This is a genomic window from Pseudomonas sp. MF6747, assembly GCF_963890955.1.
Taxonomy (GTDB): Bacteria; Pseudomonadota; Gammaproteobacteria; order Pseudomonadales; family Pseudomonadaceae; genus Aquipseudomonas.
The window spans coordinates 57,672-114,394 of the sequence record NZ_CAWPSZ010000010.1; the positions used below are offsets into that span (position 1 = coordinate 57,672).

Consider the following 56,723-nt stretch of genomic DNA (forward strand, 5'->3'; position numbering starts at 1 on the left):
GCGGTTGATACTGATTGAGAATGTCGGCCATGCCGATCCAGAAAATCCCCATGCCCAGCACCAGGGTCAGCGGGAAACCAATCGAGAAAATGTTCAGTTGCGGCGCCGCGCGCGTCATTACGCCGAACGCGATGTTGACCACCAACAGCGCGGTGATTGCCGGCAACACCAGCAACAGCGACGCGCCCAACACCCAGCTCAGGCGCCCCACCAGTTCCCAGAAGTGACTGACCACCAACCCCGAGCCCACCGGCAAGGTGGTGAAGCTTTCGGTCATGACCTCAAACACCACCAGGTGGCCGTTCATCGCCAGGAACAGCAAGGTCACCAGCATGGTCAGGAATTGCCCGATTACCGCCACCGACACGCCGTTGGTAGGGTCGACCATGGACGCAAAGCCCATGCCCATCTGGATCGAGATAATTTGCCCGGCGATCACAAACGCCTGGAAGAACAATGTCAGCGAAAAGCCCAGCAGCGCGCCAATCAATATCTGCTCGGCGATCAGCAGCAAGGCACTCAGGTCCAGCGCATGCACCGGCGGCATCGGCGGCAGGCCGGGCACGATCACGACGGTAATGGCAAAGGCGAAATACAGGCGGATACGCCGCGGAACCAGGGTGGTGCCGAACACCGGCATGGTCATCAGCACCGCCGTGACGCGGAACATCGGCAAGATGAAAGACGCCACCCAGGTGCTGATCTGGGTGTCGGTCAGTGCCAGCACAGATTGCATGGGGTCAGCCGATCAACTGCGGAATACTGCCGTACAGCTGCAGGATGTATTCCATGAAGGTTTGCACCAGCCACGGGCCGGCGACGATCAAGGTGATCAGCATCACCAGCAACCGCGGGAGGAAGCTCAAGGTTTGTTCGTTGATCTGCGTGGCCGCCTGGAACATCGCCACCAGCAGGCCGACCAACAGGCTCGGCACCACCAGCACGGCGACCATCATGGTGGTCAGCCACAGCGCTTCACGGAACAGGTCGACCGCTACTTCTGGGGTCATGGCGCTATACTCCGCCGAAACTGCTGGCCAGCGTGCCGATAATCAGCGCCCAGCCGTCCACCAGCACAAACAGCATGATCTTGAATGGCAACGAAATAATCAGTGGCGAGAGCATCATCATGCCCATGGCCATCAGCACGCTCGCCACCACCAGGTCGATGATCAGGAACGGGATGAAGATCATGAAGCCAATCTGGAACGCGGTCTTGAGCTCGGAAGTGACAAACGCCGGCACCAGGATGGTCAGCGGCGCCTGGTCCGGCGTGGCGATGTCGGTGCGCTTGGACAAGCGCATGAACAGCTCAAGGTCGCTGGAGCGGGTTTGCGACAGCATGAAGTCCTTGATCGGGCCCTGGGCCTTGTCGATCGCATCCTGGGCGCTGAGTTTTTCCGCCAGGTAGGGTTGCAGGGCTTGCTGGTTCACCTTGTCGAACACCGGCGCCATGATGAACAGCGTCAAAAACAAGGCCATGCCGGTGAGGATCTGGTTCGACGGCGTCTGCTGCAGGCCCAGGGCCTGACGCAAAATCGAAAAGACGATGATGATCCGCGTAAAGCTGGTCATCAGCATGACAAACGCCGGGATAAAACTCAGCGCAGTCATGATCAGCAGGATCTGCAGGCTGACCGAGTATTCCTGAGCGCCGGCGGCGTTGGTGCCCAGCGTGATTGCCGGGATCGACAACGGGTCGGCCGCAAACGCCAGTGGCGCGGCCAGCAACAGCATGAGCGTCAATAAAACGCGCATTACTTCTTATCCTTCTGATCCTTGCCCAGCAACTCCATCAGGCGCTGGGCGAATTCTGGCGTGGCGGCCTCGGTCTTGGCCACTTCCACCGGCGACTTGAGCACATGCAACGGGGTGATACGGCCAGGCGTGATGCCGAGCAGAATCTGCTCTTCGCCGACTTGCACCAGCACCAGACGATCACGCGGGCCGAGGGCGCGCGAGCCGATCATCTCGATGACCTGGCCATTGCCCGGGCCGATACGCTGCACGCGGCGCATCAACCAGGCCAGCACGAAAATCAGACCGACCACCAGCAACAGGCCCAGCACCAACTGGGTCAATTGCCCGCCGATGCCGCTGCTGACCACGGGGGCCGCAGCCGCCGCTTGGGCAACCGGCTCAGCCGCCAGGGCGCTCAATGGCAGCGCCAGAAACAGTCCCGCCATCGAATACTTCATATCAGCGCAACTTCTTGATGCGTTCGCTTGGGCTGATCACGTCCGTCAGGCGGATGCCGAACTTCTCGTTGACCACCACCACCTCGCCGTGGGCGATCAGGGTGCCGTTGACCAGCACGTCCAGCGGCTCACCGGCCAGGCGGTCGAGTTCGATCACCGAACCCTGGTTGAGCTGCAACAGGTTGCGGATGTTGATTTCGGTGCTGCCCACTTCCATGGAAATCGACACCGGAATGTCGAGGATCACATCCAGGTTCGGGCCGTCGAGGGTCACCGGGTCGTTGTTCTTCGGCACGCTGCCGAATTCTTCCATCGGCAGTCGCTTGCCGGCCGGCGCGGTGGCGGCGTCGGCGGCCAGCAGCGCGTCGATGTCGTCCTGGCCGACATCGCCGGTTTCTTCCAGCGCTGCAGCCCACTCGTCAGCCAGGGCCTGGTCTTCGGCGGAAGTGTTTTCGTGTTCGGTAGCCATTACATGTCCTCGGCGAAGCAAAAATAATTGTTGATCAGCGGCGGTTGATCGGTTCGATCACTTGCAACGCCAGGTTGCCTTTGTGCGAACCCAGCTTGACCTTGAACGATGGCACGCCGTTGGCACGCATGATGAGTTCTTCCGGCAATTCCACGGGAATCACGTCCCCCGGCTGCATGTGCAAAATATCCCGCAGACGTAGCTGGCGACGGGCCACAGTGGCGCTCAGAGGTACGTCGACGTCGAGCAGGTCTTCGCGCAGGGCCTTGACCCAACGCTCGTCCTGGTCGTCCAGGTCGGACTGGAAACCGGCGTCGAGCATTTCGCGCACCGGCTCGATCATCGAGTACGGCATGGTCACGTGCAGGTCGCCGCCGCCGCCATCGAGTTCGATGTGGAAGGTGGAGACCACAATGGCTTCGCTGGGGCCGACGATGTTGGCCATGGCCGGGTTCACTTCCGAGTTGATGTACTCGAAGTTGACTTCCATGATCGCCTGCCAGGCTTCCTTCAAGTCGATGAAGGCTTGCTCGAGCACCATGCGCACTACGCGCAATTCGGTCGGGGTGAATTCACGGCCTTCGATCTTGGCGTGACGGCCGTCGCCGCCGAAGAAGTTGTCCACCAGCTTGAACACCAGCTTGGCGTCGAGGATGAACAGCGCGGTGCCGCGCAACGGCTTGATCTTGACCAGGTTGAGGCTGGTGGGCACGTACAGCGAGTGCACGTACTCGCCAAATTTCATCACTTGCACGCCGCCCACGGCCACGTCCGCCGAACGGCGCAGCATGTTGAACATGCTGATACGGGTGTAGCGGGCGAAACGTTCGTTGATCATTTCCAGCGTCGGCATGCGTCCACGGACGATGCGATCCTGGCTGGTGAGGTCATAACTTTTGACGCTGCCGGGTTCGGCAGCCATTTCGGTCTGTACCAGACCATCGTCAACGCCATGCAACAGCGCGTCGATTTCATCCTGGGACAGCAGGTCTTGCACGGCCATGTCGTGATCCTACTGCAATACGAAGTTAGTGAAGAGCGCCTGCTCGACCACGACTTTGCCGAGCTCTTTCTGGGCCACTTCCTGCACGCTGGCAGTGACCTTCTGGCGCAGCATTTCCTGGCCGACCGGGGTCGCCAGGCTGTCGAAGCTCTGCCCGGAGAACAGCATCACCAGGTTGTTGCGGATCACCGGCATGTGCACTTTGAGCGCATCCAGGTCCGCCTGGTTACGCGCCAGCAAGGTGATGCTCACCTGCAGGTAGCGTTGACGGCCGTTCTGATTGAAGTTGGCAACAAAGGCCGGCAGCATCGGTTCGAAGATTGCCGGTTGCTTGACGTTACTGGCGGTTTCGGCGGCGGGTGCCGGCTTGCTTGCACTGCTGTGCATGATGAACCAGGTGCCGCCAATCGAGGCGCCGATGGCCAGGAGCAGGCCCAGCACGATCAGCAGGATCAGCTTGAGCTTGCCTTTGCCTGCGGGGGGAGTTGCTGCGTCGTCGCTCTTCGCCATGCCAATAATCCGTCACTATTCTGGGATTCATAGATCTACGGAAAGGCAAGAGCAAGTGTTATGCCAGAGTTGTCTGGAAACCCGGTAAGCGCGAACACCCCATATCAAATGTGGGAGCTGGCTTGCCTGCGATGGCGGTGGCTCAGCTCACATCTGTGTGACTGATACACCACCATCGCAGGCAAGTCAGCTCCCACATCGATCGGGTTTCAACAGGGGTCAGGCGTAGTAATCAACGGCGCTGGAGCCGATCACTGTCTGGGTCACTGGCGCGACCGCTGCCGCCACCTCAGCGTGATCACCGGCATCCCCGCCATCACCCCGCCCACCGCCGCCACTCACACCGCGCGCCTGGTTCTGCTGCTGTTGATCCTGGCCCTGACCCTGCCACCCACGCGACTGATCCGAGACGTTGACGTCGACCTGCCCCATGCCTTGCTGGGCAAACATCTCGCGCAGACGGCCGGACTGGCTTTCCAGTGCTTCACGCACCACGGCGTGACCGCTCATGAACGTGACTTGGGCCTGCTGGTCCGCGGTCATGTTGACCTTGATGTCCAGGCGCCCCAACTCTGCCGGCTGCAATTGAATTTCTGCCGATTTGAGGTTGGCACTGGACAGGTACATCACGCGGTTGACCACCTCCTCGGTCCAGCCGCTCTGGTGCATGGCCAGCGGCGCATTCGCAACCGGTGGCAAGGCATTCGCGGTTTTCGGCGTGGCGGCCTGGGTCAGTGCAGCGAGGCGGTTGGCGAAATCATCCACGCGGGTGTCGCTGCTGGCGTCTTTCAAATCCTTGAGGCCACCTTCGATCAGCCCGCTGAAGGCTTTGTCGCCGCCCTGGTCAGTGCTGTCCTTGGTGGCTTGCTGATCGACCATAGTCGCCAGGCCCGCAGCAAAGCTCTGCGCAGCGGTCGGCTGATCCTGCGTGGTGGTCGGTGCGGTTTTCTGCGGCGTCTGGCTACTGGCCGAGACGTGACCGCCCTGCTCCATCGCCAGGCGCACGGCAGGCATCGCGTCCAGCGGATCCGCCTCCGGGTCGAAAGCCGGCTGTTTGGCGTCATCGGTGGCTGCCACAGCGGGCGCGACGACTGGCTGGGCCTTGTCGTCCTTGGCGGCTACAGGTGCCGGCGTTTCCACCGGCACCGGCACGGGGACCGGTGTGACCGCGGCAACCACTGCCGGGTCAACCACGGGATCAACCGGAGGCTGCTGCGCCACCGCCGGGTCGGCGGTTTTGTCGTCGTCATTGCTGGCGCTGTGGTCGGATTTGGCCGGCGGCTTGGCAGGCAAGGGATTGCCGCTATCGGCAACGGCCGGCTTGCTGGCGGCAGGCTTATCGTTGCCTGCAGCCGGCCTGGATGGGGTGTCCGAGGGCTTGTCACGCGTGACTTTGGCCGGTGCATCGTCGCTCTTGAGCGTCGGTTTCGGGCTTTGGTTTGCAAACACTTGCGCGAAGCCAGGGCCCTTGCCTCGTGGGTCCGCAGCCGCTACCGAAGGGGTGGCGGCCGGCGCTTGAGGCTTGGCCGCAGCGGCAGCCTGAAGAAGCGAATTGGGGGCGACTGGCATAGGTAAGGGTCTCCACTGCACTGGGATCGGGGATGCAGTAACCAGAGGTAGAGCAAGAGTTGGGCCAGGTTTACCTCGAACCCTCAATCACAGCTGAAAACGCTGACGCTCGTGTTCGTACAAAGGCCGAACCAGCGCGAATTCCTGGTCGATTTCGTCTACCAGTTCATCCAGGTCCACGCGTGTCAGTTGCGCAGAGCCGTCTTCGAGCCGGCGGCAAAGTTCTGCCAACCGCACCGCCCCCAGGTTACCGCTGCTGCCCTTGAAGCTATGCGCGATCCGTCCAAGCGCCTTGGCATCGTCGCGAGCCTTGCGCAACGCTTCGACACGCTTCTGCGAATCGTCAAGGAAGGTATCCAGCAGTTTCGGGTACTCGCCTTCCATCACTTCCTGCAAACCCGACAACACATCGGGGTCCAGATGAATCTCAGCCACTTGTTCGCTCCTTGATCAAGAATCGGCGGATTATGCCAGAGCCCCCCAGCAAAACTCCACGCACACACTGCGCCCGCCATCGGACCAGCGTACATCGCTGCTCAACTGGCGCACCAGGCTCAAGCCGCGGCCAGACAGACGGTCGACATCCATCGGCCGCGCCAGCACCTGTTCCACGTCAAACCCCGGACCGCTGTCCTCAATGCGCAGCGTCATTTTGCCGCCCGTGGCGGTCGGCACCACCTGCACATGCACCCGCACGTAACCGCTGTTCAACTGCCCCAGCCGCTCATTGCGCTGGCGGTAATAGTCGGCGAAACCCTGGGCATCCCGCTTGAGGCGCGAATCCAACTCCAGCACACCATGCTCCAGCGCGTTGGAATACAACTCGGCCATCACACTGTAAAGCGCCCCGCTCTGCCCGCGCAGACCATGAATCTCCAGCAGCAACTGCAGCAGATACGGCAACGGGTTGTAGCTTTTGAGGGTCTGCGCACGGAATTCGAAACTCACCGACCAATCCAGTGGGCACGACTGCCCGCTGTCGGCGTAGACGGGCTCGGCCGCGCGCAACGGCTGGCCGGCCTGCAAGGTGATTTCCACCATGCTGACGTCATCGCGCGCCTGGCCGCGAAACGCCGCCAGCGCCCGCTCGATGTCTTCGAATAACCGGTCGGGCTCGCGGTTGGCCGCGAACACCTGCTGCAAGCGCTCGGCGCCGAACAGCTGGTCATTGGCGTCAGCCGTGTCGAGCACGCCGTCGGAGAGCAAAAACACCCGATCGCCCAGCGCCATGGGCCAGACCTCGGTGCCGTCATCGAACGCCTGAGCCGACAACACACCCAGTGGCAGGTGCCGCGACACCAGCGGCGTGCGCTTGCCCGTGGCGACTTCATGCACATAGCCCTCGGGCATCCCGCCGTTCCACACCTCCACCACGCGCCGCTGGGCGCTCAGGCACAGCAGCGTGGCGCAGCAGAACATGTCCACCGGCAGGATGCGTTTGAGCTTGGCGTTCATCTCGCGCAGGGTCTGCGCCAGGCCGTAGCCCTTGGCGGTCATGCCGTAGAACACTTCCGCCAGGGGCATGGCCCCCACGGCCGCAGGCAGGCCATGGCCGGTGAAGTCGCCGAGCAAAACATGCATGTCGCCGGAGGGCGTGTACGCCGCCAGCAGCAGGTCGCCATTGAACAGGGCGTAGGGCGATTGCAGGTAACGAATGTTCGGCGCCGCATTGATGCAGCCCGAATGCGCCACCTTATCGAACACCGCCTTGGCCGCGCGCTGCTCGTGCAGCAGGTAGTCGTGGTGCCTGGCGATCTGGTCACGTTGCTGCAAGACCGTGGCCTGCAGCCGGCGCAGGCGGTCCATGGCGTTGATTTTCGCCGCCAGGATCAACTGGTTGTAGGGCTTGGGCAGGAAGTCATCGCCGCCCGCGTCCAGGCACTGGGCCAGCGCCTCGCTTTCGCGCAGCGAGGTCAGGAAGATGATCGGAACCAGCGCCTCACCGGCAAGCTGCTTGATGCGCCGCGCGGCTTCAAAGCCGTCCATCACCGGCATCAACGCGTCCATCAACACCAGTTGCGGGCGCTCGCGGGTAAACAGCTCGACCGCTTGCGCGCCGTTGGTGGCGGTAAGTACTTGATGCCCCTGACGCCGAATGATGGTCGACAGCAACAGCAAGTCGGCAGCGCTGTCTTCGGCGATCAGGATGGTCAGCGGTTCCAGGACCGGGGCCAGGCTGCTCAACTGAGATCGAACAGTTTGTCAAAGTTGGAAATGGCGAGGATCTTGCGCACATCGGAGTTGCTGTTGATCACCTGAACTTCGGCATTGTCGCCACCGGCATGGTCACGCAACAGCAGCAACATGCCCAGGGCCGAGCTGTCCATGTAGGTGGTGTCTTTGAGGTCCACCACGTAGACCTCGGGCACCTTGTAGAACCGCTCGTAGGCATCACGAAAGGCCTGGTGGCTACCGAAATCGAATCGCCCTTTGACGGTAATCGTCAATTTTTTCCCATCCAGGGACACTTCTGACACGACTGACATGCGACTGCTTCCTTGTCATTGGCAATGTGCAACAAGGTTTAGCAGGTGAACGGGGTATGGGCAACACAGCAAATCAAATGTGGGAGGCTGGCTTGCCTGCGAGAGCATCACTGCGGGGTGCCTGATTCACCTGGGTGCCTGCATCGCGGGCAAGCCCGGCGCCCACAACAGGCCGGTGGTGGCCGTTAGTACTGTGATTGGCGGGGTAGTCGCTGTGACAGCTCGTCGAGCAGCTTCTGCTCGCGCTTGTCTTCAATCGCCCGTGCTTCATCGATGTAGCGCTGCACCAGTTTGCGCAAACCTTCGACCCGGGCAAACGCCGCCTGCCACGCCTCGCGGGCTTTATCGAGGTTGTTCTGGTGCCAGGCCAGGCTCTGGCGCTGTTGGCCTACGGCGGTTTCCAGCTGGTTGAGAAAGCCCTGGTAACCCATCAGCCATTGGCCGGAAACGCCCTTGCTGCCGCGCTCGATCCATTGCTGCTGGTATTCGCTGCGAAAGCGCTCCAGGTCGCCGAGTTTGCTTTCCGCCAGGCGCACCTGCCCCTGAAAGTAGCCCAGGCGTTGCGCGGCGGTTTTTTCGGCCTTCTCCGCCATGTCCACCACTGGGGCCAGGCGCGAGGAACGGGTGCTGGCCATGGCTTAACCGCCTGGCGCCGGGGCAAAGATGGAGCCCAGATGCGCTTCGCTTTCGCCCATGCTGATCTTGTCGTTGAGGCCCTGGCGCAGGTAGGTCACCAGCTGCGGTTGCAGGGCAATCGCCAGGTCGGTTTCGCGATCACCGCCGGCCACGTAGGCGCCAACGCTGATCAAGTCGCGGCTTTGCTGATAGCGCGACCACAGTTGCTTGAAGTGCTGCGCGCGGGCCATGTGCTCCGGCGTGACCACCGCCGGCATCACCCGGCTGATCGACGCTTCGATATCGATGGCCGGGTAGTGCCCTTCTTCGGCCAAACGCCGCGACAGCACGATGTGGCCGTCGAGCACGCCGCGCGCCGAGTCGGCAATCGGGTCTTGCTGGTCATCGCCTTCGGACAACACGGTGTAGAACGCCGTGATCGAACCGCCGCCGGCCTCGGCATTACCGGCGCGTTCAACCAGCTTGGGCAGCTTGGCGAACACTGACGGCGGGTAGCCTTTGGTGGCCGGCGGTTCGCCGATGGCCAGGGCGATTTCCCGCTGGGCCTGGGCGAAGCGCGTGAGCGAGTCCATCAGCAACAGGACATTCTTGCCCTTGTCGCGAAAATATTCGGCAATGCGTGTGCAGTACATGGCCGCGCGCAAACGCATCAGCGGCGCATCGTCCGCAGGCGAGGCGACGACGACGGAGCGCTTGAGGCCTTCTTCACCGAGGCTGTGCTCGATGAATTCCTTGACTTCACGGCCCCGCTCGCCGATCAGCCCGACCACGATAATGTCGGCCTCGGTAAAGCGCGTCATCATGCCGAGCAACACCGACTTACCCACGCCGGTACCGGCAAACAGGCCCAGACGCTGGCCGCGGCCGACCGTCAATAAACCGTTGATGCTGCGAATGCCCACGTCCAGCGGCACGCTGATCGGGTTGCGGTTGAGCGGGTTGATGGTCGGGCCATCCATCGGCACCCAGTCTTCGGCCTTCATGCCGCCTTTGCCGTCCAACGCGCGACCGGCGCCGTCCAGCACGCGGCCGAGCATGCTCATGCCCATCGGCAGGCGGCCGGTATCGGCCAGTGGCACCACGCGGGCGCCGGGGGCGATGCCCGCCAGGCTGCCGACCGGCATCAGGAAAATCTTGCTGCCGGAAAAGCCCATCACTTCGGCTTCGACCTGCACCGGGTGGTAGCTGTCGTCGTTGATCACCAGGCAGCGGCTGCCCATGGCGGCACGCAGGCCTTCGGCTTCAAGGGTCAGGCCGACCATGCGCAGCAGGCGCCCTTCGAGGATCGGCTGGCCGGGCAGTTCGGTGGCTTCGGTGTAGCCGCTCAGGCGCTTGGCGAAGCTGGTGCGTTCAAGGCGCATCGGCGGCGTCCAGGTCCACACTCATATCAGGCTCGGCCGGGTGCAGGGACTGTTCATGCAATTGATCGAACATTTTCGCCATGATCTGGCTGATGCGGGTTTCCACCGTGGCATCGATGCGGCTGTGCTCGGTTTCGACGCGGCAACCACCGGGCAGCAGCGCCGCGTCCTCGACAATGCGCCAGGTTTCTTCATGGCGCTCGCGCAGGGCTTTGACCTGTTCGAAATCCTGCGGGTTGATGTACAGCCGCACATTGCCGACGCCCAATGGCAGCAGCTTGAGGGCTTCGCGCATCACGCTTTCGATGTGGCTGGAATCAAGCACCAGTTCGCGCTGGATCACTTGGCGCGCGATGTGCTCGACCAGCCCGACCATGGATTTTTCCAGCTGCGAATCCTGTTCGGCGATCGGGTCGAACAGGTTGCCCATCAAGCGCTCCAGGCTGGCCAGTTTGACGCTCAGCGCCTCCTCGGCCTCTTGGCGAACCTTGAGGGTGGTGCTGCGAAAACCGTCTTTTTCACCCGCCGCGAAGCCCTCGTTGTAGGCCTCCTGGCGGATGGTTTCCAATTCTTCGAGGGTCAGTGGCTGGACTTCATCCAGCGGCACTTCTTCCATTTCGGCCGGTGTTTCAATCACCGGCTCTGGCTCAGGTTCCGGCACATGCGGATCGAAACTGGGCAACGACCAGATGTCGAACCCGCCGACATCCCGTGCGCGAATCAGATCGCTGGGCGTCTCATCTTTGTTCGACATGGGCAGCGCCTTAGATCATTTCTTCGCCGCCCTTCCCGCCGAGAACGATTTCTCCGGCTTCGGCCATACGGCGGGCAATGGTGAGGATTTCCTTCTGGGCGGTTTCCACGTCGCTGACACGCACCGGGCCCTTGGCTTCCAGGTCGTCACGCAACAGCTCGGAGGCGCGCTTGGACATGTTCTTGAAGATCTTCTCTTTGACGTTTTCGTCCGACCCCTTGAGGGCCAGCACCAGCACGTCGGAAGACACCTCGCGCAGCAACGCCTGGATGCCACGGTCGTCGACATCGGAGAGGTTGTTGAACACGAACATGAGGTCTTCGATCTGGCCGGACAGGGTGTCGTCGATCTCGCGGATCGAGTCCATCAACTGGCCTTCGACCGAGCTGTCGAGGAAGTTCATGATATCGGCCGCGCGCTTGATGCCACCCAAGGTGGTACGCGAGGCATTCGAGTTGCCCGAGAACTGCTTCTCGAGGATGGTGTTGAGTTCTTTCAATGCCGCCGGCTGCACCGTGTTCAGCGACGACACGCGCAGGATGATGTCCAAACGCACCTTATGGTCGAAGTGGCCGAGTACTTCACCGGCCTGATCCGGGTCCAGGTAGGCGACGACGATGGCCTGGATCTGTGGGTGCTCGTAGCGGATCACGTCGGCAACGGCGCGCGGCTCCATCCATTTGAGGCTGTCCAGGCCACTGGTGTTGCCGCCCAGCAGGATGCGGTCGATCAGGCCGTTGGCCTTGTCTTCGCCCAGGGCCGAGGTGAGCATCTTGCGAATGTAGCTGTCGGAGCCGACGCCCAGGCTGGTCTGGTCGCCGACGATCTCGACGAACTCGCTCATCACCTGCTCGACTTGCTCACGGTGCACATTGCGCATTTGCGCCATGGCCACGCCTACGCGCTGAACCTCTTTGGGGCCCATGTGGCGCAGCACTTGTGCGGCGTCGGTCTCACCCAAAGACAGCAGCAACACGGCGGCTTTGTCGACTTTGGTGAGCTTGGCAACAGCGGCTCGATCATTCATCTGCGTTAATCCACTCTTTCACGACCTGAGCCACACGGCCCGGGTCTTCTGCTACCAGACTCTTGATTGCGTTCAACTGAGCGTCATAGCCTTCGCTCGGGCTTGGCAACAGGATGCTTTGCGGGCCGCCAAGGCTGACGCGGTCGTTGGCCAGTTCGCCGTCCAGGCCGCCCATGCCACCCAGCTCGACGTCACTGCCAGCCAATGCCAGCTGCTTCTTGCCATGGCCGGTGATGTTGTTGAGCACCGGGCGCAGCACGCCGAACACCAGCACCAGGATGAACAACACACCCAGCACTTGCTTGACGATGTCCCAGAACCACGGCTGCGTGTAGAACGCCGGATCGGCGATCACTTCGCCGCGCTCGGCGGAGAACGGCATGTTGATCACGCTGACGCTGTCGCCACGGCTGGCGTCGAAACCGACAGCGTCCTGCACCAGGCGGGTGAAGCGCGCCAATTCGTCGGCGCTCCATGGCGCACGGGTGACGGCGCCGTCTGCGGCATTGACCTTGACCTGATCATCGACCACCACCGACACCGACAGGCGATTGATTTTGCCCTGCTGCTGCTTGGTGTGGCTGATGGAACGGTCGAGTTCGAAGTTCTTGGTGGACTGGTTACGCTTGTCCGCCGGGTACGGCGCGAGCATCGGCTGGCCGGTGGCCGGGTCCATGATCTGCTGGCCGTTGGCGTCCAACAGTGGCTGACCAGGCTGAATCGCAGCCGCCGTCGCGGCCGCGCCACCGGTGGTTTGCGGCGCCGTGGCCGGGGCCGGTGGCTGGTTGCTCAGGGCACCCGGCACACCTTGCGGGCCATTGCTGGCGGTGCGTTGTTCGCTGGTCGATTGCTCGCTGCGCAGCGCCGGCTGGTCCGGGTTGAACTGCTCGGAGGTCGACTCGACGGCGCTGAAGTCCACGTCGGCAGACACCTCAGCTTTATAGCGGTCGTTGCCCAGCACCGGCTGCAGAATGTTATGCACACGCTGAGTGAGCATGCTTTCCATGCGGCGGCTGTAGTCGAACTGCTTGCCGGCCTGGGTCAGCGCGGAGTTCTCGGCCTGGTCGGACAGCAGGTTGCCCTTCTGGTCTACCACGGTGATTTGCGACTTGCTCAACTCAGGAACGCTGGTGGCCACCAGGTTGATGATCGCCAGGACCTGGCCAGGCTCCAGGGAGCGGCCGGAAAACAGCTCGACCAATACCGAGGCGCTTGGCTTGCGCTCGTCGCGCACGAACACCGAGCTTTTCGGAATCGCCAGGTGCACGCGGGCGCCCTTGACGTTATTCAAGCTTGAGATGGTGCGTGCCAGTTCGCCTTCCAGGCCACGACGGTAGCGCGTGGCTTCCATGAACTGGCTGGTGCCCAGGCCCTGGTCCTTGTCGAGAATTTCAAAACCGATATTGCTGTCGGACGGCGTAACGCCGGCGGCCGCCAGCTTCATGCGCGCACGCGCCACGTCATCGGCCTTGACCAGCAAGGCCCCAGAATTGGGCTCCACGGTGTAGGCGATGTCGGCGGCGGCCAGGGTTTCCATGATCTGCTTGGAATCCATCCCGGCCAGGCTGCCGTACAACGGGCGGTAATCAGGTTGCTGCGACCACAGCACCACGGCAAAACCAATCGCCACGCTGGCAGCCAGGCCGACCATCAGGCCCACCTGACGCAACATGGTCATTTCGGAAAGGTTTTCCAGGAACGACAGGCCAAACAGCGGCGGCTTGCCGTCTGCCTTGGCGGGTACGTTGTCCACGACTGCTTCTGCCATGACTTAAATCTCGTCCTTAAACCGGCATCTGCATGATGTCTTGATAAGCCTGAACCAACTTGTTACGCACTTGGGTCAAGGCCTGAAAGGAAACGCTGGCCTTTTGCGAAGCGACCATTACATCGGTGAGGTCCACGCCGCTCTTGCCGATCTCGAAGGCGGTAGCCAACTGATTCGAGGCTTGCTGGGTATCACTGACTTTGTTGATTGCCTGACCGAGCATGTCGGCAAAACTGCTTTGGCCCAATTCCGGCGCTGGCGCGACGGATTTCGGTTGAGCCATGGCATCCATTTGCATGGAGCGCATATCCAACATCAACCGATTGAACTCAATACCCTGGCTCATGACCTTCTCTCTCCGACGACCCGCAATTTTTTGACACTACGCAGCGGTTACTAGGGGTGGTAGCAACAAGGGTGCCAGCTCCGTGGCTATTCGTAAGAAAAGGCGACAAACCCTGTCAGCCTGAGTATTTCTAAGACAGCGATTTGTCAGGTCGCGAACAGGTAGGCTTCGACATCCATCCCCGCGTCGCGCATCTGCGCCAGCTTGTAGCGCAAGGTGCGCGGGCTGATGCCCAGGCGCTCGGCGGCTTCCTTGCGGCGGCCGCGTTCGGCACGCAGGGTGTCGATGATCATCTGGAATTCGCGGCGACGCAGGTCGTCGCCCAGGGCGCCGCCAGACTCGGCTTCGGCCACGACCACCGGTGCCGGCGCCAGGCTCGGCAACGGCGCCGCGCCACTGCCCATGGCCAGGCAGAAGTCCTGCGGCTGAATCAACCCGCCCTGCTGCAAAATCAGCGCGCGCTGGATGGCATTGTCCAGCTCCCGCACATTGCCAGGCCATGGATAGCCGATCAGGCAGGCCTGGGCCTCGGCCGACAGCCGCGCCTGGGCATGCTTCATTTTTTTGACGTGGTTGTTCAGCAAGCGCTCGGCCAGCGGAATGATGTCCGCCGGGCGCTCACGCAACGGGCGCCAGGCCAGCGGGAACACCGAGAGCCGGTAGAACAAGTCTTCACGAAAGCGCCCTGCCGCCACTTCACCCGCGAGGTCGCGGTTGGTGGTGGCGACCACGCGGATGTCCAGCTGGATGGGCTTGCGTGCGCCGACGCGCTCGACTTCGCGCTCCTGCAGCACCCGCAGCAGCTTGGCTTGCAGGCCCAGGGGCATTTCCGAAATTTCGTCGAGCAGGATGGTGCCGCCGTCGGCCTGTTCGAACTTGCCGGCCTGCGCCGCGATAGCGCCGGTGAACGAGCCCTTTTCATGGCCGAACAGCGTGGCTTCGAGCATGTTGTCGGGAATCGCCGCGCAGTTGATCGCAATAAACGGTTGTTTGGCGCGGCCCGACTGCTGGTGAATGTAACGCGCCAGCACTTCCTTACCGGTGCCGGACTCGCCGGAAATCAACACGGTCGAATCGCTGCGCGCCACCCGGGCTGCCAGTTCCAGCAACTGCGCGCTGGCCGGCTCGAAGGCAATCGGGCCTTCACCCTCGGCATTCGACACCACGCCCAGCGCATGCCGGGCGACCAGCTCGATCAGCGCCTTGGGCTCGAAGGGTTTGACCAGGTAATCCGCCGCCCCTTGGCGCATGGCGTCCACCGCCCGCTCGACGGCGCCATGCGCCGTCATCAGCAGCACCGGCAGTTGCGGCTGGCGTGCGCGCAACAAACCAAGCAACTGGTGGCCGTCCATGCCGGGCATGTTCACGTCACTGACCACCAGACTGAAGGACTCTTGTTCAACGGCCTCCAAGGCATCCTCGGCAGAACCGACCGCGCGGTAGTCATGGCCCGCCAACAGCAGCGTGTCAGCCAATGCTTCACGCAGGGCGCGGTCGTCTTCGACCAATAAAACCTTGATAGCCATAGTCCTCTTACTCCGCGCTTGCCGCGCTGGAAAACAGCGGCAAGGTCATCAATGCACAGGTGCCACGCCCCAACCGGGAGTGCAGTTGCAATTCTCCCTGATGTGCACGCGCCACTGCCTTGACCACGGTCAGGCCCAGGCCCGTCCCGTTGGTCTTGGTGGTAAAAAAGGGTTCGCCCAGGCGTTGCAGCACGACCGGGTCGATGCCGCTGCCGCTGTCGCTGATGCACAGGCGCAGGGTTTGGTCGCGGGTGTAGAGGTGCACTTTGAGCCGCGCACCCGGGCCGCTGGCCTGGGTGGCGTTTTCGATCAGGTTGAGCAAGGCGCCGACCAGCGTGTCGCGATTGCACAGCAACTCGCCCAAGTGGCTGTCGCACTGCCAGCGCACATTGACGTCCTGGATATGCGTGGCGGCTGCCGCTTGCAGCGACTGCATCAGCGCCGATGGCGTGACGCGGTCGGTCAGCGGCAATTCGCCGCGGGCAAACACCAGCATGTCGCGCACCTGATGCTCCAATTCATGCAGGCGCTCCTTGAGGCGCCCGGCAAATCGCTGGTGGGTGGCGGCTGGCAGTTGCTCATCAGTCAAATGACTGGCGTAGATCAACGCTGCCGACAATGGCGTGCGGATCTGATGCGCCAAAGAAGCAACCATCCGCCCCAGCGACGACAAACGCTCATGGCGCGCCAACTGGTCTTGCAAGTGACGGGTTTCAGTCAGGTCGTTGAGCAGCACCAGTTGGCCGGGCTCGGCGTCCAGGGAACGGGTGGCGATGGACAGGCGCCGGCCATCCTTGAGGGAAATTTCATGGCCGTCGTCTTCGCGTGGCGCAAAGCAGCGTGTAATCACCTGGCGCCACAACTCGCCTTCCAGCGGCTCGCCCAGCAAGTCACGCGCGGCCGGGTTGGCTTCGCGGACACGGCCCATTTCATCGATGACGATTACGCCGCCGGGCAACAGGTCGAGGAGGTTTTGTAGACGGTTGGCCAGACGCTCTTTCTCGGCGAGCTCTTGCATGCGCTGGGCGCTGACCACTGCCAGTTCGCCTTTAAGCTCGGAAACCCGCGCCTCCAGCAGACTGTAGGAGTCGGTCAGCTGGCTCGACATCTGGTTGAATTGCGAGAACGCCTGTTCAAGACCCTGCCGGGTCAACGGCTCTGCGCACGGAACCAGCCCAGGAATAGCAGGGGCTGAAGAAAGTTTGGCGGCGTGGGGCATCATGCTCTCTCGCTGGCTGACCGTCAGTTAAACGGAACGTTGCGAGGGCTGTAGCAATACCCGTGCCGAAAAAAATAGACCTATATATCAGTCAGTTAAAAAACAGGCGTCAATCATCCGCCTGTTCATCACCTTCGCGACGGCTCATGCCGTACTTGCGCATCTTCTCCACCAGGGTGGTGCGACGGATGCGCAGGCGCTCGGCGGCGCGCGCGACAATGCCATTGGCATCGTCCAGCGCCTGCTGGATCAGGCCTTGTTCGAGGCTACCGAGGTAGTCTTTCAAGTCCAGGCCTTCGGGCGGCAGCATGGCGGTGGAACCGAAATCCGGCGTATGGCCGTTGATGGCCACGCGCTCTTCCAGGTCACTGCGCAGGCTGTCTACCAGTTGCTCGTCTTCATCGTCGACGTAGCGGAATTTCTTCGGCAGCTCGACCACGCCAATCACCCCGTACGGGTGCATGATGGCCATGCGCTCGACCAGGTTGGCCAGCTCGCGGACGTTGCCCGGCCAGCCGTGACGGCACAGGGACATGATCGCGGCGGAGTTGAAGCGAATCGAGCCGCGCTTTTCGTGCTCCATGCGCGAAATCAGTTCGTTCATCAGCAGCGGGATGTCTTCCACGCGCTCGCGCAGCGGGGCCATCTCGATAGGGAATACGTTGAGGCGGTAGTACAAGTCTTCGCGGAAGCTACCGACCTCGATCATGCTTTCGAGGTCTTTGTGCGTGGCCGCGATAATGCGCACGTCGACGCTCTGGGTCTTGTTGCTGCCCACGCGCTCGAAGGTGCGTTCCTGCAACACGCGCAACAGCTTGACCTGCATCGGCAGCGGCATGTCGCCGATTTCGTCAAGAAACAGGGTGCCGCCATTGGCCAGCTCGAAACGCCCGGCACGGCTGGTGATCGCCCCGGTAAAGGCGCCCTTCTCGTGGCCGAACAGTTCGCTTTCGAGCAATTCTGCCGGGATTGCCCCGCAGTTGACCGGCACGAAAGGCCCGTCGCGGCGTTTGGAGTGATAGTGCAGGTTGCGTGCGACCACTTCCTTGCCGGTACCGGACTCGCCGAGGATCAATACACTGGCGTCGGTATCGGCCACTTGCTGCATCATCTGGCGTACGTGCTGGATCGCACGGCTGGTGCCGACGAGGCTGCGAAACAGGTTGGGTTCGCGATGACGACCGCGCTCGCGAGCCTGGTCATACATCTCGCGGTAGACCTGGGCACGGTGCAGGGAATCGAGCAATTTGCTGTAGCTGGGCGGCATTTCCAGGGTGGAGAGCACGCGGCGGCGCTGGTCTTCCGGAAGGTCCACGGAAGAAATATCGCCCATCAGCAACACCGGAAGGAACTCATCCCAGGTTGACAGTGTCTTTAACAAGCCCAGAACTGCGCCAGGAGCGTTTACCGTCCCGATCAACACACAGATGACTTCACGGCTCGACGACAAAGAGCTGACCGCCTGCTGCCAGTCATGGCTACCGCAGGGCAAATTTTCTTCACCAAGAAAATTCAAAATTACCGCTAAATCGCGGCGGCGGACGCTATCGTCATCAATCAGCAGAATTTTGGTTTCACGCCACATGCAATAGCAACTTCCCTAGTAAAACGCTCTGCCCCAGAGTGAGGGCAATCTAGACGTTTGTAAGATTTCTTACCCTACTAGACGTCTGAAATCTGAAAACAGCACTAGTTAAGTCAAAAATGCTGGCACAGTCAAATATATGACGCGCCGTTCGGATTAACTGAGCCCATTCAGCCGAACAGATGGTAAACCTTTGACGCGCTTTCCGCTCGGTTGATCTGCGACATCTCTTCGAAAATCGCCTGGCGTTCGCCAGTCGTCACTTCAAGCAACTGCTGATACACCGCCAGCAAGCTTTCCAGCTTTTCCCGCAGGGCACCCTCGTCCACCGGCGCATTGTTAAGCGCCTCATCGATCACCGCACGACACCCCATGTCCAGTTCGCCGATAGCGTCCCAGTTACGGTGGGCCAATGCGTCAACCAGGGCTTCGCGGGTCTCGTCAATCCGTTGCAGGGCGTGGCTCATGACATCATCCTCAGGCCAAAGGCCTACAGTGTTGCAATACCGTCCCAGCCTTCCTTGAGCGTAATCATCAGGCCGGCTACTTCGTCGATCATGGCGACATCGCTTTTGCTGTTTGCTTCCAGCAAGCGCGTGGTCATGTAGGCATACAGGTTATCCAATTGCTGCAACGCGGCCGGATCATCGGTTTTTTCCGGGTTCAGGCCGTCACGCAAACCGATCAGAATGTCGATCGCCTTGCCCAGCAACAGTCCTTTTTGCGCGATATCACCACGAGCCATGGCGCCCTTGGCCTGAGCCATGCGATCCAACGCGCCTTCCATCAACATCTGGACCAGACGGTGTGGACTGGCCTCGGAGACCTGGGCATGGGAATTGACCTTCTGATATTGGCGAAGGGCTCTCATGGGATTCATGTTTCTACCTCGTGACAGGCAACACTAAAAGAATGGGTTCTGACTATTATGTCGACGGCGTCGCAAAAAACTTTAAGCCGGTGGTCTTGCGAAGGTCACGCCCGACAAAGTCAATCACCTCGCCGGGCGGCCTCATTGAGGATCAACTGGTCTTCGGATTATTCAGCGCGTTAAGCGTGGTCATGACGCTGGAACGTTGACTGGTGAGCTGGGCAACCAAGTTGTTCATCGTGGTGTATTTGGCGGTCAGGCTCGTCTTCAAGGCCGCCATGCGCGCGGTCAGGGTGTCCTGCTGGTTTTGCAGGTCCTTGATGTTTGCCGACAGCGTCGATGTACGCGTAGCGAGAACCCCGGTACCACTGAGCGCATAGCTGTCGGTCGCGGTTTTCATCCGTGCCAGCAGCCCCTTGTCACCGTTGAAAATGCCGCCAATGTCAGTGGGGTTGGTCGCGATCGCTGCACTGAACAACTTATCGTCGATGCTCAGCTTGCCGGTCTTCTGGTCAGTGTTCACACCAAACTGGGCCAGGGATTTCAACGAGCCCGTGCCACCCAATGCGTTCAGTTCGCTACGAACGGCCGAGGTCAGAGTACGCAGAGTGGCGTCGCCGGTCAGCGCAGCCGACGTGATGGAACCGTCGGCATTGGTGGTCACCGCGGTCTCAGTGTTGATCGCTGTCATCAGGGCGTTATAGGTGTCGACAAAGCCCTTGACCGAACTCTTGAGGGTGTCGGTGCTTCGCGCGATGGTAATGGTCGAACTCAGGCGCGTAACGATTGAGTCAGCGGGTAGCGGATCTGTAGAACCGGCAGGCAGAGGCGACACTGCCGTCAACTTGATGCTCACACCACTGATCGCGTCGCCCAGGGTATTGCTCTTGGATTCCTGAGCGGTACCGTCAATGGTGTACTTCGCGTTCTGCGGCACGGTCACGACCGAGGCTCCGGCTTCCAGGCCGGAGTTACCGCCGAGGGTAATGTCGGTGCCGACGCCGGTATTGGTCGACGTCATGACCAAACGGGAACCGGTGGCGTCAGTCAGGATGTTGGCACTCAAGCCAGCACTGCTGTATTGCGCGTTGATCGAGTCACGCACCTGCTGCAACGTCGCACCTGGCGGAACGCTCACACCATAGCTCTTGCCCGACTGGGAGATCTCCAAGGTGGTCGACGTAGTGCCGGTATTGACGACAGCCTTCGCCCCGGCTGCAAAAGTCTGGGTAGCGACCTTCGAGGCCGTCGCCAACTGATTGACCACCAACTGGTAGCTGCCCGCGGAGGCACCGGCGCCCAGCGTGATGGTCGATACGTTGTTATCCGAGGTCGTTGCCGACAAACCGCCGATACTGGCGTCTTTGGCCATGTTGTCCATAGCGCCGCGGAACGCATCCAATGCCGCTTGAATCTTGCCGATCGAGGACAGCTGGGCGGTCGACGTTTGCGTCTGCTTGTTGATCTGCGACTGCTTGGGTGCCTGTTCCGCGTTCACCAATGCCGTCACGATCGACTGGGTATCGATGTTCGTAACTGGACCGCTAACCGTAATATCACCCATGACTGTTCTCCTGATCCGGGGCTGGCGCTTTCTTGACGTACGACGCCTCAAGCAGCTACAGCAACAAAATTCATGCCAGCTCAGACTTTGGCGTCAAACAACACGCTGCTGGCGTCGTGAAGGCTTTGTGCGAGTTTCAACGCAGTTTCCGAAGGGATCTGCCGAATCACCTCGCCGCTGTCGGTCGCAATGACCTTGACCACCACCTGATGGGTGGTGTCATCAATGGAAAAATCCAGGTTGCGCTGGGCAGCCTGGACGAATTTGCGAATATCCGTGACCGCCTGTTCAAGGTCGGACGGTTTCGAGTCCTGCTTGGGTTCGACCGGGGCAACTGTAGGGTCTACCTTGGTTTTCTGCGGACCGGCACTTACTGGAGCAGGAGCACTTTGCGGCGCCGCTGCCGGATAAGACAGGTTCAACTTGACGCTCATGTCCATGTCCAATCTCCTCATCACGCAAAAGACAAAAGGGCACGTAAACGCGCCCTTCCGTCAGTCATCTACCGATGGCTATTACTGAAGCAGCTTCAGTACAGCGGATGGCAGTTGGTTGGCCTGGGACAGGATCGCAGTGGAAGCCTGTTGCAGGGTTTGCTGCTTGGTCAACTGAGCAGTTTCAGCAGCGTAGTCAACGTCCTGAATCTGACCGCGAGCGGCGCTGGAGTTGTCTGCAATGCTCTGCAGGTTGGCAACGGTGTTGTCGAAACGGTTTTGTACAGCACCGAGGCCGGCACGCTGGGAGTCGATGTCCGAGATCGCCTGGGTGATCACGTCGATCGCGTTTTGCGCGTTGGCAGCGGTGGTAACGTCGGTGTTGTTGACGGTGGTTTTGGCGGAGTTGGCAGCGGTAGCAGCACCGGCAGCGAACACACCGGCTACACCAGCGCCATTCAGCGCGTAGCTGCTGGAGGAGTTCAGCGAAACAGCACCGGTAGCAACGATAGCGGTGGCGGCCAGTGCAGTAGCAGTACCGAAGGTACCGTTGCCGTCTTTGGTTGCAACCGAGATACCAGCAGCACCGCCGTCACCAGCGTTGAAGGTCAGGTTCTCACCGGTGTCGGACTTGACCGACAGAGCGTTGGTCGACGAATCGTAGTTAACGCTGATGCCCAGCTTGGCAGCGTTGGACGCCAGTTGGCTAGCCAGGTCGGAAGTGCTGGTCACGCCAGTGAACTGAACGGCTGCACCGCTGCCCACTTGCAGGGTGAAGTTAGCGTTTGGAGGAGTTGCAGCACCAATGGTAGCCGCGTTCACGGTGAACTGAGCTTCGGTGCTGGCGGTAGCAGCCAGGCCGCCGACGGCGCCGTTCATTTGAGCAGCGATCTGCTTGGCGGAAGCGCCAGCTGCCAGGGTAACGGTTGCAGACTGGCCACCACCGGTAACGGTGATCGCGCCACCAGCAATACCTGTTGCCGAAGGCGTCAGGGATTGGGTTTTCAGCTGCTGCGAACCAATGTTGTTGGCTGCAACGTTACCGATGCTCATGTCGATGGTCTGGTTGGCGTTGGCGCCGACCTGGAACGAAGTGGTACCGAACGAACCGTCCAGCAGGTTCTTGCCACCGAAAGTAGTGGTGGTAGCGATACGGGTCAATTCAGCGGTCAGAGCAGCGTATTGAGCCTGGTTCGACTTACGGTCTTCAGCGCTTGGCGAGCCGTTGGCGGATTGCAGAGCCAGGGTACGCATGCTTTGCAGGATGTTGGTGGACTGCTGCATGGCGCCTTCAGCGGTCTGAGCAATCGAGCTACCATCGTTGGCGTTTTTGATCGCAACGCCCAGGCCGTTGATCTGGCTGGTCAGACGGTTGGAGATTTGCAGGCCGGCCGCATCGTCTTTGGCGCTGTTGATACGCAGGCCGGAGGACAGACGCTGCATGGAAGTTTGCAGGGCGCCGGAAGCCTTGTTCAGGTTGTTCTGAACGGTCAACGAAGCAAGGTTGGTGTTTACTGTTAAAGCCATGACGAAATCCTCGTGGGTGGTGTACTGCGGCTTCCGGCCCTGGCAACCGCCGGGTGTGGCCTAGAGAACCTTCGTAATAGTTATCGTCGTGAATGCAGGTCTCTTGAGGACTTTTTTGATTTTTTTTACTAGCACGGGGCCACCCTTTGTAATTCAAGCATTTACGATAGCCCAAAGCCTCGCATTTGCTGGGTTTTCTGGCGCCAAATAAAAAACGCCCAGGCTTTTTCAAGCCTGGGCGTTTTTGTGTGCAGCGCTATCAGCAGGTCACGGACGATAGAGAATCGCCGAACCCCACGACAAACCGACACCAAAGCCACTGATCGCAACACGCTTCCAGTCGCCGTCCATCATGTGCTTTTCCAGCAGCAGCGGAATGCTCGAGGACACGGTATTACCCGTCTCGACCATGTCCTTGATGAATTTCTCCACCGGTGCGTCTTCAAAACGTCGCGCCACGGCGTCGACAATCGCCGCACTGCCCTGGTGGATGCAGAAGGCATCAATCTCGTCAGCCTTAAGCTCAGACTCGTTGAGCAGCTCGTGCAAATGCGCCGGTACTTTGAGCAGGGCGAAGTTGAACACCTGGCGGCCATTCATGAAAAACACGCCGTCGCTGACCTTCAGGTGCGGCGCGCCGGAACCGTCGGTGCCGAACTTCGACTTGCCGAGCAACCACGGCGCATCTTCGCCCATCCAGGTGGCGGTGGCGGCGTCGCCGAAGAGCATGGTGGTGTTGCGGTCTTCCGGATCAACGATCTTCGAATACGGGTCGGCGGTGATCAGCAGGCCGTTTTTCAGGCCAGTGGCTTCCATGAAGCCTTTCATCGCGTAGATGCCGTAGACATAGCCTGAGCAACCCAGCGAGATATCAAACGCCGCCACGTGGGTCGGCAGGCCCAGCTTGTCCTGGACGATGGCGGCCGTGTGGGGCAAGCCTTCCTCATCGCCGTTCTGGGTCACGACGATCAGCGCGTCGATGGACTCGCGCTTCAAATCAGGGTTGTTGGCAAACAAGGCGTTGACCGCCTCGACGCACAGGTCGGAGGTTTCCTGCGCAGCATCCTTGCGCGGCAGGAACGCCGAACCGATCTTGCCAATGATGAAATCCTCATCCTTGGCGAATTTGGCGCCCTGGGCGTAGTTGTCAACCCCGTCTGCCGGCACGTAACTGGCGATGCTTTTTATGCCAATCATTGTGGCTTCCCAATACTAAATAGCTGGATAACACCCCTCGGACTACGCCGGGAGCGCTGACAATAAAGGGGATAACCCCGTAAAAATATCGCTGAAAGCCCCCGCGCAAAGACCCTGCGACGACTTATCCTTTTCACACGATACAGTGAAGATGCGCTTTATGACTCACAGGTCACTCAATTTTGTGCGCTTTATGCAAAACCCTGCAACATTCCCGCCCCCAGAAACGACAACGGCCCACCCTGTTGCCAGGGTGGGCCGCTTGTAGGCTCGCCGGTTACATGCGGCTGAACAGGCTCAACTGGGAGATCTTCACAAACGCCAGCTGCGAAGCCTGCAGCATGGTCTGCTGCAATGTCAGATCAATGGCCGCCTGGCCCATGTCGACGTTCGCCAGCGATGACATGGTGGAGGTATTGGCCAGCCCCAAACTGGTGTTTTCCTGGCTCTGGATATCCAGCGCGTTCTGGCGCGCACCAATCGAGCCACGCACCTGGTCAATCTGCGCCGAAGCGTTGGCCAGGTTACCGATGGAGGTATTGATCACGTCCTTGAGCTTGTTCATGGCCACCGGGTCGCCATCGGCCGGAGTTTCCAGCGCCTTGCGCAGTTGGCCCAGCGTGTCCAGGGCGTTCATGTTCTTGTTGCTGGTGGCACTCACGGAAAACTGATCACCCGCCCCCGGCGCGCCGCTCACATCGAAGGTCACCCCGGCAGCCGTGATCGACGTCGCGCCAGTGGCCATGGTGCCGGTGGCAATCGACTTGCTGTTCGCCGAGTACGGCTGGGCGTACACCTCGTAGTCATTGCCGCTGGTGAACTTGATCACCGCGCCGGAGTTCGGAAAGGTGCTGGCGTAGGCTGCCTGGTCCGTGACCCGACCACCGGTCAACTGCGCCGTAGACGGATTACTGGCTGTGCGCGAACTGCTGAACGTGTCCGGTTTGCTTTCCAGCGTAAAGGCCTTGCCTGCCACCAGCGCGTCAGCCGGTGCGCCCGAGGCCACGTCAGGCCCAAGATTCAGGCTGATGTCGAACTTGACCCCGCGCAGGTTGACGCTGGACGCGCCTTCCTTGGTGGAATCAAATGTGCCGTTACCGGTGATCTCGGACGTAACGTCGTTGCCGTCCTTGTCGGTCACGCTGTATTGGGTACTGCTGGAGAAGGTCAGCTTGTATGGCTGGCCGTCGGCAAAATTCTTCGTGTAAGCGGTGCCCGAGGTGACCAGGCCGGCCGAAATCGCGACTTTGCCGTCGTTGACCGCCGGCGGCAAAATCGTCGCCTGAGTGCGCCCGGTGTTGCCGGAGCTTTCCAGCAGCGTCTTGCCGGTATCGCCCGCCGCAATCGTCAAGTTGCTCGACACTTGCAGGCTCAGCGGCGTCTCATCACCCTGGTAGGTGTAGGTGCCATCGTTGTTACGGCTGTAGGGCGGCGTGTCGGTCTTGGCCCCGGAAAACATATAGTTGCCGCTGGAATCCTTGGTGTTGAGCAGGCCCAATACCTGGTCTTCGAGCGCGCCAACCTGAGCGGCGATGGCCTTGCGGTCGTCGTTGCTGAGCTTGAGGTTACCCGCCTGCAACGCCAGGCCGCTGGCGGTTTGCATGGCCGTGTTGATGCTCGCCAACACGCTTTCCTCGTTGGTCAGCGAGTTTTGCAGGCTGGTGATGTTGCCGTTGTACTGGCCCAGCATGTCTTTTTGCTGTTGCAGCATCAGCAGTTGCGCGGCGGCTACCGGATCATCCGCAGCAGTCTGCACGCGCACACCGGAGCTGGCCTGGTCCTGAGCCTTCACCACACCCGAGTAGTTATCCTGATATTTGGCGGAGCTGGTGTCGAAATACTGCTGTGTAGAGATACGCATCGTTCCAGACTCCTTTAAAGGGCGTTGATCAGTGTGCTGAAGGTTTCTTGCGCGGCCTTGATGATCTGCGACGACGCGGTGTAGTACTGCTGGAACTTGATCATGTCGCCCGCCTCCTCGTCCAGGTTGACCTGGGACACGGAGTTGCTGGCCGCCTTGTTCGCGGCCAGCAAAGCGCCGGTGGCGGTGCTGTCGGTGTTGGCCTGGGCGGCCTTGGAACCGACTTGGGACACCAGCCGGCTGTTGGCGCTGACCAGGCTCACGCCCGCATTGCCATCCACCGCACCGACCGTCGCCTTGGTCTGCAAACCCAGCAATTGCTGAGCGTTGCGGCCATCGGAGGTGGCGCCACTGTTGAACGAAAAGGTCGTGCTGTCGCCGTTGGCGGGCGTGCCCGCCACGGTGGTGTCGAAACTGAAGCTCTTGCCTGGAATCAACGTACCGCTGGCATCACGCATCGGCACACTGATAGAGACCTTGTTGCCCTGGCCCGGAATGATGCTGCCGGTGCCGATCGGGTTGCCCTGGGCATCGCTCACTGTGTAGGACTGGGTGCCGTCTGCCGCAGGCTTGCCAAATACCATCTTCACCGGCATCGAGTTTTCGATCCCGGTGCGCAACTGCGCGCTGGCAGCGCCACCGTTGATATCGATCGGCAGCGTCAATGTCGGCGGCGTGAACGTGCCGGTGCCGGTGTTGGTAGTGCTGGCATTGCCGGCCAGTGGCGCCGCGAACGCGAGCTTGTTCGGGTCGTTGAGGTCAACGCTGATGTTGCTGGCCCCGGTGGCCGTCGGGCTGACCTTGAAGCTGTCACCGGCAGCCATCGGCCCCTTGCCATCGAGCGCCAACGTGAAGCCGTCGATCACGGGCGGCGGCGTGGTGGTGGTGTCGAACGAGCCCATGGCTTTGCCGTCGGAGCGCACCACGTTGTACTGGTTGCCGCTGGTGAAGGTGACTTTGTAGTCGAAGGTCGAGAGCTTGCTGCTGTCGGCAATCGTCACATTCAGGTTGCCCGAGCCTGCGCTGTTGCCCGAGGCTGCCTGGCTACGCTGGGCAATGGCCGCGGCGCTGTTGATGTCGCTGAACAACGACGAACCGAAATCGCTGTTCAGGTCCAGGCCCTGGCCCAACTGGCTGTTGACGCTGTCAGCGGTGGCAATGGCAATGCGGCCCAGGTCGTTGATGGCCGGTATCAGCGCATCACTGCGGTAGCGCAACAGACCGCCGATGCTGCCGCCGGACACCACGTTGCCGATGTCCATCGGCGTGTCGCCCATGTTGAGCTGAATGGTGTACTGGCTGTTGTCGGTTTTGCTCGGCACGGCCGAAATCGTGTTGGCCACACCGCCTTCTACCAGCGACTGGCCGGTGCCGGTGGTGATGCTGAACTGGCCGTTCTTCTCGGTGGCCGTTACGCCGATCAGCTCGTTGAGCGAACGCACCGCCTCGTTACGCGCATCCAGCAGGTTGGCCGGCGCACTGGTCGACGAGCCCTGGGCGGTTGCGATTTGCGTGTTCAGCGACGCAATCGACGACGTCAGCTTATTGACCTGATCACTCATGGTGCTCAGTTGACTGTTGATGCTTTCTTTTTGCTGGGTCAGCTGGGTCGAGATCGCGTTGAAGCGGTTGCTCAGGGTCTGGGCGCTGGTCACCAGCAGTTGGCGCGCGGACACGTCGCTCGGGGTCGCTGCCGCGGTTTGCAGGGACGCGAAAAACGCGCTGAGCACCGCAGACATGCCGGTGGACTTGTCAGACAGGGTCTTGTCAATCGCAGCCGCCTGGCCCGCGTAGGCGGTGGCGTCGCTGTTGAGGGCCGTGCTGCTCTGGTAAGCGGCGCCCAAGAAATCGTTATAGATGCGGCGCACATCCGCCAGGGTCGTGCCGCTGCCGATGTACACGCCGCCGTACTGATTGTTGGCGCTGGCGTTCTGGGTGGTCTGCTGACGCGAGTATCCCGGGGTGTTGACGTTGGCAATGTTGTTACTCAGGACCGACAACGATCCTTGAGCGGCGTTGAGCCCCGACATCCCGATATTGAGCAAACTCATGATTCAGACCTTATAAATGAGTGGATGCGCCCGCGGCAGCGTAATCCTGGTAACTGTTCATCGTTTTGGCGATCTGCGAAATCTTGCTGGCGTAGTCCGGGTCGGTTGCGTATCCGGCTTTTTGCAACTCGCGCACAAACTGTTCCGGGTTGTCGGCTGATTTCACAACTTCTTTATAGCGATCATTGCTTTGCAGCAATGTCACGAGGTCGTGGAAGCTGTCCTGATAGGAGTTGTAGGAACGGAATTGCGCCGTTTCCTTGACCATCGACCCATCACGAAACTCGCTGGTAATTGCACGCGCCTGGCCGCCCTGCCAACTCTGCCCGGCCTTGATGCCGAACAGGTTGTGACTGCTGCTGCCGTCCTCGGCGCGCATTACCGATTTGCCCCAACCGGTTTCCAGCGCGGCCTGGGCCACCAGGTACTTGGGGTCGACACCGATGCGCGCGGCGGCCGCCTTGGCCATCGGCAGCATGGTGGCGACGAATTCATCCTGCGAGCTGAAGGCTTTCTTCGCCGGCGCCAGCGGTGGCTGGGCGATGGCGCGGCCATACACCTGCATGCGCCCGCTCGGTACGGCAATGCTGCGCGCGGTGCTGTTGACCACGTTGTCGGCGGCTGCGCTGTTACGCAGCGGCGCGCTCTTGGCATCGATGGCGACCGGCGCGTTCGGCACGATGCCGGCCAACAGACGATCAGTCAGCTTGCTCGGCAAGGCGATACGGCGCTGGTTCATCAGCTCCATGTCGTTGGCGTGCGCGCTCGCGCCTTCAGGCACGGCCACGCGATAGGCCCATAGCGGACGCTGGCCGTTGGAGCGGCCCAACGGCCCTTCGGCTTGGGTGCCTGCGCCGATTTCAGTCGGCACATCGACCTTCTTCACTGGCGCTTGCGCCGCCTCCGGGCCCTGCAACGTGGCCGCCTGGGCGTCCACCGGTTTGTTCTTCTGCATCTGGCGCATCAGCACGTCGGCCAGGCCAATACCACCGCCTTCGCGAGACATCGAAACCGCCAACTGCTGGTCGTACATTTCCTGGTATTGCTTGGCCGCCGGCGTATTCAGCGGGTTGTCCTTGCCCAGCGCTTCCGTGGCCGAACGCATGGACTTGAGCATCTCGCTGAGGAACAGCGACTCGAACTCCTGCGCGACTTTGCGCATGTTGCCTTCGCTGTTCTTGTCGGCGCCGACCTTGAGCTGGTTAAGCCGGTTCAGGTCGGAGTAAGACCCCGAATCCGCCGTGCTGCTGATCCCGCTCTTGCGCATATCCATGACCATGGCTCAGATCACTATCAGGTCGGCTTGCAAGGCGCCGGCCTGTTTCAGCGCTTCGAGGATCGCCATCAAGTCGCCTGGGGCCGCGCCCACCTGGTTCACCGCGCGGACAATCTCGTCCAGCGTGGTGCCGGGGCCGAACTTGAACATCGGCTTGGCTTCTTGCTGAGCATTCACCCGCGAACGCGGCACTACCGCCGTCTGGCCGTTGGACAAAGGCCCAGGCTGACTGACGATCGGGTCTTCGGTGATGGTCACGGTCAGGCTGCCGTGGGTCACGGCCGCCGGCGATACCTTGACGTTCTGACCGATCACGATCGTGCCGGTACGCGAATTGATGATGACCTTGGCCACCGCCTGGCCTGGATCGACCTCGAGGTTTTCCAGGATCGATAGGTAATCGACACGCTGGCTTGGGTCCAGTGGCGCGGTAACGCGGATCGAGCCGCCGTCAATGGCCTGGGCCACGCCAGGGCCGAGCATGTCGTTGATCTTGTCGACCACGCGCTTGGCGGTGGTGAAGTCCGAACGGTTGAGGTTCAAGGTCAGGCTGTTGCCCTGGTTGAAGCCACTGGGCACGGTGCGTTCCACCATGGCGCCGCCCGGGATACGCCCGGCCGATGGCACGTTAACGGTGATCTTCGAACCGTCACGGCCCTCGGCGTCAAAACCACCGACCACCAGGTTGCCCTGGGCGATGGCGTAGACGTTGCCGTCGATACCCTTGAGCGGCGTCATCAGCAACGTGCCGCCGCGCAGGCTTTTGGAGTTACCGATGGACGAGACGGTGATGTCCACCACCTGACCCGGCTTGGAGAACGCCGGCAAATCGGCACTGATGGACACGGCCGCGACGTTTTTCAGTTGCACGTTGCCCGAACCCGGCGGCACCTTGATGCCGAACTGCGAGAGCATGTTGTTGAACGTCTGCAGGGTGAACGGGGTTTGGGTGGTCTGGTCACCCGTGCCGTTAAGCCCCACCACCAGGCCGTACCCGATCAGTTGGTTGGAGCGCACGCCGGAAATACTGGCGATGTCTTTCAACCGCTCAGCCAAGGCCCCTGTGCTCAAGGCCAGCAACAACGCGGCAGCCATCAGCTGTTTGAGTTTCAAAGTGGCCACCTAGAAAGGGAACAGCGGGCTAAGGAAGAAACGGTCGAACCAGCCCGGCTGACTCGCATCAGCAAACGAACCTGTACCCGAGTAGGTAATGCGCGCATCGGCAATCCGCGTCGACGGCACGGTGTTGTCGGTGGAAATATCATCGGCGCGAACCATGCCCGCAATGCGCACCAGCTCGTCGCCGGTGTTGAGGGTCATCCACTTCTCACCGCGTACGGCGATGATGCCGTTGGGCAGTACATCGGCGACGGTCACGGTGATCGAACCGGTCAGGCTGTTGCCCTGCCCCGCCGCACTTTTGCCGTTGGTGGCGCGGTCGCCGCTGTAGCCGGCGTCCAGGCTCAGGTCACCGCTGCCCAGCGGGTTATTGGTGTTGGGCACGCCACCGAACAGCGACGTCAGGCCAATGCTGGTCTTGCTGGTCTTGCCGATCTGCGAGTTGGCATTTTTGCTGGCCTGGGTTTTCTCGTTCAGAGTGATGGTGATGATGTCACCCACACGGAACGCCTTGCGGTCGCTGTACAGGTTCTGTTCGAAACCGGCCTGGTAGATCGAGCCATTGTTGGCCGCCGCCGGCAACGGCGTGCGTGGCAACACCGGCGCGTAGTACGGGTCATTGGGTTTTGGCGTCGGGGCGACACAGCCCGCGAGCACGGCGATCCCACTCAATGCCAGAACAGAAACATAGCGATTCATGACCCTTACCTCACGGTGTTGCAGGCGCCGTCGATGGCGCCCCATAGACTTGATTACAGATTCTGCGTTACGAACGAAAGCATCTGGTCGGCGGTGGAAATCACCTTGGAGTTCATCTCGTAGGCGCGCTGGGTGGTGATCATGTTGACCATCTCCTCAACCGTGCTGACGTTGGAGGTTTCCAGGGTGCTTTGCAGCGTGGTGCCAAAACCGTTCAGGCCAGGGGTGCCGATTTGCGGCGCGCCGCTGGAGGCGGTTTCCAGGAACAGGTTGTTACCCATCGCTTGCAGGCCGGCCGGGTTGATGAAGTCGGCGGTTTGCAGGTTGCCGATCACTTGCGAAGCCGGGTTGCCGGCCACGGTGATCGACACAGTGCCGTCGTTGCCGACGGTAAAGGTCTTGGCATCGGCGGGAACCACAACAGCCGGCTCCAGGGCGAAACCGTTGGCCGTGACGATCTGGCCATTGGAGTCGAGGTGGAACGTGCCGTCACGGGTGTAGGACGTGGTGCCATCCGGTTGCAGGATCTGGAAGAAGCCGCGCCCGTTGATGGCCATGTCCAACGGCTGACCGGTTTGCTGCAGGTTACCGGCGCTGAAGTTCTTCTGCGTGCCAACGATCTGCACACCGGTACCCAGTTGCAGGCCCGACGGCAATTCGCTGTCCTGGGTCGATTGGGCGCCCGGCTGCTTCTTGATCTGATAGAGCAAGTCCTGGAACTCGGCGCGGTCACGTTTGAAGCCCGTGGTCGACACGTTCGCCAAGTTGTTGGAAATGGTGGTCAGGTTGGTGTCCTGGGCGGACAAACCTGTTTTGGCAACCCATAGAGCCGGAAGCATGCTGTTCTCCTTCGTGCGCCTGTTTGTTGGCGCTGCGCTGCAAAATTAGTAGTCGGTCAGTAACGCGGCAATCAGCTCATCGCCAGAACGCGGGTCATGGCCTGGTCGTCTTCCTTGGCGCTGTTCATCATCTTGATGTGCAGCTCGAACTGCTTGGAAAGCGACAGCACCGCGGTCATTTCTTCAACGGCGTTGACGTTGCTTGCCTGCAGGAAGCCCGACGTCAGCGTGACGTTGGCGTTCGCCTGGGCCGGCTGGCCATCCTTGGTGTGGATGGTGCCGTCGAGGCCCTTGGTCATGTTCTTGAGGTCCGGCTGGACCAACTTGATGCGGTCCACTTCAGCCATTACCCGCGGGCCTTCGCCCATGGCGCGGATGCTGATGGTGCCGTCGGCACCCACTTCAATTTTCTGCTGCGGCGGCACCGCAATCGGGCCACCGTTGCCCATGATCGGCATACCGTTGCCGGCCCGCAGCACGCCCAGCGCATCCACATTCATGCTGGCGCTGCGCACGTAGGCTTCACTGCCATCGGGGGTTTGCACGGCCATCCAACCGTCGCCGCTGACCGCCACGTCGAGGTCACGACCGGTTTCGATCATGGCGCCCGGGGAGAAGTCGGTGGCTGGCCGCTCGGTCATGGCAAACGCGCGCGCCGGAAAGCTGTCACCAAACACCGGCATCGAACGCGCCTGCTCCAGGTCACGCTGAAAACCGTTGGTGGAGATGTTCGCCAGATTGTTGGCATGGGCCTTCTGCGCCAGTGCATTCTGGCTGGCGCCGGTCATTGCCACATAAAGGTACTTGTCCACGCTCTATCCTCTTTCTGACGGACGCTTGCCGCCCACCGCTGTACTGATGAGGCTTAAGCAATTTGCGAACCAACTTTTAAAAACGAGGAAAAGTCCAGGCGGGACGGGGGTTTGCGCGCAGGCATGGAGATTAGGTGGCTGGGCGAGAGTCGAAAAAACGGCGGACTACTGCCGCCTGCGGCAAGCACCGGTCTTGAAGATGACAAATAACAAATGTGGGAGCGGGCTTGCTCGCGAATGCGGTGTATCAGTCTGCACATGTAGTGACTGACACGTCGCATTCGCGAGCAAGCTCGCTCCCACAGTTTTAATCGTGTGTAGACCGCCAGTTATTTATCGGCCTTGAGAATTTCATAATCACGCAGCTTATTGGCGATGGTGGTGTGCGACACGCCCAAGCGCTTGCCCAGTTGCCGGCTGCTGGAATGCTCGGCATATAAGGCTTCCAGCACCGCTTTCTCGAACCGGCCGACGATCTGCTCCAACCCTCCCTCCAACGAGAAATCGCCAAGCGGCTGACGCACCCCATAATCCGGCAAGCGAATATGCTCTGCCTTGACCGTCCCGCCTTCGCACAACGACACCGCCTGAAACAGCACGTTTTCCAGCTGGCGCACATTGCCCGGCCAGTGATAGTGGCTGAGCCGGTCCATCGCAGCCGGTGCCAGCTTGGGCAGCGGGCAGCCGATCTGCCGGCTGGCTTGATCAAGGAAATGCTCAACCAACGGCGCCAACCCATCCAGGCATTCGCGCAACGGCGGGATATGCAGCGACAGCACATTGAGGCGGTGATAAAGGTCCTGGCGGAATTCGCCGCGGGCGCAAAGCTCAGACAAGTCCACCTGCGTCGCACAGATCACCCGCACATCCAGGTAGACCTCTTCATCACTGCCCACGCGGCGAAAGCATCCGTCCTGCAGAAAACGCAGCAATTTCACCTGCAGACGTGCGCTCATTTCACCGACGCCATCCAGAAACAACGTACCGCCGGCCGTCAGCTCCAACAGACCCAGCTTGCCTTCGGCCCGCGCGCCTTCAAACGCACCAGGCCCGTAGCCAAACAGCTCGGTCTCGGCCATGGACTCCGGCAAGCCTGCGCAATTGAGCGCCATCAATGGCGACTGCCCACGCGGGCTGGCCAGGTGACAAGCGCGGGCCAACAGCTCTTTGCCGGTGCCGGTTTCGCCTTCTATTAATAGAGGCGCATCCAAAGGCGCCATGCGCCGCGCCTCGCGCACCACGGCCGCCATGACCCTGGAGCTCTGGAAGATGCTGTCGAAACCACGCAGTTCCTGCTTGCGCACGTTGTAGATGCGCTCACCGACGCGGTCGGCGCGGTGCAGGGTCAGCACGGCACCCGCCATGGCTTCGCTGTCATCGTGTTCGCAGGATTGCAGCGGCGCGATGTCCGCCAGGAATACGTCGCCCTTGACCTTGACCCGCAAGCCATTGATCCGCGACTTGCTCGCCCGCACCAGTTCCGGCAGGTCGAAGTCCTCGGCATAGCGCGACAGTGGAATTCCCGGGACCTCGTCCACGCGCACCCCGAGCAACTGCGCCGCCGCGCGGTTGGCGGCAACGATGGAGCCGCCCATGTCGATCGACAGCACCGGAAACTCCAGGGCGCCAAGCAGCGCATTGAGCTCCATATGCCGACGTTCGCTGGGCATCAGCCCTACCCGCTTGACACCAAACACCCCGGCAATGGCTTCAAATTGCGGGCGCAGCGCCTGGAATTGCATGTTCACCAGGTTGGGGCAAAACAGGTAAATCGCATTGCCATGTTCGCCACCGACCTCGCCCTTGGCGACGTTGACGCCGTACTCCACCAACAGGTTGAGGATGTCCCGCAGGATGCCGATACGGTTTTGGCAGTGCACTTTAATACGCATGAAAAAGCCCGAAAGGTGGGAAGGCGCCGCGTCTTTTTGCCGCTGGGCGCAGATAGTCGTCAAGATTATGTGACAGCCCATGGGCATTTCACAGCCCAATACAACGATGAGTCCGGCCATCGTAACGAATACTTTACAAAAACCGGTAACATTTCCTACAGCATTAGGCCGCAGCCCGATGGAATCCGGCGCCTTGCGGGTTATCAATAGGCTCATCGCAGGACATAACAAGAACGAATGCCTAGCAGGAGAGCCGTATGAAGCAAACGCACTACGTGGCCCGCGAGCCCGATGCGCAAGGTTTTATCCACTACCCGCCGGAAGAACACGCGGTGTGGAACACCCTGATCACGCGCCAGTTGAAAGTGATCGAGGGTCGCGCCTGTCAGGAATACCTGGACGGCATCGACAAGCTCGGCCTGCCGTTGGACCGCATTCCGCAACTGGGTGAAATCAACCAGGTGCTGGCCGAGACCACCGGCTGGCAAGTCGCCCGCGTGCCGGCGCTGATCCCCTTCCAGACCTTCTTCGAATTACTCGCCAGCAAGCAGTTTCCAGTGGCGACCTTTATTCGTACCCGCGAAGAACTGGACTACCTGCAAGAGCCGGATATTTTCCACGAGATCTTCGGCCACTGCCCGCTGCTGACCAACCCCTGGTTCGCCGAATTCACCCACACCTACGGCAAGCTCGGCCTGGCCGCGACCAAGGAACAGCGCGTGTACCTGGCGCGCCTGTACTGGATGACCATCGAGTTCGGCCTGGTGGACACCCCGCAAGGCCGGCGCATTTACGGTGGCGGCATTCTGTCGTCGCCCAAGGAAAGCGTGTATTGCCTGTCGGATGAGCCCGAGCACCAAGCCTTCGACCCGCTCGAAGCGATGCGCACGCCGTATCGGATCGACATCCTGCAACCGCTGTATTTCGTCCTGCCCGAGCTCAAGCGCCTGTTCGAAGTGGCGCAGGAAGACATCATGGGCATGGTCGAGCGCGGTATGCAGCTGGGTCTGCACGCGCCGAAATTTCCGCCCAAACCCAAAGCGGCTTGAACCTTATGTTTTGAGGCCAGGTGAGTCTGTTCCCTGGCCGCGCGTTGCTTTAGGGTGACGCCACTGACGACCGTTTTTCAAACACTCGAATTCAGGACACATCCCATGACCACCTTGAACCAAGCCCACTGCGAAGCCTGCCGTGCCGACGCCCCGCAAGTCAGCGATGAAGAGTTGCCGGTACTGATCAAGCAGATTCCCGACTGGAACATTGAAGTACGCGACGGCGTGATGCAGCTGGAAAAGGTTTTTCTGTTCAAGAACTTCAAATTTGCCCTGGCCTTTACCAACGCCGTGGGTGAAATATCTGAAGCCGAAGGCCACCACCCAGGCCTGCTCACCGAGTGGGGCAAAGTCACCGTGACCTGGTGGAGCCACTCGATCAAAGGCTTGCACCGCAACGACTTCATCATGGCCGCGCGCACTGACGAAGTGGCCAAGGACGCCGAGGGCCGCAAGTAATGCATTTCGATGCCATTGGCCGCGTGCCCGGCGACCCGATCCTCGGGCTGATGGACCTGTATGCCCAGGACGGCAACCCGAACAAGTTCGACCTGGGCGTCGGCGTCTATAAAGACGACCAGGGCCTCACGCCGATTCCGCATTCGGTAAAACTCGCCGAACAGCGCCTGGTAGACACCCAGACCACCAAGACCTACATCGGCGGCCACGGCGATGCGGCATTCGGTGCGCTGATCAGCGAACTGGTGCTCGGCGCCGACTCGGCCTTGATCCGCGACCGCCGTGCCGGTGCAACGCAAACCCCAGGCGGCACCGGCGCCCTGCGCCTGAGCGCAGACTTTATCGCCCATAACCTGCCGGGGCGCGGCGTGTGGCTGAGCGACCCGACCTGGCCGATCCACGAAACCATCTTCGCCAAGGCCGGGCTTAAGGTCAGTCACTACCCCTACGTGGGCGCCGACAACCGCCTGGATGTGGCCGCGATGTTGGCCACACTCGCCACGGTGCCCGAGGGCGACGTGGTGTTGCTGCACGCGTGCTGCCACAACCCGACCGGTTTTGACCTGTCCCAGGACGACTGGCGCCAGGTGCTGCAGATCGTGCGCGAGCGCCAATTGCTGCCGCTGATCGACTTCGCCTATCAAGGCTTCGGCGACGGCCTGGAGCAAGACGCCTGGGCCGTGCGACTGTTTGCCGCCGAGCTGCCGGAAGTGCTGATCACCAGCTCTTGCTCGAAGAACTTTGGCCTGTACCGCGACCGTGTCGGCGCGTTGATCGTGTGCGCGGCGGATGCTGAAAAGCTCACGGATGTGCGCAGCCAGCTGGCAAACACCGCGCGTAATCTGTGGTCGACGCCGCCGGACCATGGCGCCGCCGTGGTGGCGACCATCCTTGGGGATGCCGAGCTGAAAAAGCGCTGGAGCGACGAAGTCGAAGCCATGCGTTCACGGATCGCGCAGTTGCGTTCAGGCCTGGTAGAGGCGCTGGCGCCCCACGGGCTGGCCGAACGCTTTGCGCATATCGGTGCGCAGCGCGGGATGTTTTCCTACACCGGCTTGAGCGCCGAACAGGTCAAGCAACTGCGCGAGAAGCACAGCGTGTACATGGTCAGTTCGGGACGGGCCAACGTGGCGGGCATCGACGCGACGCGTTTGACCCTGCTGGCCGAGGCCATCGCCGACGTTTGCCACTGAAGAAACGGGGAATAAATGGGGGAGCGGGCGTGCTCGCGAATGCAGTGTGACAGTCACCCAATAGATTGACTGACACTGCGCATTCGCGGGCAAGCCCGCGCCCACATGTGAACGGTGTTGTTTTTTAGCCCGCAACCATCTCGGCTTTGATCTGCGCTTCCTTCGCCTGCGCATCCGCCAACCGATACAACTCGATATGCCCGTCCCAGTGCTCGATCAACGCCGTGCACGACTCCACCCAATCCCCGCAGTTAAGGTAATCCACCTCGCCCACCTTGCGGATTTCCGCGTGGTGAATATGCCCGCAGACCACGCCATGCAACTCGCGCTTGGTCACTTCGTGGGCGATCGCTTCCTCAAAGTCGCTGATAAAGCTCACTGCCGTTTTGACCTTGTGCTTGAGGTACGCCGACAGCGACCAGTAGCCGTAGCCATACCGCGCCCGCCAGTGATTGAGCCAGCGGTTCAGCGTGAGGGTGAATTCGTAGGCCGAGTCGCCGAGAAACGCCAGCCAGCGGTGGTACCGGGTGATCACATCAAACTGGTCGCCGTGGATCACCAGCAAGTGCCGGCCATCGGCGGTGACGTGCACCGCTTCGTCGACCAGTTGGATATTGCCCAGGATCAGCTTGGAATAGCGCCGCAGGAACTCGTCATGGTTGCCGGTGACATAGATCACCTCGGTGCCGCGCTTGGCCATGGTCAGCAGGCGGCGGATCACGTTGGTATGGGCCTGGGGCCAATACATGCCGCCGCGCATTTTCCAGCCATCAATGATGTCGCCAACCAGGTACACCTTGTCTGCGTGGTAACCCTTGAGAAACCGCGACAAATGTTCGGCCTGGCAGTCCCGCGTGCCCAGGTGCACGTCGGAAATCCACAAGGTACGAACCCGTTGTTTACGACCGGGTTTGGCGAATTCGGCACGGGTCATGGGCATCCCTCGACGGTGTTTTCGCGAGCTTGCGCCCTGGTGGTTAATAGCCCATGACAGCGGTGCGTCAGTCTGATGACAGCGCCTGGCGCCCGCGAAGCGTTGTAGACTGGCGCCCTGCACCCTCAGGAGACTGCGATGAGACCGACGCTCACGCTGCGCCACTACCTCGAAGAGCCGCTTGCCCACAGCCATGACCATGCGCAGTTGGTGTTTGGCCTGTCCGGGCACCTGGACCTGGAAGTCGATGGCCGGGGCAGCCAGGTGCACGAAAACAGCGTGATGGTGCTGCCCTTCTCCGCCCACCACGCCTGCGGCAGCCGTGATGGCAGCCGTTGCCTGGTGCTGGACGTGCCCACCGAACATTGGGTCGTGCAATCGCTGGGCGAGCATGCCGATGCCAGCCGCCGCCTGCTCGACCAATCGGCACGCCTGACCCTGGACTCGCGGCAAAGCCAACTGGTGCAATGGCTGGCGCACAGCCCGGTGGATGACCCGCTGATCGTGCAGCAAGGCGCGGTGCTGTTATTGGCCAGCCTCAATCACCCGCTGGCCCAACCGATGCCGGGACGACGCCTGCCGTATGCGGCGTTTGATGCGCATATCGAACGACACGTTGCGCACCCATTGCAGGTCGCGGACCTTGCACGCATTGCCGGCCTGTCGGTCGCGCGCCTGCACGCGCGCTTTATCGCCGAGTGCGGGCAGACGCCGATGGACTACATCCGCGGGCGCCGCCTGCAGATGGCCTTGAACCTGTTGCGCAACACGCCGCTGCCCATCGGCGACATTGCCGAGCGCGTCGGCTACAGCTCGCAAAGTGCGTTTGCCGCCGCGATGTTGCGCGAATTTGGCGCATCACCGGGCGCATTGCGGCGCTCATCATAGTCTTGCGACAAAAAACGCGAGCCGGACGACAGACGCCCACACCTCCAACCTCTAGACTGCGATTCTGTCACCCCGTTGGTTCAAGGATCGCAATGACTCCCCGCTCAGCCCTCGGCGCCCTGCATATCGGCGCACTGATGTTTGGCCTCACCGGCGTATTCGGCAAGCTGGCGGCGGCCTCGCCCGCCATTATCGTCTTTGGCCGGGCGGCCTTCGCCGTGGTGGCGCTCGCCGTGTTTGCGCGATTCGCCAGCAACACCACCTGGAAAACACTTCAGATGCGCGACTGGCGCCGCCTGCTGATCAGCGGCGTGCTGCTCGCGGCGCATTGGGTAACCTTCTTCATCGCGGTCAAAGGTGCTGGCGTCGCCGTCGCCACGCTTGGGTTTACCGCGTTCCCGGCGTTTACCGTGATTCTCGAAGGGCTGATCTTCCGCGAGCGCATTCGCGCCAATGAAGTGCTGCTGGTGGTACTGGTCAGTGTCGGCCTGATCCTGGTGACGCCAGACTTCAACCTTGCCAGCGCAGCCACCGGCGGCCTGCTCTGGGGCATTGCCTCGGGCCTGCTGTTTTCGCTGCTGTCGCTGAACAACCGCGCCAGTTCCGGGCGCATCCCCGCGGTGCAGGCGGCGCTGTGTCAGAACGTGGTGGTCGCGGCTTGTCTGCTGCCGGTAGCGGCACCCGGGCTGGCGGATGTGCGGGCAATTGACTGGTTGTGGATCGGGCTGCTCGGGGTGTTCTGTACCGGCCTGGCCCACAGCCTGTTTGTCGCCAGCCTGGCGGTGATCAAAGCGCGCACCGCCTCGGTGGTGTTTGCCATGGAGCCGGTCTACGGCATCACCGCGGCCTGGGTGCTGTTTGCCGAAACCCCGACCCTGCGCATGCTGCTGGGCGGCGCGCTGATCATTGTCGCCATCGTGCTTTCCGGGCTGATGGGCAGCACCAGCCAAGCCAAGGCGCCTGCGGCGACGGCCTGATGTTCAGGCTGTGCGGTCGTTGTGGCCCAGATCCCGCTGTGGGTCGATCTGGTCACGCACGCGCTGCTTGAGCACCTTGGCTTCGGGGAAGCCGCCGTCGGCCTTGCGCTCCCAGATCTGCACGCCATCGCAGGTGATGCGAAACGCGCCGCCGGTGGCCGGCTCCAGCGCCACACGGCCCAGGTCATCGGCAAACGTACTCAACAATTCCTGGGCCAGCCACGCGGCGCGCAACAGCCACTGGCACTGGGTGCAATAGGTGATGACGATCTCGGGTTTGCTCAGCGACATAATTTGAGAGGTTCCTGGCATAACGGGCTGGGTGAATCGGGTGGCTATAATACCGGCCTTTATTGCCCAGCCTCGAGATTCATGATGCGCCGCCTGTTGTCTTGCCTGTTTCTGTGTTTGCTTCCATTGCTCGCCGACGCCGTTGAAACACCCCGCCCCAAAATCGGCCTTGTGCTGTCCGGCGGCGCCGCGCGTGGCCTGGCGCATATCGGTGTGCTCAAGGCCCTGGAGGAGCAAGGGATCCAGATCGATGCGATTGCCGGCACCAGCATGGGCGCGGTGATTGGCGGGCTGTACGCATCGGGCTACAAGATTGATGAGCTGGAAAAGCTCGCGCTGAATATCGACTGGCAACAAGCGCTGTCCGACGCACCGCCGCGTGAAGACGTGCCGTTTCGACGCAAGCAGGACGACCGCGACTTTTTGGTCAAACAGAAGCTCAGTTTCCGTGACGACGGCAGCCTCGGCCTGCCACTCGGAGTGATTCAGGGTCAGAACCTGGCACTGCTGCTGGAAAGCATGTTCGCCCACAGCAGCAATACGCGTAACTTCGACAAGCTGCCGATCCCCTTCCGCGCGGTGGCCACCGACATCACCACCGGCGAAAAAGTCGTGTTCAACAAAGGCCACTTGCCCCAGGTGATCCGCGCGAGCATGTCGATCCCGGCGGTGTTCGCCCCGGTGGAAATCGACGGCCGGCTGCTGGTGGACGGCGGCATGACCGACAACATCCCGCTGGACGTGGCACGCGAGATGGGCGTCGACATTGCCATCGTGGTCGACATCGGCACCCCGCTGCGTTCGCGAAAGCAACTTGCCACTGTCGTCGATGTGCTCAACCAGTCGATCACCCTGATGACCCGGCGCAACTCTGAAGAGCAACTCAAGGCGCTGCACCCCAAGGATGTGCTGATCCAACCGCCGCTGGCGGCCTACGGCGTGACGGACTTCGGCCGCGCCAAGGACATGATCGACGCTGGCTACCGCGCCACCCGCGCGCTTGATATACGCCTGGCGCACCTGCGCCCTGCTGAGCCTGTCGACCCGCAACTGATCGCGGCCCGCACGCCCGGCGAGCGCACGCCCGTGATCACCGCCATCAAGGTGGAGAACGACTCGAAGGTCAGCGATGACGTGATCCGCTACTACATCCGCCAAAACCTGGGCGAACCGTTGAACCTGGGCCGTCTGCAAACCGACATGGGCACCCTGTACGGCCTGGACTACTTCGAGCAGGTGCAATACCGCGTGGTGAAAAAGGGCCAGGACAATACCCTGGTGATCAGTGCTCGCGGCAAACGCAGCGGCACCGACTACTTGCGCCTTGGCCTGAACCTGTCGGATGACATGCGCGGCGACAGCGCCTTCAACCTCGGCGCCAGCTACCGCATGAATGGCATCAATCGCCTCGGCGCCGAATGGCTGACGCGGGTGCAGATCGGTGATCGCCAAGAGCTGTACAGCGAGTTCTACCAGCCACTGGATGTCGGTTCACGCTACTTCGTCGCGCCCTATATCAGTGCCCAGGCGCAGAACGTTGAACTGATTCTGGACAACGATCCCATCTCCGAATACCGCCTGGAGCGTTATGGCTTTGGCTTGAACGTCGGTCGCCAGATCGGCAACAGCGGCGAGATCCGCTTCGGCGTCGGCGAAGCCTGGGGCAAGGCGGACGTGCGCATCGGCGACCGCGACCTGCCGAGCGTGAGCTTCAGCGAGGGCTTCTATGAACTGAAGTACTCGTTCGACTCGCTCGATAACGTGTACTTCCCGCACACCGGCGAAGACATCGGCCTGGCGTTCCGCGAATTCGAGCCCGGGTTAGGCTCGGACCAGCGCTATCGACAATGGGAGTTCAAACTGGACAAGGCCATGAGCCGCGGCCCGGACACGCTCATACTGGGCGGCCGTTACGGGCGCACTCTGGATAAATCCGACGTGGTGGTGTCCAGCTTCCTGCTGGGCGGTGCGCGGCAATTGTCCGGCTTTCGCGAAGATGCGATCTCGGGGCAGAACATCGCTCTGATGCGCGCGGTGTACTACCGCCGCCTGACGCCGCGCTCGTACCTGCCGCTGGATTTCCCGCTGTACCTGGGGGCCTCGGTGGAACGCGGCCGGGCGTGGAACAACGACAATCAATTCGACAGCGGTTACATCAACGCTGCGAGTATTTTCCTGGGGTTCGATACCCCGCTGGGGCCGCTGAATTTCAGCTACGGGTTCAATGATGACAATCAGCAGGCGGTGTACCTGAACCTCGGCCAGACGTTCTAGGCACAAAAAAAAGTGGGAGCTGGCAAGCCAGCTCCCACTTTTTGATCCCTGGCGAATCCCAGATCAGGACTTTTCCAGATTCGCCAGGATGTGCCCATGCACACGCATGCACACGCGCAGATCCTCTTCATCCACGCCCACAAACAGCTCATGGCGCAACGCTGTGGCAATGGTTTCAATCTGATCGATCAACGGGCGGGCGGTGTCGCACAGCAATATGCGTTTGGCACGACGGTCTTCCAGCACCGCCTGGCGTTGCACCAGGCCCTGACCTTCAAGGCTGTCGAGCAGGCGGGCCAGCGTCGGCCCTTCGACGCCAACACTTTGAGCCAGCTCGCGCTGAGTGGGCGCTTCCGCAAAACGGGCCAGGTGCAACAGCACCAGCCAACGCGCCTGGGACAAACCCAGCCCCGCCAAGCGGCGGTCCAGTTCGGCGCGCCAACCTCGGGACATTTGCGCCAACTGCATGCCAAAGCGGTGTTGATCGGTTAAAGGCATAAAAAACTCATGGTTTAGACTGAAAATAAAGTGTGGCTAATTATTAGTCAGCTAAGCATGAGCCATGCCAGGAGGCAAGCGCCGCTCTGTACTGATTCGTTACATTGGCGCAATTGGCACACTAAATTTCGAATTCCGACTGCAAAGCAGCCCGCACACAATACAAAACACCTTCAGGCACACGACCGGTAAACAGCGGCGCGATCTCCGCAACCGGTGGCAATTCGCCCTCTCCGTCAAGGAATGCATCCTGGATTTCACCGAGCAGATCTTCCGGCAAATCAAGGGCCTGCTCCAACGACAACTGCTGCTTGCCGATGGATTCGGCCAGCAGGGTATAGACGTTTTTTTCGGAACATTGCAGTTGGCCGGCAATCTGGATCGGGGTCATGCCGGCACGCGCCAGGCTGATCAATTCGTGGCGAATATCGGCGACTTCCTTCGGCGCCTCGGCCTGGCCGCCGAGCACTTCGAGGAAGGCTTGCCCGTAGCGTTCCAGCTTGCGCGCGCCGACGCCGCTGACCCGGGCCATTTCGGCCATGGTGGTCGGCTGCTCGCGCAGCATCTCCAGCAACGTGGAGTCGGGGAAAATAACGTAAGGCGGCACGCTGTGTTCCTGCGCAAGTTTACGTCGCAGGGTGCGCAAGGCTTCCCATTGCTCGCGCTCTTCGCCACGGACCAACTGGCTGGCCTGGCTGGTGCTGCTCTTGGCCGTGGTCTGCGGTTTGAGGTCGCGACGCAGCTCCAGGCTCACTTCGCCCTTGAGCAATGGCCGGCAACTGTCGTTCAGGCGCAGGCCGCCATACCCTTCCAGGTCGATGTCCACCAGGCCGCGGGCGACCATCTGGCGGAACAGTGAGCGCCACTCGCCTTCAGCGCGGGCTTTGCCGACGCCATAGACGGAGAGTTTTTCGTGGCCGAAGCTGCGCACTTTTTCGTTGTCCTTGCCCAGCAACACATCCACCAGATGGCCCACGCCGTAACGCTGGCCGGTGCGATAGATGGCTGACAACGCCTGGCGCGCCGGCTCGGTGGCGTCCCAAGTCTGCACGCCGTCCACGCAGTTGTCGCAGTGACCGCACGGCTCGGGCATGTCTTCGTCGAAGTACGCCAGCAGCGTTTGGCGGCGGCAGCGCGTCTCTTCACACAGCGACAGCATTGCGTCGAGCTTGTGTTGCTCCAGTCGCTTGTGACGCTCGTCGCCCTCGGAGTTCTGCAGCATCTGCTTGAGCATCACCACGTCTTGCAGGCCGTAGACCATCCAGGCATCCGCCGGCAGGCCATCACGGCCGGCGCGACCGGTTTCCTGGTAATACGCCTCGAGGGACTTGGGCAGGTCCATGTGCGCGACAAAGCGCACGTTGGATTTGTCGATACCCATGCCGAACGCGATGGTCGCCACCATGATCAGGCCTTCCTCGTTGAGAAAGCGCTTCTGGTGGGCAGAGCGCGTTTCATTGGGCAGGCCCGCGTGGTACGGCAGCGCCGGGTAGCCTTGCTCGCAGAGGAACGCGGCCACTTCATCGACCTTCTTGCGCGACAGGCAATAGACGATGCCCGCATCGCTGCGCCGCTCGGACAGGAACGCCAGCAACTGCTTGCGCGGCTGCTCCTTGGGCACAATGCGGTAGAAGATGTTCGGCCGGTCGAAACTCGACAGGAAGCGCTCGGCGTTCTGCAGGTGCAGGCGCTCGACGATTTCTTCACGGGTGCGTTTGTCGGCAGTGGCCGTCAACGCGATGCGCGGGACGTCGGGAAACAATTCCGCCAATTGGCCCAGCTGCAAATATTCGCGACGAAAATCGTGGCCCCATTGCGATACGCAGTGGGCTTCATCGATGGCGAACAGGGCGATTTCCAGGCTCTGCAAAAACGCCAGCATGCGCGGCTGCACCAGACGCTCAGGGGCCAGGTAAAGCATCTTCACTTCACCGCGCTTGATGCGCGCGGCCAGGTCGCGCTGCTGCTCGGCGCTGAGGGTGGAGTTCAAGGAGGCGGCGGCGACACCAAGCTCTTCAAGGGTGGCGACCTGGTCGTCCATCAACGCGATCAGCGGCGACACCACCACGGCCAGGCCGTTACGCAACAGCGCCGGCACCTGGAAGCACAACGACTTGCCGCCGCCGGTAGGCATCAGCACCAGGGCATCACCGCCACTGGCCACGCGCTCAATGATCGCACCCTGGCGGCCACGAAAACTGTCGTAGCCGAAGATGTCCTTGAGGACGCGTTGAGCCTGCTCGAGCATGTAAAACTCCAAAATGGTGCCGAAATCCCTCTGTACAGGCTGGCCGAAAAACCCCGGCTTCACGGGAAATAATCCGTAAGCGAAGTTTTCGCGGGTTGGCGCTTGGCCTGCAGGGGCATCACAAAACGCGGCAGTATACCCGAGCGTCGGTCCGCAAAGGGCGCCACTGACGAACAGCGACTGCTATCTAAAACCTGGCAAATATGCCTTGCAGCTGGCCTGGGGGCTCAAGAAAGCCTAGAATTGCGCATCGTTTATTCCCAAGGTATGCCGTAATGTCCTTCGCTGAGCAACTAACCCGCCTGCAAGCCTTCCTCGACGCCGATGAGCTGCATGACGAGGCGCTGGACTACGTGGCCGCCCACGGCTACCTGACCGCCCTGTCGATCTCTTCCGACATCGTGCCGGACCGTGAGTGGATCGACGCCTTGTTCGCCGAAGAGCCGCATTACGCCGATGCCGCCCAACGCGAAGAAATCGAATCCACCCTGCTGGCCCTCAAGGCCCACATCGGTCGCCAACTGGCTTCCGACGAGGAATTCGAGCTGCCTTGCGAGCTGGACCTGGGCGAAGACCCGGATGACTCCGACCTGCGCGGCTGGTGCATCGGTTTCATGGAAGGCGTGTTCCTGCGCGAAGCCGCCTGGTTCGAAACCGCCGAGGAAGAAGTCAGCGAAATGCTGCTGCCGATCATGGTCGGTTCGGGTCTGTTCGACGACCAGCCGGAATTCTCCGACATCGCTTCCGACGCCAACCTGATGGACGACATGATCGTACAGATCCCGGAAGCCCTGACCGCCCTGTACCTGTTGTGCAACGCCCCTGACGAAAAACCGGCGATCCTCAAGCCCCGTCACCACTGAGTCGTTTGCCCGTGTCCCCCATGGGCGATCGCTCGCTACTCCTGCGTTACGCACTGCTGGCCATCGGCTGGTTGAGCGTGGCGCTGGGAGTGATCGGCATCTTCCTTCCAGTACTGCCGACCACGCCCTTCCTGCTACTCGCCGCCGCCTGCTTCGCTCGAAGCTCCCCGCGTTTCTACCACTGGCTGGTGGAACACCCGCGCCTGGGCCCGTGGATCAAAGACTACCTGGACGGCAATGGCATTCCGCTCAAGGGCAAGGTCTACGCACTCGGCTTGATGTGGCTGAGCATTGGTTTCTCCTGCTACCTGGTGCCGCTGCCGTGGGCACGCGGTTTCATGCTGACCAGTGCCGTTCTCGTGACTGTGTATATTCTGCGCCAGAAAACCCTGCCGCCCCGCGAACGGTAGGCGCGGGCTTGGGTGGTAGCCGGGCTTGCCCGCGATAGCATCGCCACGGTGCAACTGTCACACCGCAGCGCCTGAATCGCAGGCAAGCCAGCTCCCACACTTGCCAGCAGCTACATAAGCCAGATCCTGCACACGACCTTGGTCGACACTGACTAACCCCAAGCATCATGCGAGACTGTCCCACCGGGCCTGGAATGCCTGGGTGTTCTTATGCTCGGAGTTACCATGACGCTGTCCAGCGGGCTGATCGCCGCCGTTGCCCTGGCCTATATGGCCATTATGTTTGCCATCGCCTTTTACGGTGACCGCCGCCATGCGCCGTTGCCGCCGAAAGTACGCGCCTGGGTGTACAGCCTGTCGCTGGCCGTCTACTGCACCAGTTGGACCTTCTTCGGCGCAGTAGGCCAGGCCGCCGAACAGCTGTGGGCATTTTTACCGATCTATCTAGGACCGGTACTGCTGCTTGTGTTGGCACCCTGGGTGCTGCAGAAGATGATTCTGATCAGCAAGCAGGAAAACATCACCTCCATCGCCGACTTTATCGCCGCGCGCTACGGCAAATCCCAGTCGCTGGCGGTGGTAGTGGCGCTGATTTGCCTGGTCGGCGTGTTGCCCTACATCGCCCTGCAGCTCAAAGGTATCGTGCTGGGCGTGAACCTGTTGATCGGCTCCGGCCCCGACACCACTGGCACGCGCGCCCAGGACACGGCCCTTATCGTGTCGCTGGTGCTGGCGCTGTTCACCATCGTGTTTGGCACGCGCAACCTCGACGCCACCGAGCACCACCGTGGCATGGTGCTGGCGATTGCCTTTGAATCCTTGGTCAAGCTGTTCGCCTTTCTCGCTGTCGGCGCGTTTGTGACCTACGGCTTGTATGACGGTTTCGGCGACCTGTTCAGCCAAGCGATGCTGGCCCCGCGCCTTGAGGAATACTGGAAAGAAACCATCAACTGGCCGTCGATGGTGGTGCAAACCGGCGTGGCGATGATGGCGATTATTTGCCTGCCCCGGCAGTTTCACGTCACCGTCGTGGAAAACATCGACCCGCAGGATTTACGCCTGGCCAAGTGGGTGTTCCCGGCCTACCTGATCCTCGCCGCGCTGTTCGTCATCCCCATCGCGCTTGGCGGCAAAATGCTGCTGCCCGGCTCGGTATTGCCGGACTCCTACGTGATCAGCCTGCCCATGGCCGAGGCGCACCCGGCCCTCGCCGTGCTGGCGTTCATTGGCGGTGCGTCGGCGGCGACCGGCATGGTGATCGTGGCCAGCATCGCCCTGTCGACCATGGTGTCCAACGACATGTTGCTGCCATGGCTGCTGCGACGCTCCAGTGCCGAGCGGCCGTTCGAAGTGTTCCGCCACTGGATGCTCTCGGTGCGCCGGGTCAGCATTGTGATCATCCTGCTGCTGGCCTACGTGAGTTACCGGCTGCTCGGCTCCACCGCGAGCCTGGCGACCATCGGCCAGATCGCCTTCGCGGCAGTCACCCAGCTGGCCCCGGCGATGCTGGGCGCGCTGTACTGGAAGCAGGCGAACCGGCGCGGCGTGTTCGCTGGGTTGGCGGCGGGCACGTTTTTGTGGTTCTACACGTTGGTCCTACCGGTCACGGCGAAAAGTCTGGGCTGGTCGCTGAGCCTTTTCCCCGGGCTGACGTGGATGCATTCACACCCGTTTGGCTTCTCCGTGACCTCGCTGACCTTGGGCACCGTGTTCTCGCTGGCGGGTAACTTCACGCTGTTTGTGTGGGTCTCGATGCTGTCGCGCACACGGGTCTCGGAGCATTGGCAGGCTGGACGCTTTATCGGCCAGGAAATCAGCCAACGCGCCAGCGCGCGCTCGATGTTGTCGGTGCAGATCAGCGACCTGCTCAGCCTGGCGGCGCGCTTTGTCGGTGAAGAACGTGCCCAGCAGAGTTTTATCCGCTTCGCCTATCGCCAGGGCAAAGGCTTCAACCCCAACCAGAATGCCGACAACGATTGGATTGCCCATACCGAACGCCTGCTGGCGGGCGTGCTCGGCGCCTCTTCGACACGCGCTGTAGTAAAAGCCGCAATTGAAGGGCGGGAAATGCAACTTGAGGACGTCGTACGCATCGCCGACGAAGCCTCCGAAGTGCTGCAGTTCAACCGCGCGCTGCTGCAAGGCGCCATCGAAAACATCACCCAGGGCATCAGCGTGGTCGACCAGTCGCTGAAGCTGGTGGCCTGGAACCGGCGCTATCTGGAGCTGTTCAACTACCCAGACGGTTTGATCAGTGTGGGCCGGCCAATTGCCGACATCATTCGCTATAACGCCGAGCGCGGCCTGTGCGGGCCAGGGGAAGCCGAAGTGCACGTCGCGCGGCGCCTGCACTGGATGCGCCAGGGCCGTGCGCATACGTCCGAGCGCTTGTTTCCGAATGGGCGCGTGATCGAGCTGATCGGCAACCCAATGCCCGGCGGCGGGTTCGTCATGAGCTTCACCGACATCACCGCGTTCCGTGAAGCCGAACAAGCCCTGACCGAGGCCAACGAGGGCCTGGAACAACGGGTGACCGAACGCACCCACGAACTGTCGCAACTGAATGTGGCGCTCACCGACGCCAAAGGCGTGGCCGAATCCGCCAGCCAATCGAAGACGCGCTTTCTGGCGGCAGTGAGCCACGACCTGATGCAACCGTTGAACGCGGCACGATTGTTCTCCGCCGCCCTCTCCCACCAGAACGACGGCCTGTCTGCCGAAGCCCGCCAGTTGGTGCAGCACCTGGACAGCTCGCTGCGCTCCGCCGAAGACCTGATCAGCGACCTGCTGGATATCTCGCGCCTGGAAAACGGCAAGATCAATCCACAGCGACAGCCCTTCGTCCTCAACGAGTTGTTCGACACCCTGGGAGCAGAATTCAAGGCACTGGCCCACGAGCAAGGCCTGCGTTTTCGCCTGCGCGGGAGCCGTCTGCGGGTGGACAGTGACATCAAGTTACTGCGGCGGATCCTGCAGAACTTTCTTACTAACGCATTCCGCTATGCCGACGGCCCGGTGCTACTTGGCGTACGCCGACGCAAGGGCGAACTGTGCCTGGAAGTGTGGGATCGCGGCCCTGGCATCCCGCTGGATAAACAACAGGTGATCTTCGAAGAGTTCAAGCGCCTGGACAGCCACCAGACCCGCGCCGAAAAAGGCCTGGGCCTGGGCCTGGCAATCGCCGACGGCCTGTGCCGAGTGCTCGGCCATCGTTTGAGCGTACGTTCGTGGCCGGGCAAAGGCAGCGTGTTCAGCGTGCGTGTGCCGTTGGCGCGTAACCAGGCCAGCCCCAAGGTGAAGACTACGCAGGATAACGGGCTGCCGTTGAGCGGTGCCCAGGTGCTGTGTGTGGACAATGAAGAAAGCATCCTGATCGGCATGCGCAGCCTGCTCACGCGCTGGGGTTGCGAGGTGTGGACCGCTACCGACCAGGCGCAATGTGCGGTGTTGCTGGCCGAGGGCGTGCGCCCGCAACTGGCGCTGGTGGACTACCACCTGGACCACGGCGAGACAGGCACTGAGTTGATGGGCTGGCTGCGCGCGCAACTGGCGGAGCCGATTCCCGGGGTGGTGATCAGCGCCGATGGGCGCCCGGAAATGGTGGCCGAGGTGCATGCCGCAGGGCTGGATTATTTGGCCAAGCCGGTGAAGCCTGCGGCGTTGCGGGCATTGATCAGTCGGCATTTGCCATTGTAGGAATCACCGAATTCATTCCCCCTGTGGGAGCTGGCTTGCCTGCGATAGCAGTGGATCAGTCACCAAAGCTATCGCAGGCAAGCCAGCTCCCACATTGACCGCGCGCTATTCCGGTAAGTGTGCGACGCCGTCCGAGTCGGTCATCGCCCGTTCGAGCAAGTCCGCCGGCAAGCTTTTGCTCGCACGCGCACCCAGCAACCTTAACTGCTCGGTTCGGCTGACCAGATTTCCACGGCCATCCGTCAGCTTGTTTCGCGCCGCGCTGTAGGCCTTATCCAGCTGCTGCAGGCGGTTGCCGACTTCATCCAGGTCCTGGATAAACAGTACGAACTTGTCATACAGCCAGCCGGCGCGCTCGGCAATTTCCCGCGCGTTCTGGCTCTGGCGTTCCTGCTTCCACAGGCTGTCGATCACCCGCAGGGTGGCCAGCAAGGTGGTGGGGCTGACAATCACGATATGGCGGTCGAACGCCTCCTGGAACAGGTTCGGCTCAGCCTGCAACGCGGCGGAAAACGCAGCTTCTATCGGCACGAACAACAGCACGAAATCCAGGCTGTGCAGACCTTCGAGGCGCTTGTAATCCTTACCGGCCAAGCCTTTGACGTGATTGCGCAGGGACAGCACGTGCTGTTTCAGCGCCGCCTGGCCGATCACATCGTCATCCGCTGCAACGTATTGTTGATAGGCGGTGAGGCTGACCTTGGAGTCGACCACCACCTGCTTGTCGCCGGGCAGCATGATCAACACGTCCGGCTGGAAGCGCTCACCGTCCGGGCCTTTGAGGCTGACCTGAGTCTGATACTCACGGCCCTTCTCCAGACCGGCATGTTCAAGCACGCGCTCAAGAATCAGCTCGCCCCAGTTGCCCTGGGTTTTCTGGCCCTTGAGCGCGCGCGTGAGGTTGGTGGCCTCGTCTGACAGTCGCAGGTTCAGTTGCTGCAGGCGCTCAAGCTCCTTGGCCAGGGAGAAGCGCTCGCGCGCCTCATTCTGGTAGCTTTCTTCCACGCGTTTTTCAAACGACTGGATGCGTTCCTTGAGCGGGTCGAGCAACTGGCCCAGGCGCTCCTGGCTGGTTTCGGCAAACCGTTGCTCACGTTCATCGAAGATCTTGCCAGCAAGCTCGGCGAACTGCGCACGCAGCTCGTCCCGCGAGCCTTGCAGGTCAGCAAGGCGTTGTTGATGGCTTTCCTGTTGTTCGCGCAGTTCGGCGCGCAACGCCGAGGACAGCGCATCCAGGCGGCGCAGCTCGGTTTCCTTGGCACTGCGGTCGAGGTTCCAGGCGTGGGCGGCGTCGCGGGCGTTATCGCGGTCGATCTGGAGCAACTCGACTTCACGGCGAACGGCGGCCAGGTCAGCTTGTTTGGCGGCGTTGGCCTGGCTCAAGTCACTGATCTCGTCGCGACTGGCGTCGAGTTGCGCGGCCAGCCCTTCCTGGGCCAGTTGCGCGGTGGCCAGGCGCTCTTCGAGCAGTTCCCAGCCGGTCATGCGCGCGCTCAGCCGCCGTTGAATCTGCCAGCACACAGCCAATAAAGGCACTGCAGCGCCAGCCAGGCCCAAGGCAATACTGGTCCAGTCAAAAGCCATCGCCATTTCTGCCATTACCGAAAAAGAGCAAGGTTAACCAAGCCTAGGGCTTGAGGACAGCTCAGTCTTCGACCTGCCCCAGTTCGCGCTGGGCGCGGCGGTCGCCGGCACGGGCGGCCAGGCGCAACAGGTCATGGCCGATGCGGCGGTCGCGGGCATTGCCGCACTCCCGGCACATCAGCTGGCCCAGGCGACTCTGCGCGGCAACCACACCTTCACGGGCCGGCTGCTTGAGCAAGCGCCCGGCGAAGTGCTTGACGTTGGTACTGTGCCCCAGGCGCGGGCTGTCGAGCAGCCACAAGGCAACTTTCAAGGAGAAACGCTTGGGTGCGGTAACAGTCTGAGGGGTGTCGGTAACAGAAGGTGATACTGAGCGAAACTTCATAAAGCACTGCGGGACAGAACGGAAGGCGCGCCACTCTACTCTTTTTTTCCTACAGGTAAAGCTGAAAAATCCCTGCACGCCCGTTCTAGAGCAAGCGCTTGGGACAATCCACAGAAGCTGTGGATAACTCAGTGGACAACCCACCTTTAACGCGCGCAAAGGCCCATGGAACGGGGGCCGCAGTCAAACTGACGATTTTTTCACCAATAAAAAAAAGCGATATTTTTCATTGACTTAAATTTTCATTGCAGGCAAATGGCGGCGCTTCCAGGCCATAGACGGACTGATTACATACCCCGCAACTAATGTGCACAAGTACCCACCCACTGGTTATATGGCTGAGGTTTTTTGCTTCGACACGTCCGAAAAATGTTACCGACAGGCCAAGCCAGGCACTTTTCAAATCCGCGCCGGCTCGCCACACTGACCGACTCCCCCACGCAACCTCCTAAGGCTCGATGAAAGGAATCCTCTTATTCGCCGTGTTGCTGCTGGCCATCTGTGTAACCTCATTGGCGGTCAATGCCGCACTGCCCTCCCCCGACGGTGCGCTGTTTGCCATCGCCATCCTGGTATCAGCCGCGTTTACTGCCGTAACGCTGTGCATAGAGTTGGGTGAAGGCAGAATCAACGACATGCGCGAGGTAATGAACGTGATCGAGACCGGGCGGTCCTGGCGCTTGACCCTGGCGGCCTACGGGCTCGGCTGCTCACTGGCCGCGGCGGCTACCGTGCTGGTCTACCGCGGTTTGTTGGGCAGTTGAATGAAGTTTTTTGGCTAGCACACTTCCTTTCCGTGTTTCAATCCGTTACTATCCGCGGCGTTAGTACCAAGCTGAAAGTCAATTCTGGTCGAACAACTCCCCTGAACAACACGGGATCGACCACCTCGATGGTTTCCAGGTATTCCTTGCGACGACACTGCCTTTGAACAAGCAAAGGGTGTCGCGAAGTTTCAATACTCTGACCGAACCAGCCTGCAAATTGATCAGGATCTTCACCCCGGGCCCAGAACCTTTGCCCCTGTTGTGTTGCCTGCCCTCCTAAGTACCTACCTGCCAGCCCAAGCGCGCCTAACTTATTAGCGCTTCAAACTGGCTGCTTTGTTCCAGTCGGGTTCTTCGTTTGATCAATGGTGATCAACGTTACTGGAACGTTTTAACGTTGCACGGTTCTTAACCGTGTCATTTGTAGGAACACCAATAATATGTCCGCTCAAATCCACACTCAGGATGCCATTCGCACCCTCACCAACGCTTTTGCACCAATGAATTGCCTGATCATGGCCGCTCGCAAAGGCTGCTTCAGCTTCACCCTGGTCAACGAACACGGCATCGCTCGTCACAGCGAACGCCTGTACCCCGATCAATACTCCAGCGCAGAGCCGCTGCAGGCCGTGATCGAGCGTACCCGTCAGGCATTGATTGCCTGATCGACCCGAGTCGCTGAAACCCAAAAAACCCTGCTTGAAACGCAGGGTTTTTTATTGCCCAAAATTCGGCTTTTGAGTACTTGCACTAAGTTCGAATAGGTATAAACGTTATAACTAAATGAAGAAGATGTTTTAAAAACAGTCCTTTACATCACAAATATGACACTACACTTCAACTCAAGCGGCATGATCCGCTTGCGACGAGCCTGAGGTCCGATTCACTGCTGCCAAGCTCCCCTCTCAGGCTTCGTCGACCACTTTCATGGACTGAGGCTCGTATGGGTATCGCCGCCAGCGAATTGTGTCGTTATGTGATCAGGCCGACGTTGATTTACCTCGGCCGCCATAACCCGACAGCCGAATCCCTGTTGCTGGGCATTGCCGCCAGCCAATCGGAACTCGGCTCCGCCCTGCATGATCGGCGCGGCCACGGCCTGTACAGCATCACCGAACCTCGTCATCGCGCGCTGTGGGACGACTACCTCGCCCAGGACCCCGAGCGCGCCAGCCTGGTACGTGGGCTGGCCAGTCAACATGCCTTCCTCAGCGCGCCCCAGCTTGAGCTGACCGTCAACCTGCGCTACGCCACCGCCATCGCCTGGCTGCTGGTAGAACAGCATCGTCCTGCCCTGCCGCCACCGGGTGACGTACTGGCCATGGCGCGTATCTGGAAAGAAATATTTCACCCTCAAGGTCGGCTGCGGGATTTCACCCAAGCCTGGCAAACCTGTGTTTTACCCATGAATCAGGCCATATGTTGATCAGGCGTTTTGCAAGATTCGGCTAAAACCTTCGAATCTGGTCGGATTGTCCTACAAAACCGCTCTATCTCCGACATTACAGCCTATAGCGCTAACTTAAATTTATTGTTACTTTCCGCAGCGGTGATCACCACGGAGTTCTAATAATGAAAAAATTAATGCTCAAGACCACACTTAGCCTCACCGTTGCCATGGCATCCTCCCAACTGTTCGCAAGCGGCTTTGCCCTGAACGAACAAGACGTCGCCGGTATGGGTACGGGTTTCGCAGGCCGCTCTTCTTCTGCCGATAACGCCAGCACTGTCTACGGTAACCCTGCCGGTATGGCTCGCCTCGAAGGCCAGCAGATTACTGGTGGTGTTGCCGCTATCGATGCCTCGACTGACATCAAAAACGCCAGCGGCCGTTCTTTCGGCAGCAACAAAGGCGACATGGTGCCATTCACGGCGGTCCCGTTTGGTTTCTACACCAACAAACTCAATGATCAGTGGGCCGTCGGCGTTGGTGTCTATGCACCTTTCGGCCTGGTGACCGATTATGAGAGGGGCTTCCAGGGTCGCTCGTTCGGCAGCTACAGCAAAGTGTCGGTTATCACCTTGCAGCCAACTGTCAGCTACGCCTTCAACGACCGGGTTTCCATCGGTTTCGGCCCGACCATCAACCGTATTTCCGGCAAGCTGGAATCGGAGTTGGCCCTGTCGACCAACCCTGCCGTCCCGAATAGCAACGTCACAATCAAAGGTGACGATACGGCTGTTGGCTTCAACGTCGGTGTGCTGGTACAAGCCACCGATACCACGCGCGTGGGCCTGACTTACCACTCCAAAGTCAGCTACAAGCTTGATGGCCACACCGAAGTCACGGCACCGACCCCGACGGCTCCACTGCTGGCAAGCGGCCGCTACGATGCGTCGTTGAGCATTGATACGCCAGAGTCTTACGACCTGTCCGTGACACAGGACCTGAGCGATGCCTGGAAACTCTACGCCGGTTCCACCTGGACTCGCTGGAGCCGCCTGAAAGACATCACTGTCGACAACCAGGGCGTTACCCGAGCTGGCGGCCTTGCCGCTCCGCAGATCGTGGGTACCATCAGCGAGCCACAGAACTGGCATGACACCTGGGCCTATGCCTTGGGTACTTCGTACCAAGTCACCAAACAAGTGGTACTGCGTACCGGTCTGACCTTCGACCAGTCGCCAACCAACAACACTGACCGTTCGCCACGCATCCCTACCGGCGACCGGACCATTTTCAGTGTTGGCCTGGGCTACGAAGTAATGCCAAACATGATCGTCGACGTGGCGTACTCCTACCTGAAGGAAGAGCCAGTCAAGGTCAACAAGGCCAACGCGCTGGGTTCGTCCTACAGCGCCAAGTACGAAAACAGCGCCAACGGCTTCGGCCTGGGCGTGACGTACAAGTTCTGATCCAACGCGTATAAAAAAGCCCCGCTCTCCTGCACAGGAGGCGGGGCTTTTTAATGACCTGCGATCAGGGCTTCGAGGCCAGTGCAGCCTCCACCGCCTTGATCAGGTCCGGGCTGTCCGGCTTGGTCAAACTGGAAAAGTTGGCAATCACCTTACCCTGGCGATCCACCACGTACTTATAGAAATTCCACTTCGGCGCGCTGGTCTGCTGCGCCAGAATCTTGAACAGGTGCACCGCATCCGGCCCCTTGACCGTCTGCGGCTCGGTCATCGTGAAGGTCACGCCGTAATTCACGTAACAGACTTTGGCGGTCTCTTCACCGGTCTTGGCTTCCTGCTTGAAGTCATCGGACGGCACGCCGATCACTTCAAGACCCTGGCCCTTGTAGCGCTGATACAACGCTTCGAGGCCCTTGAATTGCGGCGCGAAACCACAAAAGCTCGCGGTATTGACGATGACCAGAGGTTTGCCGGCAAAGCGCTGGCACAAATCGATGGATTCCTTGGCCCGTAACTTGGGCAATTGCCCCTCCAGCAAGGGCGGACAGCTGGCGGCCATGGCCACACTGCCTACAGCCATCAGGACGGGTACAGCGAGCCAGCGCATCAGCATGTCGAAAGTCCTTGAGTCAGATCAGACACAGAACTTAACAGATCGACATACCCAGTTGCATCAATGCCAGCCCGCCATGCTGCCAGCCCCACCAGGCCAGCAGCAACAGCACCAGGCCTGCCGAGATCACCAACCC

Annotated in this window: 54 protein-coding genes (1 of these 54 only partly in view); 13 read left to right on the top strand and 41 right to left on the bottom strand. The window is 61.0% G+C overall.

The genetic code is table 11. The features are described from left to right. The 34 genes from fliR to AACW30_RS11610 form a co-directional block, all read right to left on the bottom strand. Window positions 1–736: the 5' portion of a flagellar biosynthetic protein FliR gene (gene fliR / locus AACW30_RS11445; RefSeq protein ID WP_169367334.1), read on the bottom strand. 50 nt of this gene lie to the left of the window's left edge; only the first 736 of its 786 coding nucleotides appear in the window; it begins with the start codon at window positions 734–736; its stop codon lies beyond the left edge, outside the window. Window positions 737–740: 4 nt separating this feature from the next. Further along, window positions 741–1,010 (bottom strand): flagellar biosynthesis protein FliQ, encoded by a 270-nt coding sequence (gene fliQ / locus AACW30_RS11450; protein WP_003214552.1) that lies wholly within the window; start codon window positions 1,008–1,010, stop codon window positions 741–743. 4 nt (window positions 1,011–1,014) lie between these two features. After that, window positions 1,015–1,758, bottom strand: coding sequence for a flagellar type III secretion system pore protein FliP (fliP, locus tag AACW30_RS11455; protein WP_106576465.1), 744 nt, complete (start codon window positions 1,756–1,758; stop codon window positions 1,015–1,017). Further along, entirely contained in the window at window positions 1,758–2,198 is a 441-nt protein-coding gene (gene fliO, locus AACW30_RS11460) for a flagellar biosynthetic protein FliO (RefSeq protein ID WP_106576464.1), read from the bottom strand. Before fliO ends, fliP begins: the two co-directional genes overlap by 1 nt. A 1-nt stretch (window position 2,199) precedes the next feature. Further along, a complete protein-coding gene (gene fliN / locus AACW30_RS11465; RefSeq protein WP_057700902.1) occupies window positions 2,200–2,667 on the bottom strand; it encodes a flagellar motor switch protein FliN in 468 nt (155 codons plus the stop codon). A gap of 34 nt (window positions 2,668–2,701) precedes the next feature. Beyond that, window positions 2,702–3,670 carry a flagellar motor switch protein FliM gene (gene fliM / locus AACW30_RS11470; RefSeq protein ID WP_010166091.1) on the bottom strand — a complete coding sequence of 323 codons (969 nt, stop codon included), beginning with the start codon at window positions 3,668–3,670 and terminating at the stop codon, window positions 2,702–2,704. A gap of 9 nt (window positions 3,671–3,679) precedes the next feature. Then, the gene (fliL, locus tag AACW30_RS11475; RefSeq protein WP_106576463.1) at window positions 3,680–4,180 is read right to left on the bottom strand and encodes a flagellar basal body-associated protein FliL; all 501 of its coding nucleotides are present in this window, start codon (window positions 4,178–4,180) and stop codon (window positions 3,680–3,682) included. A 219-nt stretch (window positions 4,181–4,399) separates the two neighbouring features. Continuing rightward, on the bottom strand, window positions 4,400–5,749 hold the full coding sequence (locus AACW30_RS11480) for a flagellar hook-length control protein FliK (RefSeq protein ID WP_200625053.1): 1,350 nt from the start codon (window positions 5,747–5,749) through the stop codon (window positions 4,400–4,402). 87 nt (window positions 5,750–5,836) lie between these two features. After that, window positions 5,837–6,184, bottom strand: a complete 348-nt coding sequence (locus tag AACW30_RS11485; protein ID WP_106576461.1) for an Hpt domain-containing protein — start codon at window positions 6,182–6,184, stop codon at window positions 5,837–5,839. A 30-nt stretch (window positions 6,185–6,214) separates the two neighbouring features. Then, a complete protein-coding gene (locus AACW30_RS11490; RefSeq protein WP_124418165.1) occupies window positions 6,215–7,933 on the bottom strand; it encodes an ATP-binding SpoIIE family protein phosphatase in 1,719 nt (572 codons plus the stop codon). Then, window positions 7,930–8,235 carry an STAS domain-containing protein gene (locus AACW30_RS11495; RefSeq protein WP_106576459.1) on the bottom strand — a complete coding sequence of 102 codons (306 nt, stop codon included), beginning with the start codon at window positions 8,233–8,235 and terminating at the stop codon, window positions 7,930–7,932. Before AACW30_RS11495 ends, AACW30_RS11490 begins: the two co-directional genes overlap by 4 nt. Window positions 8,236–8,420: 185 nt before the next feature. After that, entirely contained in the window at window positions 8,421–8,870 is a 450-nt protein-coding gene (gene fliJ / locus AACW30_RS11500; RefSeq protein ID WP_119742297.1) for a flagellar export protein FliJ, read from the bottom strand. A gap of 3 nt (window positions 8,871–8,873) precedes the next feature. Next, window positions 8,874–10,232, bottom strand: coding sequence for a flagellar protein export ATPase FliI (fliI, locus tag AACW30_RS11505; protein ID WP_106576457.1), 1,359 nt, complete (start codon window positions 10,230–10,232; stop codon window positions 8,874–8,876). Then, entirely contained in the window at window positions 10,222–10,986 is a 765-nt protein-coding gene (gene fliH, locus AACW30_RS11510) for a flagellar assembly protein FliH (protein WP_200625054.1), read from the bottom strand. The genes fliI and fliH overlap by 11 nt, the downstream gene beginning before the upstream one ends. 10 nt (window positions 10,987–10,996) lie before the next feature. Beyond that, entirely contained in the window at window positions 10,997–12,013 is a 1,017-nt protein-coding gene (fliG, locus tag AACW30_RS11515) for a flagellar motor switch protein FliG (RefSeq protein WP_106576455.1), read from the bottom strand. Then, window positions 12,006–13,781, bottom strand: coding sequence for a flagellar basal-body MS-ring/collar protein FliF (gene fliF, locus AACW30_RS11520; protein WP_106576454.1), 1,776 nt, complete (start codon window positions 13,779–13,781; stop codon window positions 12,006–12,008). The genes fliG and fliF overlap by 8 nt, the downstream gene beginning before the upstream one ends. A 16-nt stretch (window positions 13,782–13,797) precedes the next feature. Next, entirely contained in the window at window positions 13,798–14,127 is a 330-nt protein-coding gene (gene fliE / locus AACW30_RS11525; protein ID WP_016972029.1) for a flagellar hook-basal body complex protein FliE, read from the bottom strand. Window positions 14,128–14,273: 146 nt separating this feature from the next. Continuing rightward, on the bottom strand, window positions 14,274–15,653 hold the full coding sequence (locus AACW30_RS11530) for a sigma-54-dependent transcriptional regulator (protein ID WP_106576453.1): 1,380 nt from the start codon (window positions 15,651–15,653) through the stop codon (window positions 14,274–14,276). A gap of 7 nt (window positions 15,654–15,660) precedes the next feature. Beyond that, on the bottom strand, window positions 15,661–16,872 hold the full coding sequence (locus AACW30_RS11535) for a sensor histidine kinase (protein WP_145159573.1): 1,212 nt from the start codon (window positions 16,870–16,872) through the stop codon (window positions 15,661–15,663). Window positions 16,873–16,981: 109 nt separating this feature from the next. Next, window positions 16,982–18,457, bottom strand: coding sequence for a sigma-54 dependent transcriptional regulator (locus tag AACW30_RS11540; RefSeq protein WP_200625055.1), 1,476 nt, complete (start codon window positions 18,455–18,457; stop codon window positions 16,982–16,984). A 170-nt stretch (window positions 18,458–18,627) separates the two neighbouring features. After that, entirely contained in the window at window positions 18,628–18,924 is a 297-nt protein-coding gene (locus AACW30_RS11545) for a flagellar protein FliT (RefSeq protein ID WP_106576451.1), read from the bottom strand. A 23-nt stretch (window positions 18,925–18,947) separates the two neighbouring features. After that, window positions 18,948–19,337, bottom strand: coding sequence for a flagellar export chaperone FliS (fliS, locus tag AACW30_RS11550; RefSeq protein ID WP_053257313.1), 390 nt, complete (start codon window positions 19,335–19,337; stop codon window positions 18,948–18,950). A gap of 142 nt (window positions 19,338–19,479) precedes the next feature. Beyond that, window positions 19,480–20,892: a flagellar filament capping protein FliD gene (fliD, locus tag AACW30_RS11555; RefSeq protein ID WP_200625056.1), complete on the bottom strand. Its 1,413-nt coding sequence runs from the start codon at window positions 20,890–20,892 to the stop codon at window positions 19,480–19,482. Between the two features lie 80 nt (window positions 20,893–20,972). Further along, a complete protein-coding gene (locus AACW30_RS11560) occupies window positions 20,973–21,332 on the bottom strand; it encodes a flagellar protein FlaG (RefSeq protein WP_200625057.1) in 360 nt (119 codons plus the stop codon). Between the two features lie 75 nt (window positions 21,333–21,407). Continuing rightward, entirely contained in the window at window positions 21,408–22,853 is a 1,446-nt protein-coding gene (locus tag AACW30_RS11565) for a flagellin N-terminal helical domain-containing protein (RefSeq protein WP_200625058.1), read from the bottom strand. A 267-nt stretch (window positions 22,854–23,120) separates the two neighbouring features. Further along, entirely contained in the window at window positions 23,121–24,050 is a 930-nt protein-coding gene (locus tag AACW30_RS11570) for a ketoacyl-ACP synthase III (protein ID WP_106576446.1), read from the bottom strand. 277 nt (window positions 24,051–24,327) lie between these two features. Beyond that, entirely contained in the window at window positions 24,328–25,911 is a 1,584-nt protein-coding gene (locus tag AACW30_RS11575; protein WP_200625059.1) for a flagellar hook-associated protein 3, read from the bottom strand. 14 nt (window positions 25,912–25,925) lie between these two features. Beyond that, window positions 25,926–27,962 (bottom strand): flagellar hook-associated protein FlgK, encoded by a 2,037-nt coding sequence (gene flgK, locus AACW30_RS11580; RefSeq protein ID WP_200625060.1) that lies wholly within the window; start codon window positions 27,960–27,962, stop codon window positions 25,926–25,928. A gap of 10 nt (window positions 27,963–27,972) precedes the next feature. Beyond that, entirely contained in the window at window positions 27,973–29,241 is a 1,269-nt protein-coding gene (flgJ, locus tag AACW30_RS11585) for a flagellar assembly peptidoglycan hydrolase FlgJ (RefSeq protein WP_169367340.1), read from the bottom strand. Window positions 29,242–29,244: 3 nt separating this feature from the next. Then, window positions 29,245–30,333 (bottom strand): flagellar basal body P-ring protein FlgI, encoded by a 1,089-nt coding sequence (locus tag AACW30_RS11590; protein ID WP_106576713.1) that lies wholly within the window; start codon window positions 30,331–30,333, stop codon window positions 29,245–29,247. A 27-nt stretch (window positions 30,334–30,360) separates the two neighbouring features. Next, a complete protein-coding gene (gene flgH, locus AACW30_RS11595) occupies window positions 30,361–31,056 on the bottom strand; it encodes a flagellar basal body L-ring protein FlgH (RefSeq protein WP_003214607.1) in 696 nt (231 codons plus the stop codon). Between the two features lie 53 nt (window positions 31,057–31,109). Continuing rightward, entirely contained in the window at window positions 31,110–31,895 is a 786-nt protein-coding gene (gene flgG / locus AACW30_RS11600; RefSeq protein ID WP_005790105.1) for a flagellar basal-body rod protein FlgG, read from the bottom strand. A gap of 71 nt (window positions 31,896–31,966) precedes the next feature. Next, the gene (locus AACW30_RS11605; protein WP_106576442.1) at window positions 31,967–32,707 is read right to left on the bottom strand and encodes a flagellar basal body rod protein FlgF; all 741 of its coding nucleotides are present in this window, start codon (window positions 32,705–32,707) and stop codon (window positions 31,967–31,969) included. Between the two features lie 329 nt (window positions 32,708–33,036). Continuing rightward, window positions 33,037–34,599, bottom strand: coding sequence for a sigma-54-dependent transcriptional regulator (locus AACW30_RS11610; RefSeq protein ID WP_119742283.1), 1,563 nt, complete (start codon window positions 34,597–34,599; stop codon window positions 33,037–33,039). A 257-nt stretch (window positions 34,600–34,856) separates the two neighbouring features. On the opposite strand from AACW30_RS11610, the gene phhA reads away from it, so the two are divergent. The 3 genes from phhA to AACW30_RS11625 all read left to right on the top strand — a co-directional run bounded on the left by phhA (window position 34,857) and on the right by AACW30_RS11625 (window position 37,303). Beyond that, window positions 34,857–35,648, top strand: coding sequence for a phenylalanine 4-monooxygenase (gene phhA, locus AACW30_RS11615; protein ID WP_106576440.1), 792 nt, complete (start codon window positions 34,857–34,859; stop codon window positions 35,646–35,648). A 105-nt stretch (window positions 35,649–35,753) separates the two neighbouring features. Next, window positions 35,754–36,110 (top strand): 4a-hydroxytetrahydrobiopterin dehydratase, encoded by a 357-nt coding sequence (locus tag AACW30_RS11620; protein ID WP_106576439.1) that lies wholly within the window; start codon window positions 35,754–35,756, stop codon window positions 36,108–36,110. Beyond that, window positions 36,110–37,303, top strand: coding sequence for an amino acid aminotransferase (locus AACW30_RS11625; RefSeq protein ID WP_200625061.1), 1,194 nt, complete (start codon window positions 36,110–36,112; stop codon window positions 37,301–37,303). Before AACW30_RS11620 ends, AACW30_RS11625 begins: the two co-directional genes overlap by 1 nt. Window positions 37,304–37,427: 124 nt before the next feature. Here AACW30_RS11625 and AACW30_RS11630 read toward each other — a convergent pair whose 3' ends face one another. Then, entirely contained in the window at window positions 37,428–38,237 is an 810-nt protein-coding gene (locus AACW30_RS11630; RefSeq protein WP_119742279.1) for a UDP-2,3-diacylglucosamine diphosphatase, read from the bottom strand. 138 nt (window positions 38,238–38,375) lie between these two features. Here AACW30_RS11630 and AACW30_RS11635 point away from each other — a divergent pair, with 138 nt between their 5' ends. Both AACW30_RS11635 and AACW30_RS11640 read left to right on the top strand, forming a co-directional pair. Further along, entirely contained in the window at window positions 38,376–39,125 is a 750-nt protein-coding gene (locus tag AACW30_RS11635) for an AraC family transcriptional regulator (protein ID WP_119742277.1), read from the top strand. Window positions 39,126–39,217: 92 nt separating this feature from the next. Further along, entirely contained in the window at window positions 39,218–40,102 is an 885-nt protein-coding gene (locus AACW30_RS11640; RefSeq protein ID WP_200625062.1) for a DMT family transporter, read from the top strand. 3 nt (window positions 40,103–40,105) lie between these two features. Here AACW30_RS11640 and AACW30_RS11645 read toward each other — a convergent pair whose 3' ends face one another. Continuing rightward, the gene (locus AACW30_RS11645) at window positions 40,106–40,393 is read right to left on the bottom strand and encodes a SelT/SelW/SelH family protein (protein ID WP_106576434.1); all 288 of its coding nucleotides are present in this window, start codon (window positions 40,391–40,393) and stop codon (window positions 40,106–40,108) included. An 84-nt stretch (window positions 40,394–40,477) separates the two neighbouring features. Between AACW30_RS11645 and AACW30_RS11650 the strand changes: the two genes are divergently transcribed. After that, complete coding sequence (locus AACW30_RS11650; protein WP_119742272.1) at window positions 40,478–42,667, top strand: patatin-like phospholipase family protein; 2,190 nt, start codon at window positions 40,478–40,480, stop codon at window positions 42,665–42,667. A gap of 63 nt (window positions 42,668–42,730) precedes the next feature. Here AACW30_RS11650 and AACW30_RS11655 read toward each other — a convergent pair whose 3' ends face one another. Continuing rightward, on the bottom strand, window positions 42,731–43,165 hold the full coding sequence (locus AACW30_RS11655; RefSeq protein ID WP_106576432.1) for a MarR family transcriptional regulator: 435 nt from the start codon (window positions 43,163–43,165) through the stop codon (window positions 42,731–42,733). A 121-nt stretch (window positions 43,166–43,286) separates the two neighbouring features. Next, window positions 43,287–45,413 carry a DNA helicase RecQ gene (gene recQ / locus AACW30_RS11660; RefSeq protein ID WP_053258024.1) on the bottom strand — a complete coding sequence of 709 codons (2,127 nt, stop codon included), beginning with the start codon at window positions 45,411–45,413 and terminating at the stop codon, window positions 43,287–43,289. A gap of 275 nt (window positions 45,414–45,688) precedes the next feature. Here recQ and AACW30_RS11665 point away from each other — a divergent pair, with 275 nt between their 5' ends. From AACW30_RS11665 to AACW30_RS11675, 3 genes are all read left to right on the top strand, one after another. After that, window positions 45,689–46,276, top strand: a complete 588-nt coding sequence (locus AACW30_RS11665; RefSeq protein WP_106576431.1) for a UPF0149 family protein — start codon at window positions 45,689–45,691, stop codon at window positions 46,274–46,276. Window positions 46,277–46,296: 20 nt separating this feature from the next. Beyond that, window positions 46,297–46,686: a YbaN family protein gene (locus AACW30_RS11670; protein WP_200625063.1), complete on the top strand. Its 390-nt coding sequence runs from the start codon at window positions 46,297–46,299 to the stop codon at window positions 46,684–46,686. 225 nt (window positions 46,687–46,911) lie between these two features. Continuing rightward, entirely contained in the window at window positions 46,912–50,382 is a 3,471-nt protein-coding gene (locus tag AACW30_RS11675) for a hybrid sensor histidine kinase/response regulator (protein WP_200625064.1), read from the top strand. A 105-nt stretch (window positions 50,383–50,487) separates the two neighbouring features. Here AACW30_RS11675 and rmuC read toward each other — a convergent pair whose 3' ends face one another. Together rmuC and AACW30_RS11685 are read right to left on the bottom strand one after the other, a co-directional pair. Continuing rightward, window positions 50,488–51,852, bottom strand: coding sequence for a DNA recombination protein RmuC (gene rmuC, locus AACW30_RS11680; protein ID WP_178119661.1), 1,365 nt, complete (start codon window positions 51,850–51,852; stop codon window positions 50,488–50,490). 175 nt (window positions 51,853–52,027) lie between these two features. Then, complete coding sequence (locus tag AACW30_RS11685) at window positions 52,028–52,351, bottom strand: hypothetical protein (protein WP_043293316.1); 324 nt, start codon at window positions 52,349–52,351, stop codon at window positions 52,028–52,030. A 458-nt stretch (window positions 52,352–52,809) separates the two neighbouring features. Here AACW30_RS11685 and AACW30_RS11690 point away from each other — a divergent pair, with 458 nt between their 5' ends. The 4 genes from AACW30_RS11690 (at window position 52,810) to AACW30_RS11705 (ending at window position 55,974) form a co-directional block, all read left to right on the top strand. Further along, window positions 52,810–53,115, top strand: a complete 306-nt coding sequence (locus AACW30_RS11690) for a hypothetical protein (RefSeq protein ID WP_119742262.1) — start codon at window positions 52,810–52,812, stop codon at window positions 53,113–53,115. Window positions 53,116–53,558: 443 nt separating this feature from the next. Next, window positions 53,559–53,783: a hypothetical protein gene (locus AACW30_RS11695; RefSeq protein ID WP_106576426.1), complete on the top strand. Its 225-nt coding sequence runs from the start codon at window positions 53,559–53,561 to the stop codon at window positions 53,781–53,783. A gap of 278 nt (window positions 53,784–54,061) precedes the next feature. Further along, window positions 54,062–54,544: a hypothetical protein gene (locus tag AACW30_RS11700; RefSeq protein WP_106576425.1), complete on the top strand. Its 483-nt coding sequence runs from the start codon at window positions 54,062–54,064 to the stop codon at window positions 54,542–54,544. Between the two features lie 146 nt (window positions 54,545–54,690). Next, complete coding sequence (locus AACW30_RS11705) at window positions 54,691–55,974, top strand: OmpP1/FadL family transporter (protein ID WP_200625065.1); 1,284 nt, start codon at window positions 54,691–54,693, stop codon at window positions 55,972–55,974. Window positions 55,975–56,038: 64 nt separating this feature from the next. Here the strand turns inward: AACW30_RS11705 and AACW30_RS11710 are convergent, their stop codons facing one another. After that, window positions 56,039–56,587 (bottom strand): glutathione peroxidase, encoded by a 549-nt coding sequence (locus AACW30_RS11710; protein ID WP_119742260.1) that lies wholly within the window; start codon window positions 56,585–56,587, stop codon window positions 56,039–56,041. Window positions 56,588–56,723: the final 136 nt, after the last annotated feature.

What these genes read in the sequence shown, in the direction of transcription:
- fliQ (WP_003214552.1), bottom strand. Translation starts at nt 1,010, where the DNA reads ATGACCCCAGAAGTAGCGGTCGACCTGTTCCGTGAAGCGCTGTGGCTG.
- fliP (WP_106576465.1), bottom strand. Translation starts at nt 1,758, where the DNA reads ATGCGCGTTTTATTGACGCTCATGCTGTTGCTGGCCGCGCCACTGGCG.
- fliO (WP_106576464.1), bottom strand. Translation starts at nt 2,198, where the DNA reads ATGAAGTATTCGATGGCGGGACTGTTTCTGGCGCTGCCATTGAGCGCC.
- fliN (WP_057700902.1), bottom strand. Translation starts at nt 2,667, where the DNA reads ATGGCTACCGAACACGAAAACACTTCCGCCGAAGACCAGGCCCTGGCT.
- fliM (WP_010166091.1), bottom strand. Translation starts at nt 3,670, where the DNA reads ATGGCCGTGCAAGACCTGCTGTCCCAGGATGAAATCGACGCGCTGTTG.
- fliL (WP_106576463.1), bottom strand. Translation starts at nt 4,180, where the DNA reads ATGGCGAAGAGCGACGACGCAGCAACTCCCCCCGCAGGCAAAGGCAAG.
- AACW30_RS11480 (WP_200625053.1), bottom strand. Translation starts at nt 5,749, where the DNA reads ATGCCAGTCGCCCCCAATTCGCTTCTTCAGGCTGCCGCTGCGGCCAAG.
- AACW30_RS11495 (WP_106576459.1), bottom strand. Translation starts at nt 8,235, where the DNA reads ATGTCAGTCGTGTCAGAAGTGTCCCTGGATGGGAAAAAATTGACGATT.
- fliJ (WP_119742297.1), bottom strand. Translation starts at nt 8,870, where the DNA reads ATGGCCAGCACCCGTTCCTCGCGCCTGGCCCCAGTGGTGGACATGGCG.
- fliI (WP_106576457.1), bottom strand. Translation starts at nt 10,232, where the DNA reads ATGCGCCTTGAACGCACCAGCTTCGCCAAGCGCCTGAGCGGCTACACC.
- fliH (WP_200625054.1), bottom strand. Translation starts at nt 10,986, where the DNA reads ATGTCGAACAAAGATGAGACGCCCAGCGATCTGATTCGCGCACGGGAT.
- fliG (WP_106576455.1), bottom strand. Translation starts at nt 12,013, where the DNA reads ATGAATGATCGAGCCGCTGTTGCCAAGCTCACCAAAGTCGACAAAGCC.
- fliF (WP_106576454.1), bottom strand. Translation starts at nt 13,781, where the DNA reads ATGGCAGAAGCAGTCGTGGACAACGTACCCGCCAAGGCAGACGGCAAG.
- fliE (WP_016972029.1), bottom strand. Translation starts at nt 14,127, where the DNA reads ATGAGCCAGGGTATTGAGTTCAATCGGTTGATGTTGGATATGCGCTCC.
- AACW30_RS11530 (WP_106576453.1), bottom strand. Translation starts at nt 15,653, where the DNA reads ATGGCTATCAAGGTTTTATTGGTCGAAGACGACCGCGCCCTGCGTGAA.
- AACW30_RS11535 (WP_145159573.1), bottom strand. Translation starts at nt 16,872, where the DNA reads ATGCCCCACGCCGCCAAACTTTCTTCAGCCCCTGCTATTCCTGGGCTG.
- AACW30_RS11540 (WP_200625055.1), bottom strand. Translation starts at nt 18,457, where the DNA reads ATGTGGCGTGAAACCAAAATTCTGCTGATTGATGACGATAGCGTCCGC.
- AACW30_RS11545 (WP_106576451.1), bottom strand. Translation starts at nt 18,924, where the DNA reads ATGAGCCACGCCCTGCAACGGATTGACGAGACCCGCGAAGCCCTGGTT.
- fliS (WP_053257313.1), bottom strand. Translation starts at nt 19,337, where the DNA reads ATGAATCCCATGAGAGCCCTTCGCCAATATCAGAAGGTCAATTCCCAT.
- fliD (WP_200625056.1), bottom strand. Translation starts at nt 20,892, where the DNA reads ATGGGTGATATTACGGTTAGCGGTCCAGTTACGAACATCGATACCCAG.
- AACW30_RS11560 (WP_200625057.1), bottom strand. Translation starts at nt 21,332, where the DNA reads ATGGACATGAGCGTCAAGTTGAACCTGTCTTATCCGGCAGCGGCGCCG.
- AACW30_RS11565 (WP_200625058.1), bottom strand. Translation starts at nt 22,853, where the DNA reads ATGGCTTTAACAGTAAACACCAACCTTGCTTCGTTGACCGTTCAGAAC.
- AACW30_RS11570 (WP_106576446.1), bottom strand. Translation starts at nt 24,050, where the DNA reads ATGATTGGCATAAAAAGCATCGCCAGTTACGTGCCGGCAGACGGGGTT.
- AACW30_RS11575 (WP_200625059.1), bottom strand. Translation starts at nt 25,911, where the DNA reads ATGCGTATCTCTACACAGCAGTATTTCGACACCAGCTCCGCCAAATAT.
- flgK (WP_200625060.1), bottom strand. Translation starts at nt 27,962, where the DNA reads ATGAGTTTGCTCAATATCGGGATGTCGGGGCTCAACGCCGCTCAAGGA.
- flgJ (WP_169367340.1), bottom strand. Translation starts at nt 29,241, where the DNA reads ATGGTCATGGATATGCGCAAGAGCGGGATCAGCAGCACGGCGGATTCG.
- AACW30_RS11590 (WP_106576713.1), bottom strand. Translation starts at nt 30,333, where the DNA reads ATGGCTGCCGCGTTGTTGCTGGCCTTGAGCACAGGGGCCTTGGCTGAG.
- flgH (WP_003214607.1), bottom strand. Translation starts at nt 31,056, where the DNA reads ATGAATCGCTATGTTTCTGTTCTGGCATTGAGTGGGATCGCCGTGCTC.
- flgG (WP_005790105.1), bottom strand. Translation starts at nt 31,895, where the DNA reads ATGCTTCCGGCTCTATGGGTTGCCAAAACAGGTTTGTCCGCCCAGGAC.
- AACW30_RS11610 (WP_119742283.1), bottom strand. Translation starts at nt 34,599, where the DNA reads ATGCGTATTAAAGTGCACTGCCAAAACCGTATCGGCATCCTGCGGGAC.
- phhA (WP_106576440.1), top strand. Translation starts at nt 34,857, where the DNA reads ATGAAGCAAACGCACTACGTGGCCCGCGAGCCCGATGCGCAAGGTTTT.
- AACW30_RS11620 (WP_106576439.1), top strand. Translation starts at nt 35,754, where the DNA reads ATGACCACCTTGAACCAAGCCCACTGCGAAGCCTGCCGTGCCGACGCC.
- AACW30_RS11625 (WP_200625061.1), top strand. Translation starts at nt 36,110, where the DNA reads ATGCATTTCGATGCCATTGGCCGCGTGCCCGGCGACCCGATCCTCGGG.
- AACW30_RS11630 (WP_119742279.1), bottom strand. Translation starts at nt 38,237, where the DNA reads ATGACCCGTGCCGAATTCGCCAAACCCGGTCGTAAACAACGGGTTCGT.
- AACW30_RS11635 (WP_119742277.1), top strand. Translation starts at nt 38,376, where the DNA reads ATGAGACCGACGCTCACGCTGCGCCACTACCTCGAAGAGCCGCTTGCC.
- AACW30_RS11640 (WP_200625062.1), top strand. Translation starts at nt 39,218, where the DNA reads ATGACTCCCCGCTCAGCCCTCGGCGCCCTGCATATCGGCGCACTGATG.
- AACW30_RS11645 (WP_106576434.1), bottom strand. Translation starts at nt 40,393, where the DNA reads ATGTCGCTGAGCAAACCCGAGATCGTCATCACCTATTGCACCCAGTGC.
- AACW30_RS11650 (WP_119742272.1), top strand. Translation starts at nt 40,478, where the DNA reads ATGCGCCGCCTGTTGTCTTGCCTGTTTCTGTGTTTGCTTCCATTGCTC.
- AACW30_RS11655 (WP_106576432.1), bottom strand. Translation starts at nt 43,165, where the DNA reads ATGCCTTTAACCGATCAACACCGCTTTGGCATGCAGTTGGCGCAAATG.
- recQ (WP_053258024.1), bottom strand. Translation starts at nt 45,413, where the DNA reads ATGCTCGAGCAGGCTCAACGCGTCCTCAAGGACATCTTCGGCTACGAC.
- AACW30_RS11665 (WP_106576431.1), top strand. Translation starts at nt 45,689, where the DNA reads ATGTCCTTCGCTGAGCAACTAACCCGCCTGCAAGCCTTCCTCGACGCC.
- AACW30_RS11670 (WP_200625063.1), top strand. Translation starts at nt 46,297, where the DNA reads ATGGGCGATCGCTCGCTACTCCTGCGTTACGCACTGCTGGCCATCGGC.
- AACW30_RS11675 (WP_200625064.1), top strand. Translation starts at nt 46,912, where the DNA reads ATGACGCTGTCCAGCGGGCTGATCGCCGCCGTTGCCCTGGCCTATATG.
- AACW30_RS11685 (WP_043293316.1), bottom strand. Translation starts at nt 52,351, where the DNA reads ATGAAGTTTCGCTCAGTATCACCTTCTGTTACCGACACCCCTCAGACT.
- AACW30_RS11690 (WP_119742262.1), top strand. Translation starts at nt 52,810, where the DNA reads ATGAAAGGAATCCTCTTATTCGCCGTGTTGCTGCTGGCCATCTGTGTA.
- AACW30_RS11695 (WP_106576426.1), top strand. Translation starts at nt 53,559, where the DNA reads ATGTCCGCTCAAATCCACACTCAGGATGCCATTCGCACCCTCACCAAC.
- AACW30_RS11700 (WP_106576425.1), top strand. Translation starts at nt 54,062, where the DNA reads ATGGGTATCGCCGCCAGCGAATTGTGTCGTTATGTGATCAGGCCGACG.
- AACW30_RS11705 (WP_200625065.1), top strand. Translation starts at nt 54,691, where the DNA reads ATGAAAAAATTAATGCTCAAGACCACACTTAGCCTCACCGTTGCCATG.
- AACW30_RS11710 (WP_119742260.1), bottom strand. Translation starts at nt 56,587, where the DNA reads ATGCTGATGCGCTGGCTCGCTGTACCCGTCCTGATGGCTGTAGGCAGT.